Origin of the sequence: Blautia sp. CAG:257 (genome assembly GCF_000433815.1) — a bacterium.
Classification (GTDB): Bacteria; Bacillota; Clostridia; order Lachnospirales; family Lachnospiraceae; genus Blautia_A; species Blautia_A caecimuris.
The window spans coordinates 7,599-49,790 of sequence record NZ_HF999126.1 but is presented as its reverse complement, the minus strand read 5'-3'; the positions used below and the strand labels follow the sequence as shown (position 1 = coordinate 49,790).

The window sequence follows — 42,192 nt, the reverse complement described above, 5'->3', positions numbered from 1 at the left end:
ACTCCGGCTGCCACTACAGGAGGATGATCCAGCTTGCTCATTGTGATCTTCATATTGCCCTCTTTCAGAGTAAATTCTGTCAGAGAAGAATTTTCGATTATTTTTACCAGTCCTTCAATTTTTTCTAAATCCATTCGTATCTCTCCTTTTCTGCTGCATTTTCTATTGATACCTGAAGGTACAGACTGCTGCTCTCACAGCACTGTCCTGTACAAAACTTTATTCGAATAATTTCCTCAGTCTTTTTGCAACCAGTCTGCAGTCCAGAACCTCTTTGCAGGGCTGATGTATGATCTTTCTCATGGCATCCAGCTCTTCGATTTCTTTCAGATAAAGAGCCTGGGCTTCCTGCACGGAAATTGCGCGGAACCGGAGCTTCTGGTCTGTTTTTCTCTGGACTACTGCCGGAATATCTACAGACGCCACTGTGGCGATCTTTCCGTATCCTCCTGTTGTCTGTCTGTCAGAAAGAAGAATGATCGGTTTTCCGTGAGAGGGAACCTGCACAGAGCCAAAAGCAATTCCGTCAGAAATGATATCTGAGGTTTCCTTTGGAGCGATAAACGGCCCCTCCAGTCTGCATCCCATTCTGTCAAAATCACTTGTTACTGTATACTCGCTGCCGAGAAATGTCTCGATTCCCTGTCTGCTGAAAAGCTCTTCCTGAGGTCCCATGACCACGCGGATCTCTGCCTGATCCTGATCAAAGTTTTCCGGCTCCAGCTTTCTGGAAAGGAAAAACGGAAGATATCTTCTCTTTATACGGAAATTCATATAATCTCCCGCCTGAAGCTTCCTTCCCTTAAAGCCTCCGATTCCGCTTTTCATATTGGTGCATCGGCTTCCCATAACCACCGGAATATCCAGATAACTGGAAAAGGCAATATATCCTCTACTTCCGGTTCTTGCGCTTCCGAATTTCAGAATATCTCCCTTATTCATATAGAGAGCCGTGTACATAGGTACCGGTTCTCCATTGACCTGAGGCTGAAAATCTCCTCCGGTAATGGCAATAATGGTTGCTGATGTAAATTCCAGTGTGGGACCGATCAGCGTCATTTCCAGTACTGCCTCGTTTTCCGGATTGTCCAGAAGAAGATTGGCGATTTTAAAGGAACGCACATCCATGACGCCTGCCACGGAAAATCCCTGACTCTGATATCCGGTACGGCCAAGATCCTGAACTGTTGTCATCATTCCGCCTTTTAATACACGAATTCCCATTTTACACCTCTTCCTCGTGGATCACGCACTGATATTCTCCGCGTTCCACAGCATCCTTGATACGCAGATATTCTTCCTCGTCCACCGGGACAAACCTGATATAATCTCCGGCTTCTACCAGAATAGGTACTTCCCGGTCCGGATCATAGGTTTTTACCGGAGTCATGCCCATAAGCTGCCAGCCTCCCGGAGAGTCCAGTGGATAAATGCCTGTCTGAGAACCTCCGATTCCCACACTGCCTGCGCTGATCCGTATTCTCGGATTGGCAAGTCTGGGGGTATGGAGCCGTTCATCCAGTCCGCCCAGATAGGTAAAGCCCGGCAAAAAGCCCAGCATATAGATCAGATAGTCTTTTGAGGAATGAATGCGGATCACCTCTTCCTCTGTCAGACCTGCATGCTCTGCAATGTTCGCAATATCCGGTCCGTATTCACCGCCATAGCATACCGGGATCTCAAAAATCCTTTTGCGGGTCTCTCCGGCTTTTACTTCCACCTTTACCAGCGCCTGCATTCTTTCGCGGATCTCCTCATAGGAGATCACTCGGGGGTCATAATTGATCAGAAGAGAACAGAATGCAGGGATCATGTCCACCACGCCCTCAATATGCTGTTCCTTCATAAGCTGAATAGTAGCAGAAATCTTCCTGTTGATCTCCGGACTGATCTCCTTTCCGAATTCAATCAAAATAGAAGAATCCCCTGCTGTTAAAATTCTGATATTCTGCATGTTTTTCTCCTTGATTCATAAATATCAGAAAAAGGTGTAAGCCTCTGTGACCACACCTTTCCCCGTTCTCACTATGCTCAGAATAAACTTCCCAGATTTGATACAAAGGTTGTGATTCCAAGATAAGCAGAAATAATAACTACAATAATTCCAAGTACCAGAAGCCATGTGGGATGATGATAATTTTCTCCCATAATAGCTTTTTTCTTTGATGCGATCAGACAGATTCCCAGAGTGATCGGAAGGATCAGTCCGTTCAGAGCGCCTGCAACAACAAGAAGAGTTGCCGGATTTCCAAGAATCAGCATGATCAGTGTAGATGCTGCGATAAAACCGATAATTACGCCATTCTCGTGCTTTTCAATAGCCGGATGGAAGGTCTTTAAAAAGGATACGGAAGTATAGGCTGCACCGATGATCGAAGTGATTGCCGCACACAAAAGAACAAGTCCTGCGAAACGGTATCCGATCTCTCCCGCGCCCTTTCTGAATGCATCTGCTGCCGGGTTGGCAGGATCAAGAGCCACACCCTTTACTACTACGCCAAGCACTGCCAGGAACAGGAAAATACGTACGATCGTTGCAATACCGATTCCCATTACAGAGCTTTTGTTGATCTCTTTTAAATTCTTTTCACCGGTAATACCTGCATCGATCAGACGGTGAGCTCCGGCAAAGGTAATATATCCTCCCACAGTTCCGCCCAGAAGCGTGATAATAGCAGGCACAAGAGCCTGAACGCCTGCATCCGGAACAAAGGTATTCTTAATGGCTGAACCTACCGGCGGCTTTACAACTACGATCACAATAAAAATAACCACGATCATGATCGCTCCGAGAACCTTTGTCAGTGTGTCCATGGCGCCCTTTGCATTTCTGGAAAGAAATACCAGGATTGCCAGTACTCCGGCAAGTACATATCCCACCTTGGTCGGAATTCCCAGAAGGGTATTAAAGCCCAGCGCACCTCCGCCAACGTTGCCGATATTAAATACCAGACCGCCTAAGACCACCATAAAAGCTACCAGATATCCAAGTCCCGGAAGCACTTTATTTGCAACCTCCTGTCCTCTCAGTCCTGTCACGCACAGTACTCTCCAGATATTCATCTGCGCCACTGCTGACAGTAGAATGGAGATCAGGATTACAAATCCGAAGCTTGCCTGAAAATCACTGGTGAATTTAGATGTCTGAGTGAGAAATCCAGGTCCGATCGCTGAGGTTGCCATCAGAAAGGCTGCACCCAGAAGCGCACCTCCGTTCTTCTTTTTTTCGCTCATGCTCTTTCCTCCTTTTCGTTTTTGATAGAAAAAGACACTCTGCGTTGCGCAGAGTGCCTGCTTCAAACTCTTTGTTTATTATATCATAATTTACAGTATCCAACAAGAATTTTTTGATTAACCCACAAGCGGATATTTATCTGTCAGTGTTTTTACAAGGGCCTTTGCCTGTTCTCTGTTATCACGGCTTTTCAGCATCAGAGAAATGGCTTCTGCGATCACATCCATATCTTCCGGCTTCATTCCTCTGGAGGTTACTGCCGGTGTTCCCAGACGTACGCCGCTTGTTACAAACGGAGACTGAGGATCATTTGGAATGGTGTTTTTATTGCAGGTAATGTTTGCCTCGTCAAGAAGATTTTCCATTTCTTTTCCTGTTACCCCAAGGTTTTTCAGATCTACCAGCATCAGATGATTATCGGTTCCTCCGGATACAATATCAACGCCTCTGTTCTGAAGTCCTTTGCAGAGCGCCTGAGCATTTTCCACTACCATGCGGGCATACTCTTTAAATTCCGGCTGCAGAGCTTCTTTCAGGCATACCGCCTTGGCAGCGATCACATGCATCAGAGGGCCTCCCTGGATTCCCGGGAAAACAGCTTTGTTAAAATTAAATTTCTTTGCATTTTCTGCGCTGCTCATGATCAGTCCGCCTCTTGGGCCTCTCAGTGTCTTATGTGTGGTTGTTGTTACAACGTCAGCATAAGGGACAGGGCTTGGATGCTGTCCGCCTGCCACAAGACCGGCAATATGAGCCATATCCACCATAAGATATGCTCCCGCCTCGTCTGCAATCTCACGGAACTTCTTAAAATCAATGGTGCGGGCATAGGCGCTGGCACCTGCGACGATCATTTTGGGCTTACATTCCAGCGCAATCCTGCGAACCTCGTCATAGTCCAGGATGCCGTCATCATTTACTCCATAGGAAACCGCATGGAAATAAGTACCTGACATATTTGCCGGACTTCCATGTGTCAGATGGCCTCCGTGGGCAAGATCCATGCCCAGCACGGTATCCCCCGGCTTCAGCATTGCAAAAAATACTGCCATGTTTGCCTGGGCTCCGGAATGAGGCTGAACATTTACATATTCGCAGCCAAAAAGCTCTTTCGCCCTGTCGATCGCAAGCTGCTCGACTTCATCCACACAGGCGCACCCGCCGTAAAATCGTTTGCCCGGATATCCCTCTGCATATTTATTTGTCAGCGGACTTCCCATTGCTGCCATAACAGCCCTGCTCACCCAGTTTTCGGATGCTATCAGCTCGATATGAGAATTCTGACGCTGCACCTCCGCCTGGATCAGATCCGCGATCTCTTTATCTGTCTGCTGAATTTCTTCTAATGAATACATGCTCATCCTCCTTGTAAATATCTTTCTCCGTAACGAAACGTCCATGTCTGCTTCAGACTCTCTGAATCCCTCAGACCTTCCGTGCTTAAAACTGTTACTGCTCTCCGCAACACTAGAATTGATTATACCTGAACCCCCTATCTATGTCAACGAGAAAAAGACATTTGTCCGTCATACAAAAATTTTTGTATTCTTTTTCAATTTTATTAAGTTTTTTTTGACTATTTATGATATCTTTTTTATAATAGAGTGAAGTATTAACATAAAAGGAGCATTTGCTATGAGAGGCTTTGAATATTACACCCCCACAAGGGTGATTTTTGGAAAAGATACACACATGAAGGTCGGCGAACTTCTGAAAGAATACGGCTGCAAAAAAGTTCTGATCCATTACGGCAGCGGAAGCGCTGTTTCTTCCGGACTTCTGGATCAGATCAAATCCAGCCTTGCCGAAGCCGGGGTGGATTTTGTCACGCTGGGAGGCGTTGTGTCCAATCCCAGACTCAGCAAGGTTTGCGAAGGAATTGAACTGTGTAAAAAAGAGCAGGTGGATTTTCTTCTTGCCGTAGGAGGCGGAAGCGTCATTGATTCCTGCAAGGCTATCGGCTACGGCGTTGCCAACCCCTGGACAGATGTATGGAATTTCTTCCTGAAAACAGAAGTGCCCAAAGACTGCCTTCCCATTGGCGCCATTCCCACTATTGCCGCATCAGGAAGTGAAATGAGCGGTTCCTGTGTGATCACCAACGAGGACGGATGGCTGAAGCGGGGAAGCACCAGAAGCGATCTCTGCCGTCCGAAATTCGCTCTTTTAAATCCCAGACTTACTTATACACTGCCCCAGTACCAGACTGAGAGCGGATGTGTGGATATTCTCATGCATACCATGGAACGATACTTTGTCAACCTGGAAACTATGGAGATCACTGACAGCATCAGCGAGTCCCTGATGCAGACTGTGATCTACAATGCCAGAATACTTATGAAAGAGCCGGGCAACTACAATGCAAGGGCCGAAGTGATGTGGGCCGGAAGCCTGTCCCACAACGGGCTTACAGGCTGCGGAACAGGTGGCGGCGACTGGGCCTGCCATCAGCTTGAGCATGAGCTGGGCGGTCTGTATGATGTGGCGCACGGCGCCGGACTTGCCGCTATCTGGGGAAGCTGGGCACGATATGTATATCTGGAAAACCCGGAGCGCTTCGCCCAGTTTGCAACAAATGTATTTGATATTCCCTGCTATGTGGATTTTGAAAAAACAGCGCTGGCCGGCATTGAAGCCATGGAAGATTTTTTCCGCTCCATAAAAATGCCCACCAGCCTCCGGGAGCTCGGTCTTGATCTGAGTGAAAAACAGATTCATGAGCTTGCCTTTAAATGCAGTTTTGAAGACACCCGTACCATCGGCGTCTTCAAACAGCTGAATATGAAAGACATGGAAAAAATCTATCTTATGGCCCGCTGACCCTTCCGGTCTGCCTACCTGATAACTGTCTTTTCTATCGAAATAAAGTTTTTGTCAGTATCCTGAAATTTCACCGCAGATTCCTGATCTGTTTCAGAAATAAAGGTGAATTTCAGGATTCTTTTTTATTTATGCAGAACAGCACTTTCAGAGATTAGAAAACTTAATCAGCCGGAAGCACACCTGTTCTCTTACAGAGAAATACGTCTCTCCTTTCCGTCATATACAAAACGTTTCTCCACCTTATCTCCTTCCAGGATCACGCGGCATTCACGTCCCTTCAGCCCCTGTGCAAAGGTATGCTCTGCTGCGCCGATTGTCAGGCAGCACTCATCATCCTTCCAGGTAAGAGAAATCTGGTTATATTTGCCCTGCTCATATGCATATCCGTCTCCGTCATCCTCATACAGAACAAAGCTTCCGTCAGCGCCCGGATAAATATGGATCTCAAAGGGTGTATCCACCGCCTCGTCCGCATAGCGCATTTTCTGCTCCATGGGAATGACAGCTCCGGCCTTTACAAATACCGGAATATGGTCAAGGGAAGCGTCCGCTTCCACCTCTGTGCCCCCCTCATATTCTTTCAGCGTATGGAAATCATACCATTTCGTTCCCGCCGGAAGATAGCAGTTCCAGAGCTTCTCACGGTCAATGGCGCGGCTTTCCCTCTCATAATACATAGGTTCTGTTACCGGGCATACCAGAAGGCTGTCGCCAAACATATACTCATCTCCCAGCGCCGCTGCGCGTTTATCCTGTGCAAAATCAAAAAGCAGGCTTCTCATCATTGTATAATCATCTGTCCAGATTCTTGCTGCATTGGAGTAAATATAAGGCATCAGTCTGTATCTCAGCTCAATATTCTTTACAAGCGCATCATAGAAAGGCTCGCCTGGCCTGCCGAAATTCCACACCTCCCTGGGGGTATCCGTGCCGTGTGAACGGAACATGGGAAGAAAAACTCCCTGCTCAAACCAGCGCACATACAGTTCTCTGTAACCGTAATCCTCCACACCTTCCTCGTAATCCCCTCTCCAGAACCACTTTGGCGTTGGATCCTTGCTGCAGGAGCAGCCTCTGTGCTGCCAGTTTTCGTTTACGGTAAAGAAACCGCCGATATCAAGGGTCCAGTAGGGCATACCGCTCATACACATATTCAGCCCCTCATGGATCTGTTTTTTCATGGTATCCCAGGAGGCAAAAATATCTCCTGACCACAGGACAGTTCCAAATTTCTGACTGGATGCATAACCGGAGCGCGTCAGGTTCAGAACACGTTTGTCCGGATTGGACTTTCTCTGATTTTCATAAATCCCCTGAGCATGTGCAGCCGCATAAAGGTTTGCCCTCTCTGCCCCAAGGAACCTGCGGTGCTCGTCTCCTACCAGGCGGAAGCGCTCCCATGGCTCTCTTTTAAACTCACCATTCCAGTCCGGACCGGAAAAGGGCTCTGTAGAATCACACCACCAGGAATCAAAGCCGCCGGAAAACAGCTCCTTCTCCGCCTGTTTCCAGTAAAGTTCTCTTGCTTCCTCAGAAAAAGCATTGTAGGTGGCATAATCATAAAAAAGATGTCCTGCCGCCTTCATCTCCTCGTAATCCTCTGTTCCGGAATTCATATTCGGCCATACCGATACCATGGAATGTACATGCATATCGTGAAGCTTCTGATTCATTTCTGTCAGGCTTGGATAGCGTTCTCTGTCCACACGCTTGTTTCCCCATTTGCCTGGCTCCCAGGTATTCCAGTCCTGTACCACACAGTCCAGAGGAATGTCAAGATCACGGTATTTCTTTGCAATGCCAACTACCTCGTCCTGAGTTTTGTAGGCTTCTTTGGACTGCACATAGCCAAAGGACCATTTTGGCAGCATCACGGCCCGGCCTGTAAGAAGACGGAAGCCTTTGATGATCTCATCCAGGTTTTCTCCTCTGATAAAATAATAATCCAGCTGCTCGATCATATCCAGATACAGCCAGGAGCCTCTGCAGTCGTCGTTAAAGGTCATCAGGGAGCCGCAGTCCACCAGGATTCCATATCCCCTGTCCGATATCAGGAAGGGGATCGGGATGCGCATATTATGCTGATAAAGGTACTGAACATTTCCACGATAATCGTAAATGCCTTCCTCCCCCTGTCCAAGGCCGTGAATGTGCTCGTCCGGCTGCCAGCAGAAATTCAGTTTTCCGTGAAAGGCCATGTGATCCTCCACAGCCTTCAGATTCTGCACAAAATTCCTCTCGCCGTCTACGGTCTGAACTCTTTTGATAACAGGCTCCTCACCCCCTGTAGAATATACCATAAGAGGAGCCTCTGTCAGTTCCTTGCGGCCCTCCTTCAAAAGTACACGGCCGTCATCAGCATTCCGCCATACAAAGCCTCCGTTTTTGCTGTCAGCCTCCAGAACCACTCTCTCTGTCCGGAAAACAGTTTTTTCTCCGTCCTCACTGACACTAAAAGAGCTTTCCGGACATACCTTAATGCCAACAGGTGACTTTTGCTCCCAGTTCTCTCTTTTTGTGTAAGAACATCTGATAATATTGTCACGTACTGCCTGAACCCTGCAGTTTCCGTCCTTTAATCGAAATTCCCATTCATGTTTCTGCATAATACCCATAATACTTCTCCTTTATTTTCAGATTAAGCAGAAAAAGGGCATCAGCCCTTTACTGCTCCGGCGGTCTGTCCGCCTACGATATGCTTCTGGCACACCAGATACATAATGATAACCGGCAGACAGGTCAGAAGAATGTCCGCACAGATCAGGTTCCAGCTCTTTGAATACTGTCCGAAGAAATTGTATACAGCCAGTGTCATGGGCCATTTTTCGGAAGAATTCAGGAAATACAGAGGCATTACGAACTCATTCCATGTATTCAGGAAGCAGAGAACTGCCGCTGTCACCATACTTGATTTCATCATCGGCATGACAATATTAAAGAAAAGTCTCCAGGGTCCGCAGCCGTCCAGCACTGCCGCCTCATCCAGATCCACCGGAACCTTTGACACAAAGCCGTACAAAAGGAATACAGAAAACGGAAGCTGCATTGCCACATACAGAAGAATGATACCCAGCCTTGTATCATTTAACTGTGTCACCTGCATCACTTTCATCAGAGATACATAGTTAATGGGGATTACAATACCCAGAACCATGTACATATACAGTCTGTTGTCAGCTTTTCCCCGTCTTCTGGCAAGTACATAGGCTGCCATGGATGCAAGGATTACAGTAATGACCGTTGCGCAGCCTGCATACAGAAGACTGTTCAGGAAGCTGGTTCCCAGCTTTCCTTTTTCAATCACAACTGCAAAATTACTGAACTCCCAAATCTTTGGAAGCGTCAGAGACAAGGTAAGGGCCTCAGAATCCGGTTTAAATGCATTGATCACGATCAGAAGAAGAGGGATCAGCATGATCAGGGAAAAAATCCATGCAAGGATATTTTTTAATATTGTCAGAATGGTTTTCTTGGTTTTCGCATTCATTACTCGATCACCTCATCTTTCGTCAGAATCTTAATCATAAAGTAGCCTACGATCACCATAAAAATGAACATAACGGAACTGATAGTGGTGCCCTGTGCATACAGGCCCTGGGAAAACTGCTTAAATACTGCAGTGTACATAACCTCTGTTCTGTGTCCCGGTCCTCCGTTTGTCAGCGCATGAGGCAACGTCTGCTCTTGATGTTTCTGTTCAGCAAACAATTATTGAACTGATTACAAAGCTTCAAAAAGAAAAAAATATTACCATTGGCTTTATCTGCCACGATATTGCACTTGTTCAGTCTGTATCTCACCAGATTGCAGTTATGTATCTTGGAAATCTTGTGGAAGTTATACATGGAAGAGAACTTTTAGCAAAAGCAGTACACCCTTATACAAAAGCTTTAATGGATTCCATTTTTGATATAAATATGGATTTTTCAAATCCCATAGAAAGCATTAATGGCGAAACACCAAGCCCTCTGGACCTGCCAGAAGGCTGCCCTTTTCAGGGAAGATGTCCCCACTGCATGGATATTTGTAAGAAAGAAAATCCTGCCCTGATAGAAATAGAAACAGATCATAATGTTGCCTGCCATTTATTCAAAAAAAGCAAAGGATAGATTCTATGAAAAAAAATGATCTGATCCATGGAAATATTGCCAAAGCTCTGCTGCTGTTTGTCCTGCCTCTTATAGCCGGAAGTCTGATCCAACAGCTTTACACAACAGCAGACGCTATTATAGTAGGTCAGTTTACCGGAAAGAATGGTCTTGCTGCCATTGATTCAGTACATACACTATTCAAATTTCCAATTAATTTTATGAATGGTCTTGCTGCTGGTGCAACAATCATCATTTCCAGATATTTTGGTGCAAAGGACAAAAAAGTTTATATTGCGCTGTACATACCGCACTTTTAACTGCAGTACTTCTTGGAATCATCTGTACACTATGCGGAGTATATTTTACTCCACGCCTGCTTGACATTATGTCTGTTCCAACTGATATTTATCATGATGCCCAGATTTACTGTCAAATTTATTTTTCTGGATTATGGGCAATGATTCTTTATAATATGACGGCCGGAATTTTGCGCGCATTTGGAGATTCCAAACGGCCACTGTACGTTCTTATTTTATCCAGTATAATAAATATTGCCGGAGATTTCCTTCTGGTTGGTGTTTTTAGTACAGGCGTGTGGGGTGCTGCTGCAGCAACTGTCCTTTCTCAGGTTATCAGCGCATTTGTGGTATATGGTATTTTGAAAAAATCTGATTTCATAGAAAAAAAATCAGCATATTTAATCATGGAATCTGCCGCAAGCATATGAAAATGATGCTACAAAAAGGATTTCCGCTTGCGCTTCAGTCTATGCTGTTTCCTGTTGCAAACTCTATTATACAGGCAAGCGTAAACACAATGGGAACGGACAGTATTGCTGCATGGGGAATTTGCGACAAACTTGATATGATTATCTGGCTGATTGCTGATTCTATGGGGCCAGCTATGACTACATATGCAGCGCAGAATATAGGTGCTGGCAAGGTTGACCGAGTAAAAAAGGTACTTTTACGGGTGCAGGATTGTCTATTATTTCTGTTGGTATTACAAGTTTCTTTTTATATTTTGGTTCAGGAATTCTGGGTCCATTATTTATCGCGGAAAAAGATGTTCCTGCCCTTATTCCTCTGGTTATAAAATATATGCAGATGATGGCTCCATTTTTTATCTTCTATGCAATTGCAGAAGCATTTTCCGGTGCCTGCTGTGGGATTGGGGAAACACTAACACCCATGATTACAACCCTGCTTACAATTTGTCTTCTTCGAATTATCGGTATTTGGACTGTTTTACCCAAGTTTAATACAATGGAGACTATTGTCTGGATTTACATTGTCTCCTGGATAGTATCAGGAATCGTGTTTGCATTGTTGTTTTGCATAAAATTATATAAGAAAAATCCCTAACTGCAATATTATGATATTGGGGCAGAACATAGTATTTTCTGTGTCTGCCCCTCTAAACGAAAGTTCATAATTTTATTTTCAACTGGCATTTTTCACTGTCCGATAGTCTCGAACTTCCATCAATTAGAAACGTGAAACGTCATCTGCAGCAAAAAACCGCAGCCCGGGCCGTGGAACCCTTTTGCTGCGGTTTTTCTGTGTTACAGGATATATTTTATTGGAATTCAAAAGTAAACTTTATTTATCTTCCCAGTGACTCACAGAAAGTGCCTTTGACATCGCTCCAGTTCTTTTCTGCATAATCCAGAAGATATACTGCCTGCTCCATGGACATTTCCGGGAACAGAAGGAAGAGGCTGTGAGAACCGTATTTTTTTACAAGACGGTCTACGTTTCTGATCCAGTCCTCAAACTCTCCGGAATAAACCTTTACCCAGATGGATTTTCCTGCTGCAATAGCTTTGTCATAAATCACATCCCAGTCCGGAAGAGTTCCGTCCGGGCCGGCATCGCCGCTGGTCCACTGCAGAGCATCAATTCCGTCAATTTCCATCAGAGCATCCATGTGCTTGATCGCCTGCGGTCCGTCCAGATGATAAAGAACATGATCCACATTTTCAGACTGTGTTCTCAGTGAAGGCTGGATGTATTTCCGGAAATCCTCCGGTGACATCATGGCTGAGAAATCACACTGCAGCTTCACGGTTCTTCCCGGTCCCCAGATCTGGAACACAGTGTATGCGTTGCCGCCTTCCTCGTCTTTGATGGCATCGTAGAAACAGTCATAATAATCATAGTAAACATCAGTTACTTCCTGTATACGCTCGCCTACCTTTTCCGGCTCATCCAGAAGGTCGAACAAGGTTTCCTGGGCTCCGCGAAGGGATGCCAGAACATCAATATTCTCCATCAGGTCAGGCATATCTACATAAAAATCATTTCCAGCCAGTTCACGGCAGCTTTTCACAAGATTGATATGTTTCTTAAACCATTTATTTTCCGGATCAAACTGAAGCTTCGGAACACCATCCCAGCCGTCCAGACACTTGTTAAACCATACGGTGTCTTCTTTAAAGCCGATCTCGGATCCAAGGTAGGCTGCCAGAGATCCCGGTCCAAAGTCAACATTCAGGTTCGGGAAACTCTCGCCAAGGAATGCGTGAGTGTCACAGAAGAAACGATAACGGTCTACGATTCTCTGAGGATCCTGATATTTATCCTCCATATCCTTCCACATCAGCTCATCCGGCATATTGTAGTATTTGCCCTGGCAGATCTGCCCCAGATATCCGCCGTCTACAGGAGTTCCGTCAGAATACTGTTCAATCTCCGGTCTTCTTGCGATCACGCACATCAGCGGACGGCCTGTGTTCTTGTGAGCCCAGTAATTACGGAATTTCTCTTTTGTTTCTTCCCAGTTCAGCTTATAGCCTTCTCCCGGACCGGGAAGACGTACTTTGCTGATATCTACTTTTGTTTTGTCAAAATTCACCTGAACTGCAGCTTCTTTTACAGGCGCAGCTTTCTCTTTTGATGCTGCTTCTATTTTTTCTGCCGCTCTTTTTTCTTCAAAAGCTTTCAGTTCTTCCTCAGTAAGGTCAAATTCTCCGGCTGCGACCTTTGCACAGAAACCGGAATCCGCATATTTTTTTGCCTGCTCTGCTGCAGATGCCGCATCCTCGGTATATGCGTCTGCGCCGATCTCATCAGCAAACTCCTGAGTGATCGGAGCTCCTCCTACCATAATTTTAATTCTTGGACGGAAAGGCTGCTCCAGAAGAGCTGCAACTGTGTCGCGCAGAGACGGCATGGTTGTAGTAAGAAGCGCGGATAGGGCAACGATCGTTGCATCCTTATGTTCATTTACTGTATCAATAAAGGTCTGGATGGGAACGTCCACGCCAAGATCAAGAACCTCAAATCCGGCGCTCTCAAACATCATGCCCACCAGATTTTTTCCGATGTCGTGAAGGTCGCCTGCCACAGTACCGAGAATGATCTTTCCTGCGCTTCCCGCCTCTCCTGTTGCAAGATACGGCTTCAGCACCTCAACACCGGCCTTCATAGCGCGGGCTGCAGCCAGCATCTGCGGAACAAAGATGATCTCTTTTTTGAAGTTCTCACCTACCACAGCCATAGCTCCGATCATACCGTCATTGAGAATTGCTGTAGGATCGCAGCCTGCGTCAATGGCATCCTGCACACATTTTCCGATTTCTTTGTTTTTACCGTCCTGAGTTGCCTTAAAGACTGCCAGCATCTTCTCGTCTGCCGGTGTCTGCGATGCCGCTTCTGCTTCTGACTCCTGAGGTCTGTCCTGGAATTTCCCGATATAATTCAGGCAGTATTCATCTCTTTCCAGAAGAGCGTCTGTAGCATAGATCATTCCGATCATATTTTTGTTGGTTGGATCTACGATAGCGCTATCCATACCTGCATTCATGGCAAGAACCATAAATGCCTGATTGATATTTTTTCTTACAGGCAGACCAAATGAAATGTTGGAAAGTCCGCTGGTAATATGAATTTCCGGATATTCCGCCTTGATCTGACGGCAGCAGTCTGCAAATACAGTAAGTGCAGTCTCATCTGTTGACAAAGTTACTACCAACGGGTCAATATGTAATCTTGACGGAGCAATTCCGTACTCTTTTGCCTTTTCCATGATTCCATGGAAAACCTTCATCCTGCGTTCTACAGAATCCGGGATTCCGTCATTGTCGCAGAGAAGAGCAACACATTCCCAGTCTGTATCCGCAATGACCGGGAAAATCCTGTCAATTTTGTCTCCTTCCAGGGAAACAGAGTTTACCAGTCCCGGTCTTTTACAGAACGGGATCGCTGCTACGCAGGATTTTGCACTTGGACTGTCTACACAAATCGGCGTATCTGTTACCTCCTGTACAAGATCAATCATCCATTTTAAAGTTTCTACTTCCACGTCCTCCTCAACAGAAGCACACACGTCCAGAAATGTGGCGCCCGCTTCTGCCTGTTTTCTGGCTCTCTCTTTGATAAGTTCCGCATCCTTATCTGCAATGGCCTTAGCAACTGACGGAATGGAACCGTTCAGTTTTTCTCCAATGATTATCATGGCATACCCTCCTGTATGTTATTACTGAGTTTATTTTACCCCAGGAGAGCTTGTATTTTCTTCTGCTATTTTTTTATTTATGTGTACTATTTTAATTTTCTCAGTTACATATTACAGGCATTTAAAAGAAATCCCTCTGCACTGCTGAAATTTTCAAGCTTTGTAACCAGAATATGACATATTTTTCTGACTGCAAATGATACAATACAGTTGCTGCCGAACCTCCAGCAGAAAGGAGGTGAATGCTGATGTCAGAACTTATCATGACGTTTTTTGTTTCTGTCGCAGCAGGTATAGTTAGCTACTATATCTGCAAATGGCTGGACAAAAACAACAGGCAGTAACAGCCTCAAGGTCTAAGCCTCCTTACATAAAAGGAATAGAAAACCCCGGAAGTGTAGCAGACTTCCGGGGTTTTCGTTTTCGCTAATGTCAGAATCATAACGTTTTTAGCTACTATCAGTATATGCTCCTCCTGCCTGAAAGTCAACAAAATCTCATCGACACCATTCGACAACAGTAACCCTCTGACAATATTTTATTCATTTTCATCTGCTGATGATGATACAAAACCATTTTCTGACTCTTCAGATTTTACTGCATCAAGATAAATCTCCATCATAGCCTCCTGATAGGCAGCTCTTTTCTTCTTTTTCATGCACTCCCGGATTTCCAGAAGCTCGTCTATATATACCTGTTCCAGCTTTTTAAGCCGTCTGGGATTCAGTTCCACTTCGGACAGAAACTGCAGATACCATTTTTTATCATATTTCCAGAGATGAAGACTTTCACCATATCGTTCTTTCAGCCTCTGAGCAATCAGGATACCTTCCGGGTCAAAATCCCCTGCATAAAAGAATCTGTGACTGCCCTTCAGGCTGTCCAGCAGAAGCAGAGCGGCAAGCCTTGGCTGTCCATTGATACACACAGCCGCACATTCCGGATATCGGGCTGTCAGAACAGAAAATACTGCCGGATTTTCTACTACATAAACCTGTTTCCGCTGCGCCCTGATAACCTCAATACTGCCCATGGTGTGCAGCGTCAGACGCATGGGTTCCTTCTCAAGAAAAAATCCTTCTATTCCCCTGTGAAGACTTCCATCTCTTTTCCAGCCCCGGATACCATAAGCCAGAACCTCATTAGACAAATCGTCTCTCAAAAGCCCGCACTGATAAAAAAGGCGGTTCTTTTCCTCTGCACCTGTCATTTTCTCTGAGTCTGTGTCCGACAACTGCCATGAAAAAAATGCAGTCAGTAATTTTTCGGCAGCAGTACCTGCGTCAAAATAATGAGGATTGCCTGTGACCTTTGCAGAAAATACAGGAAGCAGTTCTCTGCAGCCGTTTCCTTCTCTAAACATTTCTGTAAGTCTCTGAACTGCAGCCATAAAATTCTCCAGCACACTGCGAAATGTCTCCGGATCACCTCCATACTGCTGAATCAGAATTTCATAACCTGGAAGGTGATTTGCCAGAACCAGCTTCAGCCATACAGAAGCCGTATTTCCCTGAGATTTTTTTATAATATCATTGAAATAAAAAGCTCTTTTTTCCAGTTCCTTCTGTTTTTCTTCTTTTTTTATTACCAATGGCTGTTCAAAATATGCTTTCAGCAGCTCTTCTCCCGAAATTCCTGCAAAACGGCTGTTCTGAAGCCTTTTTTCAAACACCTGCGCAGAAATTGTCACAGTCCTGCTTTCTGTATAATCCTTTTGAAAAAAGCCACTGAGCTGAGCCTTCTCCTCCTGATCCAATCCGGTCAGCGTTATCTTACCGCCCAGATATCCCAGTCCGGCATATTTCTCTCGCCATTTTGAGAAAAACTTTTTATAAACCGGACGCTCACGAAAATATTCCAGACATTCCTTCAGGTTTTTATTTTTCTCTCCTTCTGTCATTTCCTATGACCTCTGTTCCGTACTTCCTGTTGTCATGATCTTTTTCTTTCCATTCCAGATATAGCGGATCACAGAAACAAACTTTGCATTTTCCGGTCGGATCAGCTGATAAATTGCCAGTCCCGGAACCGTATCATAATCGCCCCACAAAATCTGAGAATTGATCATAAAATTAAATTCAAATTCCACCATCAGACGGAACATATCCCGGATATTGGTTTCATCTACACCGGCAAAAGCCTCGTCAAGAGAAATCAGCCTTGGCGCATCCTCATTGGCTCCTGCATATTTTGCCACCACTGCTGAAAATAAAGGAACATACATGGACATGGCTTTTTCTCCTCCGCTGAAGGTAAAAAATACTCTGTCTGTCAGCTCCCGCTTCTTCTCTCCTGTTTTCTGGCACTCCAATTGAAATTCAAACCACTTTCTGTAGTCCAGTACCTCCCGCATAGTTGCATGGAAGGACTGAACTGCGCCGGTTTCTCCTGAAATTTTACGGGCTTCCTCAATTTTTGACCGAAAATGACGGGAAAGGCTCTCAACCTCTTCCTCCCTCATAATCTCCGCATCCTTCTGAAGCAGCTCCACCAGAGATCTGGTATCCAGCTGATCTTCTCTTTGAGCCTGCTTATTCTTCCAGCGAAGACTTAATTTCAATCCGCTTGAGGTCTGCATGGATTCCATAAGTGTATTCATTTTTTCTATCCAGCGCCTGCTTGCCTGGATCTTTATCCTGATTTTTTTACTGATTGTGTTTGCAAGTATATCCTCAAACAGCTCCCGGTCTCTTTCATTTAAAAGAGCAGACAATGATTCCGCATCTTCTGTCAATTTCCGGATCAGTTCCTTAAAAGTCACTGATATTCCCCGATATTTTGCCGAAATATCAATTCGCTTTACACTTTTTTCATAAAACAGACTGTCCTCATCCAGATCACCAAACAGAGACAACAGAGTAATCTGATAATCCAGAAGATATCCCCGGTTCTGATGATAAATCTCCTGAAGATTTCCAAACAGGTCGCTCTGTTTCTTATTTCCAAAGCCTCCTGCAAACATCCTGCACACCTTCCGCGCCTGATCATCCATATCCTCTGTAATTACAAAATTTTTTTCCACATACCCTAAATTATATTCTTTCTGGAAAATATACTGATACTTTTCCTGTTTCTTCAGAAATTCCTGTTTCTTTATACCGTTTTCCTTGATTTTTTCTTCAAGCGTCTGGATTTCACCTTCCAGGGCTTCCTGTTCCCTTACACTGTTTTCCCGTTCTTTCGGAAGCTGCAAGAGACGCTTCATGCAGAAATCCAGGCGTTCCTGTATCTGCTCATAATCCGTAAGCTCCAGCTGTTTTCTCACAGAATCCAAAAGCCCCTCCAATTCCCGTATTTTCTGCTGAATCCGAATTCTTTCATACCGTATTTCGTCCAGATCCTGTTCCAGCTCCTCCAGATACGCTTCCTGACTTTCCACAAATCGGAGACCATTCTGATAATTTCCCCATAAAACCTGGAGACTAGCCAAAAGCTCCTTATAATTTCTCAGCCCATCCAGCGTCTGTACAAACAGCTCCAGACGAGGCGTTAAATATGCTTTTGAACAAAGCTCCCTGACCTTAATCCGAATCTGATCCAGATTTTTTCTTTCTTTTTCCGTAATGATCTGCTGTTCTCCCAGCTGTCTTACCGAAATTTCCAACTTATATTCACACTCTGCCAGGGCCTTTGCCGCTGTTTTCAGATCATCCTCTTTTGGAAACTCCAACCATTCTCTCTGAAGCCTGTTCCTTCTTTCTTCATTTTGCACTATAGCTTCTTCCAGCATCCGGATTTCTTTTTCTTCCTGTTCACAAAGGACTGTCAGCTCTTCTATCTTACTTTTCCTGTATTCTTCCCGGGCACGGGCACCAATAAAACGCGCTTTATACTCCTTTGTAACCGTACCCTCCAGCACTCCAATCCGGTAATTTCCCTCTCTGTCAATCCAGGAATGACCGCTCTGCTCCTCCCGGCTTCCAAATCCTATTGCTGAAAGAATATTGGAGATGCTATGATATAAAAGAATATCCTGCTCTCCATTATCCACGTCCAGGACCTGAGTCAGATTCTCTTTCACATGGGAAACGTCACTGAAAATATATTTGTCGCAGACGCCTGGGTCCAGAGAATACACCTGTTCCCGATATTCCTCTGAGATAATCAGGGCATCCAGAACTCCCATATTCATAAGAGCCTCTTCTATGCGGTCTGCCTGTTCTCTAGTTAATCCTGTGTCAAACTCTATGATTTTATAAAACTGCTGATAGGGTATTCCCTGTTCCTTCAGTCTTCTTCGATTTTGTCTTACACATTCTGGCTGCTCCGGTTCCGGATCTTTTTTATTATTCCAGCTTTCAAGTTCTGCATTTAATTCTTCAAAGGATTCCTGTGCTTTGCCATGAGCCTGTTCCAGTTGCAGCTTTTCCCGGTTCAATTCATTTTCCTTACTGAACAGAATGCCTTTTACAGAATCACGGATTTCCAGAAAGTCCTCCCCTAATTCATACTCCTGAATTTTTCGGGTCATTTCCCTCAGTGCATCCGGTTCTGGTTTTAACTCCTGATTTTCGTGAGCCCAGATATAAATTTTTTCTGTCAGCTCTGCCTTTGTCTCCTGAAACAGTTTTTCATACTGCTGGACTGATCTTTCCGCCTGATCCCGCTGCTGCTGACAGACATCCAGCTCTTTCAGGTATCTGTCATATCGATCCTGACAGTTTTTTTCCTCCGTAAGCCCCTCTTTTCCTTCTTCCACCTTGTCTGTATATTTTTTTAATAAAGCATTGTGAGATGAAAACGAATAAGAAGGATTCCTGTCTTCCAGAAGTTCTTTCCTTAAAAAAGAAAACTCATCAAAGGGGATATCTTCCATTTCCTCTTCCATTTCATCCAGACAGCCTTCCATGTCAGCCCAGATAGTTTCATTTCTCTCATTTTCCTGTCTGAGCCTTTCCTTTGCATCCAGATGTTTTTCTTTTTTCTCCTGTTCCTGAGCCTCTTTTTTTCTCTCTTCCTTCCGCTTTTCATCCAGATCCTGCGTCAGCTTTATTTCCTGATCTTTCAGCTTTGCCGCATCACTTTCCGCAAGAGAACTGCTTTCTTCTTTTAATACCGTCTCCTCACATGCCAGAGCTTCATAATGCTGCTTCTCCTGAATCAAAAGCTTCTCCCTGTTCATAAGACTCTCTGAGAGCTCCTTTTCTGTTTTTTCACAATCCTCAAGATTTTTCAGAGCCTCCGTCAGCATCATAGCCTTGTCGTACAAGACAATCTGATTGTACTGATCATATACCTTTTCAATCTGTCTGGCAGCATTTATGCTCTCATTCAAAGAATCCAGATTTGTTTTCAGGCTGTCCATGTTTTCAATTGCTTCTGACATAGGGCGCAGATCATCTTCCGACAGAGTCTGCAGAGAACTGCTGAGGATTTCATTGATTACTGTAGGCTTAAAATCCTTTGATAATTTAGGCGTACGAAGCTGGATCAGAAGCTCCAGAAACTCCCTGTACTCCTCCTGAGTCTCAAACCCAAACAGAAGACGGTTCACACAGGCCGCATATTCTCCCTGGGTTTCCATTACCTTTCCGCCGTCGCCAATACGATTTTTCAGTTCTGCCTTTGAGCAGGTAATACGGTTGTCCACATCCTTATACAGAAAAACATCTTTTCCAACCCGTCGGTTGTCTGTAATACAAAAATACCAGGATTCCAGCTTTTTATTCTTTCTGGCGCGGATTCCTAGTCCAAGGGTCATGTATTCCTCACTTTTCATGCGTTTAAATTCCATATAAAGATAGCCGGTCCGTTCTTCCCGGTCATCACCCTCTTCCAGAAGATAATTTTCCATTTTTCTTGCCCTGGAGCCAAAGGGATCCAGACGTTCCGGTCTCATATTTCCGTCCAAAAGAAGCGGAATAAGGCTCTGCATGGTAACAGATTTTCCTGAACCATTTGCTCCCCTTAGCAGCATACGGCCGTCCAGAAAATCAAATTCTTCTTCATCATAATACCAGAAATCAATCAGCCCCACCTTGCTGATCTGCCACTTACTGTTATTCATTCTGTCCTCCTTCTAATGAGAAATCTGCCGGGTAAACTCCCATGATCTTTCCTGCTGCCTGTCTTATAACAATCTCATCCTGTTTTTCTTCTATAAGCATTAATTCTTTCATATAGTCAGCCATCTCCCGATAGATTTCTCCAAAAGTCATTTCCCGATATGTTTTATTCCAGGCTGCTCCAAATCTCTCTCTGCATTCTTCTGCAAGTCTCTGAAAGGCTTCCCTTGGAATCCTGATCTGCTCATCAAGAGGAACCTGAATTTCTCCTGTCTGAAGCTTTTCCTGCAGAATTCGGTTAAACAGAAGAACAATATCTGACAAGGTATTTTCCTCCGGAAAACATCTGCCAAGATGGCTGTTTTCATTCAGAATCAAAAACGCACTGTTTCTGTGAACCTGAAGCTCGCAGTCAAACAGCTCGGAGAGTTCTCCCTGTATCATATTTCTGTAATTTCTCACATAGGCGAAATCTTCTTCTGAATCTGAATCCTTATACATGCCCATAGACATCAAAAGTCTCCGGTAAACTCTCTGTCTCCGCACAATTCCCCTGTCCTCATTGACGTCGATCCACTCTTCCTTTTCAAAGTCCTCCGGTGAATGGTAGCCCATAATATCCTGAGTGAAATTTTTCATAAAATATCTGGAAGCACCTGTATTTTCATACAGAACCTCTCCTGTATAGTCCCGGGCAAATCCCTCTTCGCTTCCATCGTCTATATTCAGAAGCCCACAGGCAGTACAGTATTTCATCACCTTGATCATATGACGGCGGTACCGATAAACCGTCCAGTCAATCTGCTCCCCTTCATACTGACTCTGTACATACTCTGTAAGCTCAGACAGCACAAACTGTTCTTCTGCTTCCTTCTCCTCCAAAAACATAAGTACAAGGCAAAAAAACACATACTCCACAGGCTCTTTAAAGTCCAAAATCCCCATCCAGTTTTCCGGCACAGCAGGCATTTTTTCTACCTTGATCAAATAGGGATTTACAATCACCTGATACCCCAGCTTTTCTCTCAAAAATTTCTTTTCCTCACCGGAAGCCAGCTTCTCTTTTACCTGATAATAAAGTTCCCGATCTCTCGACTTCAGGATCCATCTCCGGTTCAGCAAAATCTCCAGTACATTCATCTTAGTCCTTCTCTTCCTCAAATATCATGGTATAGGCAGGCATCTGAAAAGTGCCGTCCGTACAATTCAGAGTACAGTATTCCTGCACATCCGCCTGTTCAATGTAATAAATCTGGCCTTCTTCCGTCTTTGCCCTGTGATCCTTCCTTTCCAGTGCTTTTGACAGCCATAAAAGAAAAATATCTCTTACCTGAGGCTCAATTTCCGGAAGAGAGGCAAACTCCAGACGATTATCTTTGATATAGCTTTTCAGCAGTTTTCTTTCCTGCTCCAGTCTTTTTATTTCTGACGCACGCATTTCTTCTTTTTCTTTTGAATGATCACGAATTCCTGTTCTCTTTGCCTTTTCCCGATAGGTACGGATTCTTGGAGTCAGTGTGATCACACCGGGAGCTTCTTCGTATACGCCGCTGTTAATGCTGTCTGTTTCTCTTTGTAAATTCCCTTTTAAATGAAAAGGCTTCTCTATGCCAAATACAACAGCAGCCAGTCTGTGGGCCTGCTGAATATCCCTGCACTCATGAAAAATACGGGCTACTTTTTTGTATTCTTCCCTGCGGTTGGAGCCCTGACTGCTCATCTCACTGATTCGCGCAGCATATCTGGTGATTTTACGGATAATTTCATTTGTGGTATCAAATACCTTCCCAGCCTCAGACTCCGCCCCGTCTTTTCCGGAAAACCATTCCACGATACTCTCCCAGCGACCCTGATTCTTATCAAAAATCATCTGATCATCTATCTCAACATCCATCCGGGGAATAGAAAGCTCATAGGCCGTAGCTTTTTCCAAAATCTGATGCACAGTTTCTCTGTCCATATTCCGAAGCTTCTGTTCAATTGCAGATACGTTTGCCTGAAGCCCTTTTACAAATGACCGCAGATACTCGATCAGCCTGTCCTTAAACAGAAGAAATTCCCTGGTCTTCATCATTTCCTCTGCTTTAACACTGTTCAGTTCACGCATATAGTCCTGATAATTCTGATTCAGACGGATAAAATCATTATTCAGATCATTCCACCATCCATAAAGCTTTTCCTCATTCCGGGAAGCCATTTCTTCCATTTTCTCAAGACTGATCCGCAGTCTCTCCAACAGAGTTGGTTCCAGAGAAGAACCTTCAATGAACAGGTTTTCCACCCGTATTACCATTCGTTCTACTTCTACTGCTGTCTCTGAAAGCTGATAACGAAATTTTTTATTTTTGAACTCCTCAATACTGCTGACCTTTCTGGTATCCTGAATTGTTACCAGGTTTCCCCATGATGCCAAAGCCGCCAGATCCTGCTGACACTGTATCATTGTATATTCTGCAAAAGAAGGATCCTCTTTCAGCTCTTCGAATACCTCCTCCTGATACAGCCAGTATTTCAGTTTTTCGTATTTTAAATAAAAAAGCCGGATGATCGGGCGATATCTTTCTGTGTTTTCTACATTCAGATATTTTGCCTCCATCATCGGCTTTCTCATTTTTTCCTGAATTTTCATTATATTTTCCTCGGGTGTGTCATTTCAATTTTCCCACTTTTGTTACCTTTTTATGATAGCATACAGACAACAGAGATTCAAGAATTTTTCTAAAATCCTTTTTCATATAATCTCAGTTTGGATACTGCTAAAAACCAGCGCTTCCTTGACAATTCCTGTTGCTTTTCAGTATAATTTAGTGTAGTAAACTACAAGAGAATTAAACTAATAAACAAGCGAGGTTTTACATATGAGCGCCACTTCCTCAAAAACACTTCTCACAGAAGGACCAATCTGGAAAAGGATGACTGCTTTTGCCATTCCTATTTTTCTGGGCAATCTTTTTCAGCAGCTTTACAATACTGCTGATTCTCTGATCGTAGGAAATTTTCTGGGCAGCAATGCCCTGGCCGCTGTCAGTTCCTCCGGAAGTCTTATTTTTCTTCTGGTAGGATTTTTTAATGGAATCGCCATTGGAGCCGGAGTAGTAATTGCCCGTTACTTTGGGGCAAGACAGACAAAGGATCTGCAGAAAGCCATCCACACCACCATAGGCTTTGGGCTGATCTCAGGGGTTCTCCTGACGATTCTGGGTATTCTTCTTGCGCCAAAAATCCTGGTTCTGATGAAGACTCCCACAGACGTACTCCCCAATTCCATCCGGTATTTCCGTATCTATTTCCTGGGTTCTGTGGCTTTTGTCCTCTATAATAATTTTGTGGGTATCCTGCAGTCTGTAGGCGACAGCAAACATCCTCTGTATTATCTGATATTTTCCTCACTGGTAAATATCTGCCTGGATCTTTTATTTGTAGGTGTTTTACACATGGGTGTAGGATCTGCCGCAGCTGCCACGATCATTTCCCAGTTTGTCAGTGCCTTCCTCTGCCTGAACCGCCTGACAAGGAAAAGTCCGGAGGAATACCGGGTGTCTCTGCGAAAGATCCAGCTGAACCCGGTTATGCTCCGCCAAATCATTTCCAACGGACTGCCGGCAGGCATTCAGAATTCCATTATTTCTCTGGCAAATGTGGTTGTCCAGTCTAATATCAACAGCTTTGGCAAACTGGCAGTAGCCGGATGCGGCTCCTATTCCAAGGTAGAAGGGTTTGGTTTTCTTCCGATCACCTGCTTTTCTATGTCTCTGACTACCTTTATCAGCCAGAATCTTGGGGCCAAAAAGTATGACAGAGCAAAAAAAGGCGCCCGCTTCGGTATTATCTGCAGTCTTATTATGGCAGAGTGCATAGGAATCATCATTTATTTTGCCTCCCCTGTGCTGATTGCAGCCTTTAACAGTGATCCGGATGTGGTAGCCTTTGGAGTACAGCAGGCTCGTACAGTGACTCTGTTCTATTTCCTGCTGGCATTTTCTCATTGTCTGGCAGGCCTTCTCCGGGGAGCCGGAAAATCCATCATCCCCATGTTTGTCATGATGATCTGCTGGTGCATCATCCGGGTAAGCTATATTACCATTATCGTAAAGCTGATCCCCTCTATTCAGGTGATCTTCTGGGCTTATCCTCTGACCTGGACACTAAGCTCCATTGTATTTCTGATTTTTTATCTGAAATCAGACTGGCTGCATTTTAATTCCCGTGGGTAAAAAGCAGCTGCCGCACGAATATTTCGTACAGCAGCTGCTTTTTCAAACCATTCTCCTGTGACATGCACGTTTCTTAAAGTAACTGCTGCCTGTCCCAAGTACACATAAAAGAACTAGATATATCCCCATTGCAGTGGTGATCATCTGTTCCTCCGGCATCCGAAGCAGCAGCTCCGGAAGGATCAGCGACCAGATATTTGCTCCCATATGAAGCAGAACACTTGCCCACAGGCTTCCTGTGATCTCCAGGAAATACGCAAATACAAATCCCAGGATTCCTGCATAAACAGCCTGGGTAAGATTCATGTGATAAACACCAAAAAATACTCCTGATATCACTGCCGCCGTTGCCACCCTGGTATAATCTCTCAGCCGCAGATAGATCAGCCAGCGAAAAACAATCTCCTCTGCAAGCGGCGCGATCACTCCCATCCAGAAGATGAGCATAAACAAGCTTTTTCCATTTGTGATCTGTGCCATATTTTCCTGATATTCCTGTACATTCAGAACATTTTGCAACAAAGCCACCAGCATATTGGCAAATGTGGCAAGTGACGCTCCCACCAGAAGTAAAAGGATTCCTTCTCCAGGCTTCAGCTTCTTTCCCGGCTGCTCCGGAATCAATCCCCTGACAATTCTTGCGCTTTTATCCTTCTGATAAAACCAGATACAGGGAATCATTGTCAAAAGCGCAGTAATTCCTGTCATCAGAATAGTCTGAGACTGATAAAACTCCAAGCCGTATCCCATGCTGTAGCATATTACTGCCAGAGCTGCATACCCTACGATCTGACTGATAAGAAAATGGATTCCGCAGGGGTAGAGTACCCTCCACACTTTTTTTAAAATACTCTGTTTATGCAGAGGGGTCAGCAGAAAAAATCAACAATTCCCTGTACGGAATCTACAATTTTTAAGGGCTGAGCCTGTTTCAGCTCCTGCTCCGTACCGTATCCATAGGCCACTGCAACACATTCAATCCCGGCCTTTCTGGCTCCGAACACATCATGCTCCTTGTCGCCTACCATGATTACTTCATCCCGGTGATTCTGCATATTCAGACGGGCAAGAACCTCCTCGATCACCTCTGCCTTTCCGGTTCTTTTTCCGCTCATTTCGCTTCCCACAATTTCACTGAAATATCCGGTCAGTCCGAAATGATCCAGGATTTTTTTTACAAAATACTCCGGCTTAGAGGAAGCGACTGCAAGAGTATATCCTTTTTGACACAATGTATCCAGCATTTCTTCCACTCCAGGATAAGGCTGATTTTCAAAAATTCCAACTGTAGAATAGCGCTCTCTGTAATATTCTACTGCTTTTATTCCTGTTTCCTCATCCAGTCCGGCATACTCCATAAACTGCTGCAAAAGAGGCGGCCCTACAAACACCTCAAGCTTTTTCAGATCATCCTCAGGTTTTCCCAGTTTCTCCAGTGCATACTGTACAGATTTTGTGATTCCTTCCCCGGATTCTGTCAGCGTGCCATCCAGATCAAATAAAATTACTTTATACATATGCGCCTCCGATTTTCAGAATTTTTATTTACTGCTATAAATGAGCAAATATCGAATTTTGCATAATAGAATCCGTAATATGCGCACATAAAAGAAAGATTAAGCTCTATATATGCATCTTATAAAGATAAATTCATGATGATTTTGCGCACTTTTTCAAATTTACTCATTTATAGTTTACTGATTATCGGATAGTATATCATGATTTTCCCGGAACGTCCACGTAAATTCCGGCTTCTGTTCCATTATAAGAAAGAAAAGCCACCTCTGTCTGAAATACCTTTTCCGATATCTTCTGTTCCTCTGAAATCTTCAGATAAATCCTGCTTTCCTCCTGACACCATCCAACTTCTTTCCCGTTTACTCTTAAAGACAGAATCTGGATGCTCCCCTTCCGTTTTATATTCAGAACCGGATCTGACGTCGTTTTTATTGTGCCTTTCCAGTAAAGAACTTCCGGTACCGCATGCAGCTGATTCCGGAAACTTTCCGGTTCCTTATCTCTGTCATCTTTTTCTGTTTTCTCTGCCTGATATAAATCTGAGCCTGGACCTGATACAATATCAGCGGCAGCAGTTGGAGAAACTATCGTCACTGGTAACCGCTCTCTGTCAGACGGCATATCCTGCAAATCTTCTGTTCCATCCCGGTTTGTCCCCCCTGTCTCGGACAGATTTTTCTGCTGTTCCGCTCCACTTTGATTCCTTATTTCCTCCAAGTATTCCTCATCTGTTTCTTCCATATTTTCCATGCTGTTTTCCCAGTCAGACACGTTCCCGCTTTCGGGCACAGTTTCCGGCTCTTCATAAATCTCCCCCTGCCAGCTTTCTTCTCCTGACCCAAACATATCCTCATATCCATTTTCCTCAGACTGCTGTTGTTCCCCAAAATCCTGGTCCCCGTCTCCCACTTCCCAGTCAGAGGGAATACCTGTGCTTTCTCCCGGAAGCGTCTCCACATGAAACCCTCCAAGATCCTGAGCAGCGCTTGTCTGTCTAATTGCTGTTACAAGTACAAGAACTGAGATTACTGCCAGAAACTTTCTGTGTACTGAAACCCCTGTCCCATGTTTTTTCCCAGAGCTTTCTATTCTCCTGAAAATATAAGACTTCTTTTTTCTATTTGATTTCACCATTCTTTTCCTCTCCTTTCGCAAAAGATAAGCTATTCAAGTACTGTTTCCATTGTTTTATATTCTTTTCAGAATCACTTTTCATGTCTTTCTTCTCTTTCATCATTTTAAATAATTCCATACTTTCTTTTTCCCTTCCCTGTCTGATCAGAAATAACCCGTACAGAGAATATTCTTTACTGCCTGCCTTTTCCCGGAGCATCTGTCTGTAATACCCTTCTGCCTTTGCCATATTTCCTTCCAGTTCACTATTTCGAGCCAGAAGTGTAAGCACCTGTTTCTGTTGTTCCAAAGCATCATAAATCCTCAGGAATCTCTGCCCGGATTTTTCTATCTGACCTGTAATCACTTTTCTGATTGCCTTTCCCCCTGACCGAAAATCCATGGAATAATACCAGGCAGTGACCGGAGATATAGCAGTTTCCAATTCCGGCATTTCCAGTCTTTGCATTGTTTCTGTTGTCAGAGCCCCCATTATGACTGCAGTACAAAGAAAGCAACACAGTCCGACAGCCGCTCCCTTCCATACTTTCCAGGACAGAGGTTTTATTTTCTGCAACGCATTTTCTGCTTCCTCTGCTGATCTCCAGCGTTTTTCCGGCTGACTGAAGCAGCATTTTCTGATAAAAAATCCAAGTCCCGGAAACTGAAAAAAATATTGAAGTCTGCGCTTCTGACACAGCTCATCTACAGTTTTTCCCAAAGCATAAAAGTCACTGGCAGGAACAATCCTCCCCTGATACTGTTCCGGAGCCGCATACCCCTCTGTTCCCAGACAATAAAAGCTCTGTCTTTCATATCCCAAAACTGCGCTTCCAAAGTCAACCAGATAAAGCCTTCCTGATTCCGTCAGCATCAGATTGTCCGGCTTCAAATCTCCGTAATAAACCGCCGGCTTTCTGGAATGCAGATATTTCAGAATTTGCAGCACCGTACCTGCAATGGACAGAATCTCCTCTCCGGAAAATATTCTTCCCTCGTTCAGATACTGTCTCAGAGATTTTCCCCTGATATACTCCATTACAAGATAACAATGACCATTCTGTTCTGTATAATCAATCATCTTCGGAAGAGAAGGATGCTCCAAAAGCCGAAAAAGCCCTGCCTCACGTTTTTTCTCAGCAGGAAGTTCCTTTACCGCCCGGTATATGCCAAGCTCCAGATCTCTTGCAAGATAAAGATCCCCCTCTCCACCCCTGCCGATCCTTTCCATAATACAATAACGCCCTTTTAAAATAATTCCGGTTAATTCGATATGATCTCCTCCTCTTTCCAGGCGCACAAATTACATGTCTGATCTTTTCATATATCTTAATGAACAACTTTGAAAAAGTGCACAAAAATACTCACGAATTTGTCTTTATAACATACACATATACAGCCTGATCTTTCTTTTATGTCCGTATATTACGGATTCTATTGTGTAGAATTTGATATTTGCTCATTTATAAAAAATAAAATGGGAACTTACCGGATGAACTCCGGAAAAAGAAATCTTGATGTTTGTATTATAGCACAAATTGTTCTTTTCAATTCTTAAATTTTTATAAATAACTTCCGACACACAAGCTGGATCCGCACCATACAATCTTCCTTTTATGAATAAATGCCTGCTGAATCCAGGAGGATACGGCCGGATACAGGCTATCCATGGCAGTCTGCATCCAGAGCCTGGTTTCACATTTATACAGTTTTACAAACACGGAAGCTTCGGAAATTTCCCGGAAACTTTTTTGATGAATTTTTTAAAAAATTTCAAAAAAACATTTGACAAATACAATTCTATCTGGTATAGTATGTTTTGTCAGCGAGGGAAACACCTCACAGAACAGCTTCAAAGCATGCGATAGTGGCGTAGTTGGTAACGCGCGACCTTGCCAAGGTCGAGACCGCGGGTTCGAGCCCCGTCTATCGCTCTTCTAAACCAGAACAGTTTTTGTTCTGGTTTTTATTTTTATAAATTCTAAATCATGTACTATATTTTCTATCCAGATAAACAATACCGGGAGGCAATTAACTGTGTACACTTTCAGCATAGATGAAATAACTGAACATGACCTTCATAAAATTCTGTCTATCTATAACTCAAATCCTTCTTTTTTAAAAAGTCATATAGGTACTACATATATTTCTAAAGACTTTATAGCCCGTGAACTGTATAAAATGAAAAAAATAGGCTTCAAATCTGTTGTTGCAAAAACTCCTGAAAATAACATCATTGCCATAAGTGATTTTAAAACAGCAGAGGAAACTTATCTGTCTCTGTTTATGCTTGATGCAAACTATAAAGAAAAGGGATTTGGAAGCAGAATCTATTGTCAGTTAGAAAATCTTTTCAGATCAGAAGGTTCCACAAAAGTTCGAATTGATGTTGTATATGATTATCAGGATAATTCTCTTGGCTTTTGGAAAAAACAGGGATTTATCCCACACGAAAAAATACTTTTGGAATGGAATGGCTTTAAATCTCATGCAATAAAAATGTTAAAAAACATTTCCTGACTCAGGCAAAAATATGATTTTTTATAACATAAGAACAGGGCGGCTGTACAAGCCGCCCTGTTCTTATATATCCTTAAATATAAAATTTTTAGTGATGGAACAATCTGATTCCTGTAAATGCCATTGCCATACCATATTTATCGCAGGTTGCAATTACATCCTCATCTCTTACAGATCCGCCTGGCTGAGCAATATATTTCACGCCGCTCTTATGAGCTCTTTCAATATTATCGCTGAACGGGAAGAATGCATCAGATCCCAGGGTTACATCAGTCAGCTGATCCAGCCATGCACGTTTTGCCTCTCTTGTAAACACTTCCGGCTTCTCTGCAAAAATTCTCTCCCATGCGCCGTCAGCAAGAACATCCATATATTCCTCGCCAATATAAACGTCAATGGCATTGTCTCTTTCCGCGCGGCTGATTCCCTCTTTAAACGGAAGGTTCAGAACCTGAGGGCTCTGACGGAGGAACCAGTTATCTGCTTTCTGGCCTGCCAGTCTGGTACAGTGTACACGTGACTGCTGTCCTGCGCCTACGCCGATGGCCTGTCCGTCTTTTACAAAGCATACAGAATTGGACTGAGTGTATTTCAGAACGATCAGAGAAATTTTCAGATCACGCTTTGCTTCTTCTGTAAGCTCTTTATTCTCAGTTACGATATTCGCGATCAGTTCATCATTGATCTCAAGCTCCTGTCTTCCCTGTTCAAATGTAACGCCGAATACTTCCTTGTGTTCCAGGGGAGCCGGAACAAAATCAGGATCGATCTCAATAACATTGTAATTGCCTTTTTTCTTGGCTTTCAGGATTTCCAGAGCCTCCTCTGTATATCCCGGAGCGATCACACCATCGGAAACCTCTCTTTTAATAAGAAGCGCTGTATCTTTATCGCAGACGTCAGACAGGGAAATAAAATCTCCAAAGGAGGACATACGGTCAGCGCCTCTTGCTCTTGCATAAGCGCAGGCAATTGGGGAAAACTCTTTCCAGTTCATATCATCCACCCAGTAGATCTTTGCCAGTGTCTCTGTAAGAGGAAGTCCCACGGAAGCGCCTGCCGGAGAAACATGCTTAAAAGAAGTAGCTGCTGCAAGTCCGGTTGCTTTTTTCAGATCTCTTACAAGCTGCCAGCCGTTAAAGGCATCCAGGAAATTAATATATCCGGGTTTTCCGGAAAGAACCTTAATAGGAAGCTCGCTTCCGTCATTCATATAGATTCTGGAAGGTTTCTGGTTTGGATTGCATCCGTATTTTAACTGTAATTCATTCATTACTGCATCCTCCTTATTTGTTCTTATTTACAATAGTTGTTTCATATTTACCTGTTGCAATGTCAATATAGCGCACGAACAGAGAAACCTTATTTTCTTCATTAAGACTGTTCCAGAGAAGATCTGTAAACTCTTTCATATCATTTGGAATCTGAACCAGCTTCGGCTCTCCCTCAAAGCTTGGAAGAGGATTTCCATCGCATTTATATGTGTGAATAAACCGTCCTTCTCCCGGAATTGCTTTTTCGTAGGCAAAGGTATAACGAAGACATGCGTCCGGATTTCCGTTATCGCTTTTCAGAATAGACATTGCATAGCTGTAATTGCCGTTTTCAATATGCATCACACCGGAAATACGAGGTGTATAATTAGGTCCGTCCGGCTCAAATTCGCGGCATCTTAAGGACTGTTCAAAGGTCATCTGTCTGTCCATGCCTTCATAAATAGTATCTGTCTGATCTCCGTTGGTAACAATAGTCTTGTTTCCAAGAACACGTACCGGAGCATAAATGATCAGGCTTGGATCTGTAAGCTTGGACGGATCAAATGCCTGTGTACGGATTCCCTCTCCTTCTGTGACAAACACGCGGTTTCTGCTGTTCTCGCTTCTTCCCATAATAAAGTATGCTGCCACTGCTTTTGTTCCGTCAAGAGAACGGCCGAGGATGATTCCTCTTCCCGGATAAGAATTATTTTTCAGTTCATTTTCCAGTGATATCATTTCCATAGTCTGATCTCCTTTTTTCTAAAAAATCATTATATAAACGCGCTGTCCTGGCTCCATGCTGCGTTTTCTGTTAAAAATAAAACAAACCGCCCAGGTAGTCTGTATTTCAGGCTGCCCAGGCGGTCGGCTTATCACTTACTGCACTCCCCACAGGTAATTCCTGTTTTCCGCCAGTCATGCAGTCGTTATTATTATCATATCATATTTTTTGTTTTTTTCAAGAACAAAAATTCCTGATTATTCATCTACGCTGTAGTTCGGAGCCTCTTTTGTAATGTGGATATCATGAGGATGAGACTCTTTCAGGGAAGCTGCAGAAATTTTAATGAACTTGCCTGTTGTTTTCAGCGCTTCAATGTTCTCTGCGCCACAGTATCCCATACCTGCGCGAAGTCCGCCGATCAGCTGGTAAACAGTATCTTCTACATGACCCTTGTAAGCTACACGTCCTTCTACGCCTTCCGGAACAAGCTTCTTGGCATCCTGCTGGAAGTAGCGGTCCTTGCTTCCGTTTTCCATTGCTGCAATGGAGCCCATTCCGCGGTATACCTTAAATTTACGTCCCTGGTACAGTTCAAATGTTCCCGGGCTCTCATCACATCCGGCAAACATACTTCCCATCATGCACACATTGGCGCCTGCTGCAATAGATTTTGTGATATCTCCGGAATATTTGATTCCGCCGTCTGCAATGATCGGCACTCCATAACGGTTTGCAACCTCATAGCAGTCCATAACAGCTGTAATCTGAGGAACACCGATGCCGGCAACCACACGGGTGGTGCAGATAGAACCAGGTCCGATACCAACCTTGACCGCATCAACACCAGCTTCAATAAGAGCTTTTGTAGCAGCTCCTGTAGCAACGTTTCCGGCAATTACCTGAAGCTCCGGATACGCCTCTTTCATTTCGCGTACAGCCTTTAAGATATTCTCAGAATGACCGTGAGCAGAATCCACTACGATCACGTCCACGCTTGCCTTTACAAGAGCCTCAACTCTTGCAAGAACATTAGATGTGATACCAACTGCCGCTCCGCAGAGAAGACGTCCCTGCTCGTCCTTTGCAGCCAGAGGATATTTGATCTGTTTCTCAATATCCTTAATGGTGATCAGGCCTTTTAAGTTGAAGTTATCATCTACAATGGGTAATTTTTCTTTACGGGATTTTGCGAGGATCTTTTTTGCTTCCTCCAGAGTAATTCCTTCTTTGGCAGTGATCAGACCTTCAGAAGTCATGCACTCGCCGATCTTTCTTGAGAAATCTGTCTCAAATTTCAGATCTCGGTTGGTAATGATACCTACCAGTTTCTTTCCTTCTGTGATCGGAACACCGGAAATACGGTATTTTGCCATAAGATCATTGGCATCTTTCAGAGTATGCTCTGCGGATAAATAAAATGGATCTGTAATAACGCCGTTTTCAGAACGTTTTACCTTATCTACCTCATCTGCCTGCGCCTCGATAGACATATTTTTGTGAATGATACCGATACCGCCCTGTCTTGCCATAGCGATAGCCATGCGGTGCTCGGTAACTGTATCCATTCCCGCGCTCATAAGCGGAATGTTCAGCTTCACCTTTTTAGTCAGCCAGGTTGTTACATCCACCTGGTTCGGAATCACCTTTGAATACGCAGGAACTAACAGTACATCGTCAAATGTAATGCCTTCACCGATAATTGTACCCATTGTATTTTTTCCTCCCTTGTATGTAATTTTTACAGGATGTGCTTATTCACACCTGCATGATATTTTGAGTTTGGTTCATAGTGTAGCAAAAAAAAAATACGGTGTCAATCCAAAAAAACTTTGCTGGGCGCTGAATTTTTTATAGCATTTGCCATGGCATCGTCCGGCTCTACGATCACCTTACAGGCTTCGCCTCCGTCACGAATGATGATGCCGAATCTTTTGTGGTCCGGATTTCCTGAAGAATAGTCCAGAACCTTCATTTTCTGGTTGCCGTTATAATAATCCATTCTGTGAGAATTCAGAGGAGCGATCAGGTCTGCCTCTGTAAGATTCAAAGATTTTACTCTTTTTCTTTTTGATTTTGCCATGATCTTATCAATATCCAGTTCCCCGTTTACAAACAGATATTCATACTCAAGATCTGTTTTTGGGATAATAAAATAACATGCCACGCCCAGACCAATGGCAACGATCAAAAGCAGCGGATTCAGAAAAAGTCCTGCTGCCACAGCCACTACAGTCAGTCCGATCATTCCGAATTTAATCAGGGCATCCTTAAATGTGGATTCCTTTTTCACAAGGAATTCCGAGTACAGTTCACTCATAATTCACTCTCCTTACGAGACACGGCTCGTGCTTGTATAATGATATTTTTATTCTAACATAAAAAGGAACCAGCGTCTATGACGCCGATTCCTTTTTATAAAATATTTATATTACATCATTCCCATTCCAGGATTTCCTGCCGGCATTGCAGGAGTATCTTCCTTAATGGTTGCAACAACAGATTCTGTTGTCAGTAAAGTGGATGCAACACTTGTGGCGTTCTGAAGAGCGCTTCTTGTAACCTTTGCAGGATCCAGGATTCCGGACTCTACCATATTTACATATTCTTCGTTCAGAGCGTCAAATCCAACGCCTGGCTCGGATTCTCTTACTTTATTGATGATTACAGAGCCTTCCAGTCCTGCATTTGCAGAAATGTGGAATAAAGGAGCCTCCAGAGCTTTCAGGATAATGTTTGCACCTGTCTTCTCATCGCCTTCAAGAGTTGCCGCAAGCTCTGCAACCTTCTTGGATGCGTGGATGTATGCGGAACCGCCGCCTGCAATGATACCTTCCTCAACTGCTGCTCTTGTAGCTGCAAGAGCATCCTCAAGACGGAGTTTTGCTTCCTTCATCTCTGTCTCAGTTGCTGCGCCTACACGGATAACTGCTACGCCGCCTGCCAGTTTTGCAAGTCTTTCCTGTAATTTTTCTTTATCAAATTCAGAGGTTGTTTCCTCAATCTGTCCGCGGATCTGAGCAACACGGTCAGCAATTGCCTTTTTGTCGCCGCAGCCGTCAACGATAACTGTATTTTCTTTTGCAACTTTAACGGATTTTGCACGTCCAAGCTGCTCCATAGTAGCTTCTTTCAGATCCAGACCGAGCTCGTCGGAGATTACCTGGCCGCCTGTAAGGATAGCGATATCCTGAAGCATTTCTTTTCTTCTGTCGCCATATCCCGGAGCCTTAACAGCAACTACCTGGAAGGTTCCTCTTAATTTGTTTACAATAAGAGTGGTAAGAGCCTCGCCCTCTACATCCTCTGCGATAATAAGAAGTTTTGCGCCGGCCTGAACGATCTGCTCCAGAAGTGGAAGGATCTCCTGAATATTGCTGATCTTCTTGTCTGTGATCAGGATGTACGGATCTTCAAGGTTTGCTTCCATTTTTTCCATATCTGTGGACATGTAAGCGGAAATATATCCACGGTCAAACTGCATACCTTCTACAAGGTCAAGCTCTGTATGCATGGTCTTGGACTCTTCTACTGTGATAACGCCGTCTTTGGAAACTTTTTCCATAGCGTCTGCAACAAGCTGGCCAACTTCCTCGTCACTTGCAGAAATTGCAGCTACGTTTGCGATCTGTTTCTTTCCGCTGATTGTCTGGCTCATTTCCTGAATTGCTTTTACTGCTGTATCAGTTGCTTTTTTCATTCCTTTACGAAGGATGATCGGGTTTGCTCCTGCTGCAAGGTTCTTCATACCCTCATGAACCATAGCCTGTGCCAGAACAGTAGCTGTTGTAGTACCGTCGCCTGCAACATCGTTTGTTTTGGAAGCAACTTCTTTGATCAGCTGTGCTCCCATGTTCTCAAATCCGTCCTCAAGCTCGATTTCTTTTGCAATAGTCACACCGTCGTTTGTGATAAGCGGAGCGCCGAAAGATTTGTCAAGTACAACGTTTCTTCCTTTCGGTCCAAGTGTTACTCTTACTGTATTTGCAAGCTGGTTTACACCATTTTCAAGTGCGGCTCTTGCTTCTGCACCAAATTTGATTTCTTTTGCCATGATGAAAATTCCTCCTAGTCTTTTATAAGATACAAAACTTTTAAAGAAACACCATTTTCACTGGTTTCGCCCTTCTCTGTATGGGGATTCATCCAGTATTCCTGTCTGTGTTTTATTTAACAACTGCTAAAATATCGCTCTGTTTTACAATGATGTACTCTTCGCCGTCAAGCTTAACTTCTGTTCCTGCATATTTGGAGTAGATAACCTGATCTCCTGCAGCAACTTCCATTTTTACTTCTTTGCCGTCTACCATTCCGCCAGGACCTACTGCAATAACTTCTGCCTGCTGCGGTTTTTCCTGAGCCTGACCCGGAAGCACGATGCCGGATTTTGTTGTCTCTTCTGCTTCTAACTGTTTTAATACAACTCTGTCACCTAAAGGTACTAATTTCATAATCTATTTCCTCCTTTTATTTGTCGCAATCTGTTGCTAGCACTCATTTTATTCGAGTGCTAATCACTGTCCTTATATTATTGAATTGCCTCCCATTTCGCAACTCTTTTCACGGTCATATAAATAGATATATACTTTTATTATCTCTTATTTACTCTTATTTTCTTGTTTTTTCTTATCTTCTTATTTTTTTATAAATCTGCGCCATGTCTGTTCCATATTCTGATTTCCTGACTTTCCCCATTAATGGCCATAATCCTGACTGCAAACTGTTCAAAGTTCAGATGCTTTCAAATTTCCGTAAAATTCCAAATTGCAGTTTCTGATCTCCCTTATCCAATACTTTATATCCCGGGCTGTCCTGTTATCTCGTACAATCTTTTTCCAATAAAACTGCTCTGTCCCCCTGCAACAGGAATCTGACAAATGTCAAACTTTCCCATAAAGCAACTATTCCCCCCGCCTCTTGACAAAGAGCCAAAAAAGGCAGGAGCATTTCCGCTCCTGCCTGATAAATATCGTTTATTCAGACTTCTTTATGATTTTTTGTTTCGCTGGGCTTTGATCTCTTCCAGCTCGTCAAAGATCACTTCATTCAGAACCTTGATATAGGTTCCCTTCATTCCTGAAGAACGGGACTCGATCACGCCTGCACTTTCAAATTTACGCAGTGCGTTGACAATCACTGATCTGGTGATTCCCACTCTGTCGGCAATCTTGCTGGCTACAAGAATGCCCTCTTCTCCGTCCAGCTCATCAAAAATATGGATGATCGCTTCCAGTTCTGAGAAAGATAAGGTATTAAATGCTGATTTTACTACCTGCTGCTTTCTGTCCTCTTCTGCGTTCTCCTCATGGACTGCACGCATCATTTCCAGACCAACTACAGTTGTTCCATATTCACTGACAATAATGTCCTCAATATCGTATGGCTTGTCGTCTCTGTACATAAATACAGTTCCAAGGCGCTCTCCGGCAATATCAATAGGATTGATGATGCCCTGGCACCGGCTGTCCACATGCTCAAAACCAAGTGTCTGAAGATTTACATTCTCTTTTGTTGATAAAACTCCTAAAAATCTTTCATTCAAAAGAGTATCTACATGTCCGCCGACTTTATCCTCGATCAGCTCTGTGATTTCCTGTACACCCGGGCATAAGCTGACGCCCAGCACCTTGCCCTTTTTGCTCAACACCAGTATATTAGAACTTAAAGTCTCCATCAGTACCTGGCAGATATCATTAAATACTACCTTGCTGGAGCTGCTGTTGTGCAAAAGTTTGTTAATCTTTCTTGTTCTGTCTAACAACTGAACGCTCATACTGGCCTCCTTTTCTCATCTATCCGGTATTTTCTACATAAATGTCCTGATGATTTTATATTACACGCTTTTTTCCAAAATTACAAGACATTTTTATGTTTTTTCAATTTTGCCTGCCTATTCTGAAAATATTTTCTTTTTAAATTTATTGTATATTTTTTTAATCATCCTGCTTTGCTTTCTGCTCTACATAGCCGCAGGTCTCCTGGCTGCACACCAGCTTGTTTCCTTTTTCTACCATATAACTGCCGCATACCGGACATTTTTTGTCAGACGGCTTCTGCCAGGACATAAAATCGCATTCCGGATTGTCCTCGCAGCCATAATATTTCCGGCCTTTCTGTGTTTTTTTCAGAACAACATCCTTACCGCATTTCGGACATGCAACGCCTATCTTCTCATAGTAAGGTTTTGTATTTCTGCAGTCCGGAAAGCCCGGACAGGCAAGAAATCTTCCATGAGGACCGTATTTGATCACCATATTCCTTCCGCAGAGATCACAGACCACATCTGTCACTTCATCCTGGATATCTACCTTTTCCAGCTCCTGCTCCGCTGCATCCACATCCTTTTTCAGATCCGGATAAAAATTGCGAACAACGGTTTTCCACTGAACGGTACCGGCTTCCACACAGTCCAGAAGACCTTCCATCATGGCTGTAAAATGAACGTCCACAATACTTGGAAACGCCTGCTTCATAATATTGTTCACTACCTCGCCCAGCTCTGTCATATACAGATTTTTCTGCTCTTTTGACACATAACGGCGGCTGATAATCGTGGTAATGGTAGGCGCATAGGTACTTGGACGGCCGATTCCCTGTTCCTCCAGTGCCTTTACAAGAGAGGCTTCTGTGTAATGAGCCGGCGGCTGGGTAAAATGCTGTTCCGGCTTCAGCTCCAGCAGTTCAAGCTCCATGCCTTTTTCCAGACTCTGGCTGAGGACGTTTCCTTTCTTATTGTCATCATCCTGCACATACACGGACATAAAGCCGTCAAATACTACCTTTGACGCAGATACTGTAAACGTATATTCTCCTGCGCCAATCTTTACAGAAGTGGTTTCATAACGTGCCGGCGCCATTCTGCTTGCAGTGAATCGTTTCCATATAAGCTGATAAAGGCGGAACTGATCTCTTGAAAGAGATTCCTTCAGCATTACCGGAGTTCTTGCAATGTCTGTGGGACGGATCGCCTCATGGGCATCCTGGATCTTCGGATCCTTTTTAACTGCCTTTCCGCCCTCTGCCACATATCTTTCTCCATACTGATCTCCGATGTATGCTCTTGCGGCCTCATCAGCCTCCTGTGAGATTCTTGTAGAATCCGTACGCAGATAGGTGATGATACCCACTGTGCCGTTTCCCTTGATATCAATACCCTCATAAAGCTGCTGAGCCAGACGCATAGTTTTCTGAGTGGAAAAGTTAAGTGTCTTGGCTGCCTCCTGCTGCAGTGTACTGGTGGTAAACGGAAGAGGAGCGTTTTTGATCCTCTCTCCTTTTTTTACTTCTGTCACCTGATATTCTGCGTTTTCCAGCTTTTTCAGGATCTCGTCCATTTCTGCCTTATTGTGAATCGGAAGCTTTTTATCTGTTCCATAGAATTTTGCCTGAAGAGGCTTCTTTTCCCCACGGATCTTAAACGCTCCCTCAAGGCTCCAGTATTCCTCCGGAATAAAGGAATTAATCTCTTCCTCTCTGTCGCAGATGATCCGAAGCGCCACTGACTGCACACGTCCTGCGCTCAGACCTCTTTTTACCTTTGCCCAGAGCAGCGGGCTGATGCTGTAACCTACCATACGATCCAGCATTCTTCTGGCCTGCTGTGCATCCACAAGATTCATGTCCAGCTCTCTTGGCTGTTTGATTGAATTTTTGACTGCTGTTTTGGTGATCTCATTAAAGGTGATCCTGCGCATTTTTTTCGGATCTTCCTTTAACGCCTGCATCAGATGCCAGGAAATAGCCTCTCCCTCACGGTCAGGGTCAGTTGCCAGATAAATTTTGTCAGCCTTTTTTGCCGCCTTGCGCAGCCCTGCCAGAAGCTCTCCCTTTCCGCGGATAGTTATATATTTGGGCTCAAAGTCATTTTCCACATCAATTCCAAACTGACTTTTCGGAAAATCTCTTACATGTCCGTTAGATGCCTGTACGTCATAATTACTCCCCAGAAACTTCTTAATTGTTTTTACCTTTGCAGGTGACTCCACGATCACCAGATATTTTGCCATGCTACCTCTCCTATTTATCAAAATCACTTATGTCTGAATTTTTACATAATAATGTCTGCTGATTTCTCTGACCAGTCCCAGAATACTCAGTTCCACAAGAATACTTCCTGTTTTTTCAGCGGAAAGCCCTGTTTCCTGCATGATACTATCCCTGGATTTTGGTCGTAAATCGAGACAACTATACACCATATTCAAATCACTTGCAAGTCCTAAGTTCTTTTTTTCAGATGATTTTACGGTATTTTTACAATTTATCCCAAGCTCCTCCAAAAGCACTTCCGGCTTGTATGCCAGCCCTGCTCCGTCATAGATCAGCCTGTGGCAGCCTCTGCTCAGCTCTTCATTTACAGGGCCCGGAAGGGCAAAAACTGCCTTTCCCTGTTCCAGCGCCCACTGGGCTGTAATAAGGGAACCGCTCTTTTCTTTTGCCTCCACTACAAGAACCAGGTCTGACAACGCACTTAAAATTCTGTTCCTTGCAGGAAAATGATAATTCCTCGGCTGAGTGCCCGGAGGATATTCACTGAGGATTCCTCCCTTTTCTCTCAAAATTCTTTCATAAAGATTCCGGTTGGCTGCCGGATAACAGACATCCGGTCCGCTTCCCAGAACTGCCCAGGTGGGCATCCCTCCTGCAAGCGCTCCTCTGTGTCCTTCCGAATCGATTCCTGTTGCCATTCCGCTGATGATCTGCACTCCTGCTTCTGCCAGGGTCTTTGCATACTGAAACGCCTGGATTCTTCCGTAGGGACTGCACATTCTTGCTCCCACAACTGCAGCACAGGGTCTTTCCGGATCCGGCAGCCTTCCTTTTATGTAAAGCTTTTCCGGCATGTGGTCATAGGCTTTCAGTTTTTCCGGATATTCCGGCTGGCCTTTTTCGATACATCTGATATTGTCTGAGTGATTTCTTTCCATATAAAATACCCCTTCTCCCGTTTTTTTATGACTTTTTATTTTTCTGTTCACGACCAGTATTTTTTGTCGAAGGCCCGGTAGGACAGCGCTTCTCCTATATGCTCTTTTTTTATCAGCTCCGAGCCTTCCATGTCGGCAATGGTTCGGGAAACCTTCAGTATCCTGTGGTATGCTCTGGCGCTGAAATCCATTCTGTCAAAGGCTGCTTCCAGAAGCGCTTTCCCCTGATCATCCGTCCGGCAATAAGCTTCAATCATGTTTCCTTTCAGTTCCCCGTTAAACTGAATGTTTTCATTCTGATAGCGATTTCTCTGGATTTCATGAACCTTTTCCACTCGTTTCCTGATTCGGTCCGATGCTTCCCCCTGTTTTCCGTTCAGACTGGAAAAGCTTACCGGTTCTGCCTCTGCACAGAGATCCAGACGGTCAAGAAGCGGCTGACTGATCTTATTCAGATACCTGCTTACCTGCCCGGACGTGCACCGGCACCGGTTCATATCCGGATAATACCCGCAGGGACAGGGATTCATTGCTGCGCACAGGATAAAATCAGCAGGAAAGGTATAGGTTCCGTATACTCTTGAAATCCGTATTACCCGGTCTTCCAGAGGCTGCCGCAGGATTTCCAGGGTTCTTCTGGAAAATTCCGGCATCTCATCCAGAAACAGAACGCCCCTGTGGGCCAGCGTGATCTCCCCCGGTCTTGGATTACGCCCGCCGCCCGCAAGGGCAGGAGCCGGACTGGAGTGATGAGGACTTCGGAAAGGCCGCTGCCTTACCAGAGGATCCGTGGGAGAAAGAAGCCCTGCAATACTGTAGATTTTAGTCAGCTCCAGACTTTCCTCAAAGGTCAGAGGCGGCATGATTCCCGGTATCCGTCTTGCCACCATGGTTTTTCCTGCTCCCGGCGGTCCGATCATCAGAAGATTATGGAATCCGCTTACAGAAATTTCCACTGCTCTTCTTAAAGATTCCTGCCCCCGGATCTCACTGAAATCCAGTTCCTGTCCCGGCTGCTCTGTTTCCTGTCTGATACAGGGCTGTCTGTACTTCCCGGGAGCTTTCAGAAAAATGATCAGCTCCTTTAAATTTTTTACCCCTATGATTTTCATATCCGGCACCAGACAGGCCTCTCTCATATTCCCCCAGGGGACAATGCACAGCCGGCACTTTTCTTCTCTTGCCCTTATAACAATAGGAAGAATTCCGGGAATCGCATGAATTTCCCCATTGAGGCTCAATTCTCCCGCAAACATGACTCCCTTTAAAACTTCCGGCTCCAGAATGCCGGAAGCAGCCAGTACGGCTGCC

General features: G+C 44.2%; 30 protein-coding genes, 1 tRNA gene, 3 pseudogenes and 1 riboswitch. Of the genes and pseudogenes, 7 read left to right on the top strand and 27 right to left on the bottom strand.

Annotated elements, in window-relative coordinates:
• The 5 genes and pseudogenes from QVP40_RS14030 to glyA all read right to left on the bottom strand — a co-directional run.
• A pseudogene (locus tag QVP40_RS14030) lies at positions 1 to 134 on the bottom strand (acetyl-CoA carboxylase biotin carboxyl carrier protein); the annotation flags it as partial.
• Positions 135 to 219: 85 nt separating this feature from the next.
• Positions 220 to 1,224 (bottom strand): biotin-dependent carboxyltransferase family protein, encoded by a 1,005-nt coding sequence (locus QVP40_RS13665; protein WP_022068921.1) that lies wholly within the window; start codon positions 1,222 to 1,224, stop codon positions 220 to 222.
• 1 nt (position 1,225) lies between these two features.
• Complete coding sequence (pxpB, locus tag QVP40_RS13660) at positions 1,226 to 1,954, bottom strand: 5-oxoprolinase subunit PxpB (RefSeq protein ID WP_022068920.1); 729 nt, start codon at positions 1,952 to 1,954, stop codon at positions 1,226 to 1,228.
• Between the two features lie 77 nt (positions 1,955 to 2,031).
• Entirely contained in the window at positions 2,032 to 3,234 is a 1,203-nt protein-coding gene (locus QVP40_RS13655) for an NRAMP family divalent metal transporter (RefSeq protein ID WP_022068919.1), read from the bottom strand.
• A 117-nt stretch (positions 3,235 to 3,351) separates the two neighbouring features.
• Positions 3,352 to 4,590, bottom strand: a complete 1,239-nt coding sequence (gene glyA, locus QVP40_RS13650; protein ID WP_022068918.1) for a serine hydroxymethyltransferase — start codon at positions 4,588 to 4,590, stop codon at positions 3,352 to 3,354.
• 280 nt (positions 4,591 to 4,870) lie between these two features.
• On the opposite strand from glyA, the gene QVP40_RS13645 reads away from it, so the two are divergent.
• Positions 4,871 to 6,055 (top strand): iron-containing alcohol dehydrogenase, encoded by a 1,185-nt coding sequence (locus QVP40_RS13645; protein ID WP_022068917.1) that lies wholly within the window; start codon positions 4,871 to 4,873, stop codon positions 6,053 to 6,055.
• Between the two features lie 191 nt (positions 6,056 to 6,246).
• Here the strand turns inward: QVP40_RS13645 and QVP40_RS13640 are convergent, their stop codons facing one another.
• From QVP40_RS13640 to QVP40_RS13630, 3 genes are read right to left on the bottom strand one after another with little or no spacing between them, the layout of a single operon-like run.
• Positions 6,247 to 8,673, bottom strand: coding sequence for a glycoside hydrolase family 31 protein (locus QVP40_RS13640; RefSeq protein ID WP_022068916.1), 2,427 nt, complete (start codon positions 8,671 to 8,673; stop codon positions 6,247 to 6,249).
• A gap of 41 nt (positions 8,674 to 8,714) precedes the next feature.
• Positions 8,715 to 9,545 (bottom strand): carbohydrate ABC transporter permease, encoded by an 831-nt coding sequence (locus tag QVP40_RS13635; RefSeq protein WP_022068915.1) that lies wholly within the window; start codon positions 9,543 to 9,545, stop codon positions 8,715 to 8,717.
• Entirely contained in the window at positions 9,545 to 9,733 is a 189-nt protein-coding gene (locus tag QVP40_RS13630) for a hypothetical protein (RefSeq protein ID WP_288200611.1), read from the bottom strand. The genes QVP40_RS13635 and QVP40_RS13630 overlap by 1 nt, the downstream gene beginning before the upstream one ends.
• A 137-nt stretch (positions 9,734 to 9,870) precedes the next feature.
• On the opposite strand from QVP40_RS13630, the gene QVP40_RS13625 reads away from it, so the two are divergent.
• The 3 genes and pseudogenes from QVP40_RS13625 (at position 9,871) to QVP40_RS14025 (ending at position 11,513) form a co-directional block, all read left to right on the top strand.
• The gene (locus tag QVP40_RS13625; protein WP_288200610.1) at positions 9,871 to 10,167 is read left to right on the top strand and encodes an oligopeptide/dipeptide ABC transporter ATP-binding protein; all 297 of its coding nucleotides are present in this window, start codon (positions 9,871 to 9,873) and stop codon (positions 10,165 to 10,167) included.
• Between the two features lie 5 nt (positions 10,168 to 10,172).
• Positions 10,173 to 10,876 (top strand): annotated as a pseudogene (locus tag QVP40_RS13615) (MATE family efflux transporter).
• Positions 10,873 to 11,513 (top strand): annotated as a pseudogene (locus tag QVP40_RS14025) (MATE family efflux transporter). Before QVP40_RS13615 ends, QVP40_RS14025 begins: the two co-directional pseudogenes overlap by 4 nt.
• Positions 11,514 to 11,754: 241 nt before the next feature.
• On the opposite strand, the gene QVP40_RS13605 reads toward QVP40_RS14025, so the two are convergent.
• The 5 genes from QVP40_RS13605 to QVP40_RS13580 all read right to left on the bottom strand — a co-directional run bounded on the left by QVP40_RS13605 (position 11,755) and on the right by QVP40_RS13580 (position 23,241).
• On the bottom strand, positions 11,755 to 14,607 hold the full coding sequence (locus QVP40_RS13605; protein ID WP_022068910.1) for a cobalamin-dependent protein: 2,853 nt from the start codon (positions 14,605 to 14,607) through the stop codon (positions 11,755 to 11,757).
• Between the two features lie 538 nt (positions 14,608 to 15,145).
• A complete protein-coding gene (locus QVP40_RS13595) occupies positions 15,146 to 16,507 on the bottom strand; it encodes a TIGR02679 domain-containing protein (protein ID WP_022068909.1) in 1,362 nt (453 codons plus the stop codon).
• A gap of 3 nt (positions 16,508 to 16,510) precedes the next feature.
• Positions 16,511 to 20,614, bottom strand: a complete 4,104-nt coding sequence (locus tag QVP40_RS13590; protein ID WP_022068908.1) for a TIGR02680 family protein — start codon at positions 20,612 to 20,614, stop codon at positions 16,511 to 16,513.
• Positions 20,607 to 21,752, bottom strand: a complete 1,146-nt coding sequence (locus tag QVP40_RS13585; RefSeq protein WP_022068907.1) for a TIGR02678 family protein — start codon at positions 21,750 to 21,752, stop codon at positions 20,607 to 20,609. The genes QVP40_RS13590 and QVP40_RS13585 overlap by 8 nt, the downstream gene beginning before the upstream one ends.
• Before the next feature lies 1 nt (position 21,753).
• On the bottom strand, positions 21,754 to 23,241 hold the full coding sequence (locus QVP40_RS13580; RefSeq protein WP_022068906.1) for a TIGR02677 family protein: 1,488 nt from the start codon (positions 23,239 to 23,241) through the stop codon (positions 21,754 to 21,756).
• 229 nt (positions 23,242 to 23,470) lie between these two features.
• On the opposite strand from QVP40_RS13580, the gene QVP40_RS13575 reads away from it, so the two are divergent.
• Positions 23,471 to 24,826 carry an MATE family efflux transporter gene (locus QVP40_RS13575; protein ID WP_022068905.1) on the top strand — a complete coding sequence of 452 codons (1,356 nt, stop codon included), beginning with the start codon at positions 23,471 to 23,473 and terminating at the stop codon, positions 24,824 to 24,826.
• 42 nt (positions 24,827 to 24,868) lie between these two features.
• Here the strand turns inward: QVP40_RS13575 and QVP40_RS13570 are convergent, their stop codons facing one another.
• The 4 genes from QVP40_RS13570 to QVP40_RS13555 form a co-directional block, all read right to left on the bottom strand.
• The gene (locus QVP40_RS13570; protein ID WP_288200609.1) at positions 24,869 to 25,576 is read right to left on the bottom strand and encodes a CPBP family intramembrane glutamic endopeptidase; all 708 of its coding nucleotides are present in this window, start codon (positions 25,574 to 25,576) and stop codon (positions 24,869 to 24,871) included.
• Between the two features lie 119 nt (positions 25,577 to 25,695).
• Positions 25,696 to 26,343, bottom strand: a complete 648-nt coding sequence (locus QVP40_RS13565) for an HAD-IA family hydrolase (protein ID WP_022068903.1) — start codon at positions 26,341 to 26,343, stop codon at positions 25,696 to 25,698.
• 199 nt (positions 26,344 to 26,542) lie between these two features.
• Positions 26,543 to 27,478, bottom strand: coding sequence for a hypothetical protein (locus QVP40_RS13560; RefSeq protein ID WP_022068902.1), 936 nt, complete (start codon positions 27,476 to 27,478; stop codon positions 26,543 to 26,545).
• Positions 27,462 to 28,688 (bottom strand): serine/threonine protein kinase, encoded by a 1,227-nt coding sequence (locus QVP40_RS13555; protein ID WP_288200607.1) that lies wholly within the window; start codon positions 28,686 to 28,688, stop codon positions 27,462 to 27,464. The genes QVP40_RS13560 and QVP40_RS13555 overlap by 17 nt, the downstream gene beginning before the upstream one ends.
• A 630-nt stretch (positions 28,689 to 29,318) precedes the next feature.
• Here QVP40_RS13555 and QVP40_RS13550 point away from each other — a divergent pair.
• Positions 29,319 to 29,391, top strand: a tRNA-Gly gene (locus tag QVP40_RS13550).
• A 103-nt stretch (positions 29,392 to 29,494) separates the two neighbouring features.
• The gene (locus QVP40_RS13545) at positions 29,495 to 29,977 is read left to right on the top strand and encodes a GNAT family N-acetyltransferase (RefSeq protein WP_022068900.1); all 483 of its coding nucleotides are present in this window, start codon (positions 29,495 to 29,497) and stop codon (positions 29,975 to 29,977) included.
• An 88-nt stretch (positions 29,978 to 30,065) separates the two neighbouring features.
• Here the strand turns inward: QVP40_RS13545 and QVP40_RS13540 are convergent, their stop codons facing one another.
• The 10 genes from QVP40_RS13540 to QVP40_RS13495 form a co-directional block, all read right to left on the bottom strand.
• On the bottom strand, positions 30,066 to 31,250 hold the full coding sequence (locus tag QVP40_RS13540; protein WP_022068899.1) for a phosphoribosylaminoimidazolecarboxamide formyltransferase: 1,185 nt from the start codon (positions 31,248 to 31,250) through the stop codon (positions 30,066 to 30,068).
• Positions 31,251 to 31,263: 13 nt separating this feature from the next.
• Positions 31,264 to 31,977: an IMP cyclohydrolase gene (locus QVP40_RS13535; protein WP_022068898.1), complete on the bottom strand. Its 714-nt coding sequence runs from the start codon at positions 31,975 to 31,977 to the stop codon at positions 31,264 to 31,266.
• Between the two features lie 106 nt (positions 31,978 to 32,083).
• Positions 32,084 to 32,165: riboswitch (ZMP/ZTP riboswitch) on the bottom strand.
• Between the two features lie 49 nt (positions 32,166 to 32,214).
• Positions 32,215 to 33,669, bottom strand: a complete 1,455-nt coding sequence (guaB, locus tag QVP40_RS13530) for an IMP dehydrogenase (protein ID WP_022068897.1) — start codon at positions 33,667 to 33,669, stop codon at positions 32,215 to 32,217.
• Between the two features lie 104 nt (positions 33,670 to 33,773).
• The gene (locus QVP40_RS13525) at positions 33,774 to 34,277 is read right to left on the bottom strand and encodes a DUF6106 family protein (protein ID WP_022068896.1); all 504 of its coding nucleotides are present in this window, start codon (positions 34,275 to 34,277) and stop codon (positions 33,774 to 33,776) included.
• Between the two features lie 111 nt (positions 34,278 to 34,388).
• Entirely contained in the window at positions 34,389 to 36,011 is a 1,623-nt protein-coding gene (gene groL / locus QVP40_RS13520; protein WP_022068895.1) for a chaperonin GroEL, read from the bottom strand.
• A 112-nt stretch (positions 36,012 to 36,123) separates the two neighbouring features.
• A complete protein-coding gene (gene groES / locus QVP40_RS13515) occupies positions 36,124 to 36,408 on the bottom strand; it encodes a co-chaperone GroES (RefSeq protein WP_022068894.1) in 285 nt (94 codons plus the stop codon).
• A gap of 536 nt (positions 36,409 to 36,944) precedes the next feature.
• Positions 36,945 to 37,730 (bottom strand): GTP-sensing pleiotropic transcriptional regulator CodY, encoded by a 786-nt coding sequence (codY, locus tag QVP40_RS13510; protein WP_022068893.1) that lies wholly within the window; start codon positions 37,728 to 37,730, stop codon positions 36,945 to 36,947.
• Positions 37,731 to 37,890: 160 nt separating this feature from the next.
• Positions 37,891 to 39,963: a type I DNA topoisomerase gene (gene topA / locus QVP40_RS13505; protein ID WP_022068892.1), complete on the bottom strand. Its 2,073-nt coding sequence runs from the start codon at positions 39,961 to 39,963 to the stop codon at positions 37,891 to 37,893.
• A 27-nt stretch (positions 39,964 to 39,990) separates the two neighbouring features.
• A complete protein-coding gene (gene dprA, locus QVP40_RS13500) occupies positions 39,991 to 40,881 on the bottom strand; it encodes a DNA-processing protein DprA (protein WP_022068891.1) in 891 nt (296 codons plus the stop codon).
• A 47-nt stretch (positions 40,882 to 40,928) separates the two neighbouring features.
• On the bottom strand, positions 40,929 to 42,192 hold a 1,264-nt coding region (locus QVP40_RS13495), incomplete at its 5' end, for a YifB family Mg chelatase-like AAA ATPase (protein ID WP_288200605.1).

Bases quoted from the DNA above. Each gene is read 5' to 3' on its own strand.
- QVP40_RS13665 (WP_022068921.1), bottom strand. From the start codon at position 1,224: ATGGGAATTCGTGTATTAAAAGGCGGAATGATGACAACAGTTCAGGAT.
- pxpB (WP_022068920.1), bottom strand. From the start codon at position 1,954: ATGCAGAATATCAGAATTTTAACAGCAGGGGATTCTTCTATTTTGATT.
- QVP40_RS13655 (WP_022068919.1), bottom strand. From the start codon at position 3,234: ATGAGCGAAAAAAAGAAGAACGGAGGTGCGCTTCTGGGTGCAGCCTTT.
- glyA (WP_022068918.1), bottom strand. From the start codon at position 4,590: ATGTATTCATTAGAAGAAATTCAGCAGACAGATAAAGAGATCGCGGAT.
- QVP40_RS13645 (WP_022068917.1), top strand. From the start codon at position 4,871: ATGAGAGGCTTTGAATATTACACCCCCACAAGGGTGATTTTTGGAAAA.
- QVP40_RS13640 (WP_022068916.1), bottom strand. From the start codon at position 8,673: ATGGGTATTATGCAGAAACATGAATGGGAATTTCGATTAAAGGACGGA.
- QVP40_RS13635 (WP_022068915.1), bottom strand. From the start codon at position 9,545: ATGAATGCGAAAACCAAGAAAACCATTCTGACAATATTAAAAAATATC.
- QVP40_RS13625 (WP_288200610.1), top strand. From the start codon at position 9,871: ATGTATCTTGGAAATCTTGTGGAAGTTATACATGGAAGAGAACTTTTA.
- QVP40_RS13605 (WP_022068910.1), bottom strand. From the start codon at position 14,607: ATGATAATCATTGGAGAAAAACTGAACGGTTCCATTCCGTCAGTTGCT.
- QVP40_RS13595 (WP_022068909.1), bottom strand. From the start codon at position 16,507: ATGACAGAAGGAGAGAAAAATAAAAACCTGAAGGAATGTCTGGAATAT.
- QVP40_RS13590 (WP_022068908.1), bottom strand. From the start codon at position 20,614: ATGAATAACAGTAAGTGGCAGATCAGCAAGGTGGGGCTGATTGATTTC.
- QVP40_RS13585 (WP_022068907.1), bottom strand. From the start codon at position 21,752: ATGAATGTACTGGAGATTTTGCTGAACCGGAGATGGATCCTGAAGTCG.
- QVP40_RS13580 (WP_022068906.1), bottom strand. From the start codon at position 23,241: ATGAAAATTCAGGAAAAAATGAGAAAGCCGATGATGGAGGCAAAATAT.
- QVP40_RS13575 (WP_022068905.1), top strand. From the start codon at position 23,471: ATGAGCGCCACTTCCTCAAAAACACTTCTCACAGAAGGACCAATCTGG.
- QVP40_RS13570 (WP_288200609.1), bottom strand. From the start codon at position 25,576: ATGGGATACGGCTTGGAGTTTTATCAGTCTCAGACTATTCTGATGACA.
- QVP40_RS13565 (WP_022068903.1), bottom strand. From the start codon at position 26,343: ATGTATAAAGTAATTTTATTTGATCTGGATGGCACGCTGACAGAATCC.
- QVP40_RS13560 (WP_022068902.1), bottom strand. From the start codon at position 27,478: ATGGTGAAATCAAATAGAAAAAAGAAGTCTTATATTTTCAGGAGAATA.
- QVP40_RS13555 (WP_288200607.1), bottom strand. From the start codon at position 28,688: ATGGAAAGGATCGGCAGGGGTGGAGAGGGGGATCTTTATCTTGCAAGA.
- QVP40_RS13540 (WP_022068899.1), bottom strand. From the start codon at position 31,250: ATGAATGAATTACAGTTAAAATACGGATGCAATCCAAACCAGAAACCT.
- QVP40_RS13535 (WP_022068898.1), bottom strand. From the start codon at position 31,977: ATGGAAATGATATCACTGGAAAATGAACTGAAAAATAATTCTTATCCG.
- guaB (WP_022068897.1), bottom strand. From the start codon at position 33,669: ATGGGTACAATTATCGGTGAAGGCATTACATTTGACGATGTACTGTTA.
- QVP40_RS13525 (WP_022068896.1), bottom strand. From the start codon at position 34,277: ATGAGTGAACTGTACTCGGAATTCCTTGTGAAAAAGGAATCCACATTT.
- groL (WP_022068895.1), bottom strand. From the start codon at position 36,011: ATGGCAAAAGAAATCAAATTTGGTGCAGAAGCAAGAGCCGCACTTGAA.
- groES (WP_022068894.1), bottom strand. From the start codon at position 36,408: ATGAAATTAGTACCTTTAGGTGACAGAGTTGTATTAAAACAGTTAGAA.
- codY (WP_022068893.1), bottom strand. From the start codon at position 37,730: ATGAGCGTTCAGTTGTTAGACAGAACAAGAAAGATTAACAAACTTTTG.
- topA (WP_022068892.1), bottom strand. From the start codon at position 39,963: ATGGCAAAATATCTGGTGATCGTGGAGTCACCTGCAAAGGTAAAAACA.
- dprA (WP_022068891.1), bottom strand. From the start codon at position 40,881: ATGGAAAGAAATCACTCAGACAATATCAGATGTATCGAAAAAGGCCAG.